Annotated in this window: 52 protein-coding genes (2 of these 52 running past the window's edge); 19 read left to right on the top strand and 33 right to left on the bottom strand. The window is 59.5% G+C overall.

The features are described 5' to 3' along the window. Positions 1-351, bottom strand: partial view of an NAD-dependent succinate-semialdehyde dehydrogenase gene (locus DIT71_RS00535; RefSeq protein ID WP_114611253.1) — the start only. Its footprint begins 1101 nt before the window's first position; 351 of the gene's 1452 nt are visible here — the first part of the coding sequence; the start codon lies at positions 349-351; its stop codon lies off the left edge, out of view. Positions 352-510: 159 nt separating this feature from the next. On the opposite strand from DIT71_RS00535, the gene DIT71_RS00530 reads away from it, so the two are divergent. Next, positions 511-1524 carry a histone deacetylase family protein gene (locus DIT71_RS00530; RefSeq protein WP_114611252.1) on the top strand — a complete coding sequence of 338 codons (1014 nt, stop codon included), beginning with the start codon at positions 511-513 and terminating at the stop codon, positions 1522-1524. Positions 1525-1528: 4 nt separating this feature from the next. Here the strand turns inward: DIT71_RS00530 and thiI are convergent, their stop codons facing one another. Then, entirely contained in the window at positions 1529-2983 is a 1455-nt protein-coding gene (gene thiI / locus DIT71_RS00525; RefSeq protein WP_114611251.1) for a tRNA uracil 4-sulfurtransferase ThiI, read from the bottom strand. Between the two features lie 163 nt (positions 2984-3146). Here thiI and ppnN point away from each other — a divergent pair, with 163 nt between their 5' ends. Continuing rightward, positions 3147-4529: a nucleotide 5'-monophosphate nucleosidase PpnN gene (ppnN, locus tag DIT71_RS00520; RefSeq protein ID WP_114611250.1), complete on the top strand. Its 1383-nt coding sequence runs from the start codon at positions 3147-3149 to the stop codon at positions 4527-4529. A gap of 24 nt (positions 4530-4553) precedes the next feature. On the opposite strand, the gene DIT71_RS00515 is transcribed toward ppnN, so the two are convergent. Then, a complete protein-coding gene (locus DIT71_RS00515; RefSeq protein ID WP_114611249.1) occupies positions 4554-4889 on the bottom strand; it encodes a c-type cytochrome in 336 nt (111 codons plus the stop codon). Positions 4890-5073: 184 nt separating this feature from the next. Here DIT71_RS00515 and DIT71_RS00510 point away from each other — a divergent pair, with 184 nt between their 5' ends. After that, positions 5074-6174, top strand: a complete 1101-nt coding sequence (locus tag DIT71_RS00510; RefSeq protein WP_114611248.1) for an enoyl-CoA hydratase/isomerase family protein — start codon at positions 5074-5076, stop codon at positions 6172-6174. A gap of 15 nt (positions 6175-6189) precedes the next feature. Here the strand turns inward: DIT71_RS00510 and DIT71_RS00505 are convergent, their stop codons facing one another. Further along, a complete protein-coding gene (locus tag DIT71_RS00505; protein WP_114611247.1) occupies positions 6190-8337 on the bottom strand; it encodes a tRNA(Met) cytidine acetyltransferase TmcA in 2148 nt (715 codons plus the stop codon). Between the two features lie 7 nt (positions 8338-8344). After that, on the bottom strand, positions 8345-8725 hold the full coding sequence (locus DIT71_RS00500) for a DUF2237 family protein (protein ID WP_114611246.1): 381 nt from the start codon (positions 8723-8725) through the stop codon (positions 8345-8347). 57 nt (positions 8726-8782) lie between these two features. Between DIT71_RS00500 and DIT71_RS00495 the strand changes: the two genes are divergently transcribed. The 3 genes from DIT71_RS00495 to DIT71_RS00485 all read left to right on the top strand — a co-directional run bounded on the left by DIT71_RS00495 (position 8783) and on the right by DIT71_RS00485 (position 13045). Continuing rightward, positions 8783-11113, top strand: coding sequence for an ATP-dependent helicase (locus DIT71_RS00495; protein WP_114611245.1), 2331 nt, complete (start codon positions 8783-8785; stop codon positions 11111-11113). A gap of 148 nt (positions 11114-11261) precedes the next feature. Further along, positions 11262-12455 (top strand): OmpA family protein, encoded by a 1194-nt coding sequence (locus tag DIT71_RS00490; protein WP_114611244.1) that lies wholly within the window; start codon positions 11262-11264, stop codon positions 12453-12455. Between the two features lie 107 nt (positions 12456-12562). Beyond that, positions 12563-13045, top strand: coding sequence for a DUF4124 domain-containing protein (locus DIT71_RS00485; protein WP_114611243.1), 483 nt, complete (start codon positions 12563-12565; stop codon positions 13043-13045). Here the strand turns inward: DIT71_RS00485 and DIT71_RS00480 are convergent. Continuing rightward, positions 13030-14295: a methyltransferase gene (locus DIT71_RS00480; protein WP_114611242.1), complete on the bottom strand. Its 1266-nt coding sequence runs from the start codon at positions 14293-14295 to the stop codon at positions 13030-13032. The two genes, DIT71_RS00485 and DIT71_RS00480, sit on opposite strands and share 16 nt — an antisense overlap. On the opposite strand from DIT71_RS00480, the gene DIT71_RS00475 reads away from it, so the two are divergent. Next, positions 14294-15004, top strand: a complete 711-nt coding sequence (locus tag DIT71_RS00475; protein ID WP_114611241.1) for a tRNA/rRNA methyltransferase — start codon at positions 14294-14296, stop codon at positions 15002-15004. The two genes, DIT71_RS00480 and DIT71_RS00475, sit on opposite strands and share 2 nt — an antisense overlap. A gap of 2 nt (positions 15005-15006) precedes the next feature. On the opposite strand, the gene DIT71_RS00470 is transcribed toward DIT71_RS00475, so the two are convergent. Both DIT71_RS00470 and DIT71_RS00465 read right to left on the bottom strand, forming a co-directional pair. Next, entirely contained in the window at positions 15007-16281 is a 1275-nt protein-coding gene (locus tag DIT71_RS00470) for a D-amino acid dehydrogenase (RefSeq protein WP_114611240.1), read from the bottom strand. Positions 16282-16298: 17 nt separating this feature from the next. Further along, entirely contained in the window at positions 16299-17129 is an 831-nt protein-coding gene (locus DIT71_RS00465) for a polyphosphate kinase 2 family protein (RefSeq protein WP_114611239.1), read from the bottom strand. Between the two features lie 129 nt (positions 17130-17258). Here DIT71_RS00465 and DIT71_RS00460 point away from each other — a divergent pair, with 129 nt between their 5' ends. The 3 genes from DIT71_RS00460 to DIT71_RS00450 all read left to right on the top strand — a co-directional run bounded on the left by DIT71_RS00460 (position 17259) and on the right by DIT71_RS00450 (position 20958). Next, positions 17259-18068 carry a TatD family hydrolase gene (locus DIT71_RS00460; RefSeq protein ID WP_114611238.1) on the top strand — a complete coding sequence of 270 codons (810 nt, stop codon included), beginning with the start codon at positions 17259-17261 and terminating at the stop codon, positions 18066-18068. Beyond that, positions 18065-19273: an HD-GYP domain-containing protein gene (locus tag DIT71_RS00455; RefSeq protein WP_114611237.1), complete on the top strand. Its 1209-nt coding sequence runs from the start codon at positions 18065-18067 to the stop codon at positions 19271-19273. The genes DIT71_RS00460 and DIT71_RS00455 overlap by 4 nt, the downstream gene beginning before the upstream one ends. Before the next feature lie 68 nt (positions 19274-19341). Further along, on the top strand, positions 19342-20958 hold the full coding sequence (locus DIT71_RS00450) for a Na/Pi cotransporter family protein (protein ID WP_114611236.1): 1617 nt from the start codon (positions 19342-19344) through the stop codon (positions 20956-20958). On the opposite strand, the gene DIT71_RS00445 is transcribed toward DIT71_RS00450, so the two are convergent. From DIT71_RS00445 to DIT71_RS00410, 8 genes are all read right to left on the bottom strand, one after another. Then, positions 20928-23207 (bottom strand): diguanylate cyclase domain-containing protein, encoded by a 2280-nt coding sequence (locus DIT71_RS00445; RefSeq protein WP_114611235.1) that lies wholly within the window; start codon positions 23205-23207, stop codon positions 20928-20930. The genes DIT71_RS00450 and DIT71_RS00445 overlap by 31 nt on opposite strands. Positions 23208-23234: 27 nt before the next feature. Further along, a complete protein-coding gene (locus DIT71_RS00440; protein WP_227537888.1) occupies positions 23235-24164 on the bottom strand; it encodes an ABC transporter substrate-binding protein in 930 nt (309 codons plus the stop codon). Between the two features lie 105 nt (positions 24165-24269). Next, the gene (locus DIT71_RS00435; RefSeq protein ID WP_114611234.1) at positions 24270-25178 is read right to left on the bottom strand and encodes a lysine exporter LysO family protein; all 909 of its coding nucleotides are present in this window, start codon (positions 25176-25178) and stop codon (positions 24270-24272) included. A gap of 35 nt (positions 25179-25213) precedes the next feature. Continuing rightward, on the bottom strand, positions 25214-25585 hold the full coding sequence (locus DIT71_RS00430) for a PA4575 family protein (RefSeq protein WP_114611233.1): 372 nt from the start codon (positions 25583-25585) through the stop codon (positions 25214-25216). An 18-nt stretch (positions 25586-25603) separates the two neighbouring features. Next, positions 25604-25924 (bottom strand): DUF2288 domain-containing protein, encoded by a 321-nt coding sequence (locus tag DIT71_RS00425; RefSeq protein ID WP_114611232.1) that lies wholly within the window; start codon positions 25922-25924, stop codon positions 25604-25606. A gap of 2 nt (positions 25925-25926) precedes the next feature. After that, the gene (locus DIT71_RS00420; protein WP_114611231.1) at positions 25927-26322 is read right to left on the bottom strand and encodes a response regulator; all 396 of its coding nucleotides are present in this window, start codon (positions 26320-26322) and stop codon (positions 25927-25929) included. Then, entirely contained in the window at positions 26315-27460 is a 1146-nt protein-coding gene (locus tag DIT71_RS00415) for an HDOD domain-containing protein (protein ID WP_114611230.1), read from the bottom strand. Before DIT71_RS00415 ends, DIT71_RS00420 begins: the two co-directional genes overlap by 8 nt. Further along, a complete protein-coding gene (locus DIT71_RS00410; protein ID WP_114611229.1) occupies positions 27457-29166 on the bottom strand; it encodes a diguanylate cyclase in 1710 nt (569 codons plus the stop codon). Before DIT71_RS00410 ends, DIT71_RS00415 begins: the two co-directional genes overlap by 4 nt. Positions 29167-29271: 105 nt before the next feature. On the opposite strand from DIT71_RS00410, the gene DIT71_RS00405 reads away from it, so the two are divergent. Beyond that, entirely contained in the window at positions 29272-31062 is a 1791-nt protein-coding gene (locus tag DIT71_RS00405) for a sensor histidine kinase (RefSeq protein WP_227537887.1), read from the top strand. A gap of 126 nt (positions 31063-31188) precedes the next feature. Here the strand turns inward: DIT71_RS00405 and acnA are convergent, their stop codons facing one another. Then, a complete protein-coding gene (gene acnA / locus DIT71_RS00400) occupies positions 31189-33948 on the bottom strand; it encodes an aconitate hydratase AcnA (RefSeq protein WP_114611228.1) in 2760 nt (919 codons plus the stop codon). 291 nt (positions 33949-34239) lie between these two features. Here acnA and DIT71_RS00395 point away from each other — a divergent pair, with 291 nt between their 5' ends. Beyond that, the gene (locus DIT71_RS00395) at positions 34240-35526 is read left to right on the top strand and encodes a sensor domain-containing diguanylate cyclase (RefSeq protein WP_199490926.1); all 1287 of its coding nucleotides are present in this window, start codon (positions 34240-34242) and stop codon (positions 35524-35526) included. Here DIT71_RS00395 and DIT71_RS00390 read toward each other — a convergent pair. The 3 genes from DIT71_RS00390 to DIT71_RS00380 form a co-directional block, all read right to left on the bottom strand. Continuing rightward, a complete protein-coding gene (locus DIT71_RS00390) occupies positions 35504-37033 on the bottom strand; it encodes a methyl-accepting chemotaxis protein (RefSeq protein ID WP_114611227.1) in 1530 nt (509 codons plus the stop codon). The two genes, DIT71_RS00395 and DIT71_RS00390, sit on opposite strands and share 23 nt — an antisense overlap. Before the next feature lie 8 nt (positions 37034-37041). After that, positions 37042-37614 carry an SCO family protein gene (locus DIT71_RS00385; protein WP_114611226.1) on the bottom strand — a complete coding sequence of 191 codons (573 nt, stop codon included), beginning with the start codon at positions 37612-37614 and terminating at the stop codon, positions 37042-37044. Positions 37615-37678: 64 nt separating this feature from the next. Next, complete coding sequence (locus tag DIT71_RS00380; RefSeq protein ID WP_114611760.1) at positions 37679-39490, bottom strand: ABC transporter ATP-binding protein; 1812 nt, start codon at positions 39488-39490, stop codon at positions 37679-37681. Positions 39491-39708: 218 nt separating this feature from the next. Between DIT71_RS00380 and DIT71_RS00375 the strand changes: the two genes are divergently transcribed. Then, positions 39709-41163, top strand: a complete 1455-nt coding sequence (locus tag DIT71_RS00375; RefSeq protein WP_167507441.1) for a B-box zinc finger protein — start codon at positions 39709-39711, stop codon at positions 41161-41163. A gap of 36 nt (positions 41164-41199) precedes the next feature. Here the strand turns inward: DIT71_RS00375 and DIT71_RS00370 are convergent, their stop codons facing one another. Further along, the gene (locus DIT71_RS00370; RefSeq protein WP_114611224.1) at positions 41200-42648 is read right to left on the bottom strand and encodes a rhomboid family intramembrane serine protease; all 1449 of its coding nucleotides are present in this window, start codon (positions 42646-42648) and stop codon (positions 41200-41202) included. A gap of 335 nt (positions 42649-42983) precedes the next feature. Here DIT71_RS00370 and DIT71_RS00365 point away from each other — a divergent pair, with 335 nt between their 5' ends. Further along, complete coding sequence (locus tag DIT71_RS00365; protein ID WP_114611223.1) at positions 42984-43430, top strand: OmpA family protein; 447 nt, start codon at positions 42984-42986, stop codon at positions 43428-43430. A 63-nt stretch (positions 43431-43493) separates the two neighbouring features. On the opposite strand, the gene DIT71_RS00360 is transcribed toward DIT71_RS00365, so the two are convergent. From DIT71_RS00360 to DIT71_RS00345, 4 genes are all read right to left on the bottom strand, one after another. After that, positions 43494-43895, bottom strand: a complete 402-nt coding sequence (locus DIT71_RS00360; protein ID WP_114611759.1) for an MAPEG family protein — start codon at positions 43893-43895, stop codon at positions 43494-43496. A gap of 2 nt (positions 43896-43897) precedes the next feature. Continuing rightward, positions 43898-44140: a GlsB/YeaQ/YmgE family stress response membrane protein gene (locus tag DIT71_RS00355; protein WP_114611222.1), complete on the bottom strand. Its 243-nt coding sequence runs from the start codon at positions 44138-44140 to the stop codon at positions 43898-43900. Between the two features lie 104 nt (positions 44141-44244). Then, positions 44245-44868: a class GN sortase gene (locus DIT71_RS00350; RefSeq protein ID WP_114611221.1), complete on the bottom strand. Its 624-nt coding sequence runs from the start codon at positions 44866-44868 to the stop codon at positions 44245-44247. Then, positions 44865-47027 (bottom strand): marine proteobacterial sortase target protein, encoded by a 2163-nt coding sequence (locus DIT71_RS00345; protein WP_114611220.1) that lies wholly within the window; start codon positions 47025-47027, stop codon positions 44865-44867. The genes DIT71_RS00350 and DIT71_RS00345 overlap by 4 nt, the downstream gene beginning before the upstream one ends. 214 nt (positions 47028-47241) lie before the next feature. Between DIT71_RS00345 and pdsR the strand changes: the two genes are divergently transcribed. Genes pdsR through DIT71_RS00330 form a run of 3 tightly spaced genes read left to right on the top strand, consistent with a single transcriptional unit; the run spans position 47242 to position 51302 of the window. Then, on the top strand, positions 47242-47943 hold the full coding sequence (gene pdsR, locus DIT71_RS00340) for a proteobacterial dedicated sortase system response regulator (protein ID WP_114611219.1): 702 nt from the start codon (positions 47242-47244) through the stop codon (positions 47941-47943). Positions 47944-47946: 3 nt separating this feature from the next. Next, the gene (locus DIT71_RS00335) at positions 47947-49959 is read left to right on the top strand and encodes an ATP-binding protein (RefSeq protein ID WP_114611218.1); all 2013 of its coding nucleotides are present in this window, start codon (positions 47947-47949) and stop codon (positions 49957-49959) included. A gap of 32 nt (positions 49960-49991) precedes the next feature. Further along, positions 49992-51302 (top strand): DUF3422 family protein, encoded by a 1311-nt coding sequence (locus tag DIT71_RS00330; protein WP_114611217.1) that lies wholly within the window; start codon positions 49992-49994, stop codon positions 51300-51302. A 7-nt stretch (positions 51303-51309) separates the two neighbouring features. On the opposite strand, the gene DIT71_RS00325 is transcribed toward DIT71_RS00330, so the two are convergent. The 7 genes from DIT71_RS00325 to DIT71_RS00295 all read right to left on the bottom strand — a co-directional run bounded on the left by DIT71_RS00325 (position 51310) and on the right by DIT71_RS00295 (position 56295). Continuing rightward, entirely contained in the window at positions 51310-52098 is a 789-nt protein-coding gene (locus DIT71_RS00325; protein WP_114611216.1) for an ATP-binding protein, read from the bottom strand. Between the two features lie 75 nt (positions 52099-52173). Then, complete coding sequence (locus tag DIT71_RS00320) at positions 52174-52899, bottom strand: polyamine aminopropyltransferase (protein WP_114611215.1); 726 nt, start codon at positions 52897-52899, stop codon at positions 52174-52176. A gap of 139 nt (positions 52900-53038) precedes the next feature. Beyond that, on the bottom strand, positions 53039-53374 hold the full coding sequence (locus DIT71_RS00315; protein WP_114611214.1) for a hypothetical protein: 336 nt from the start codon (positions 53372-53374) through the stop codon (positions 53039-53041). Next, a complete protein-coding gene (locus DIT71_RS00310) occupies positions 53371-54279 on the bottom strand; it encodes a PGAP1-like alpha/beta domain-containing protein (protein ID WP_114611213.1) in 909 nt (302 codons plus the stop codon). Before DIT71_RS00310 ends, DIT71_RS00315 begins: the two co-directional genes overlap by 4 nt. A 144-nt stretch (positions 54280-54423) precedes the next feature. Further along, positions 54424-54933 carry a hypothetical protein gene (locus tag DIT71_RS00305; RefSeq protein WP_114611212.1) on the bottom strand — a complete coding sequence of 170 codons (510 nt, stop codon included), beginning with the start codon at positions 54931-54933 and terminating at the stop codon, positions 54424-54426. Positions 54934-54935: 2 nt separating this feature from the next. Beyond that, entirely contained in the window at positions 54936-55259 is a 324-nt protein-coding gene (locus DIT71_RS00300) for a DUF883 family protein (RefSeq protein ID WP_114611211.1), read from the bottom strand. Positions 55260-55464: 205 nt separating this feature from the next. After that, positions 55465-56295 carry a DNA ligase gene (locus DIT71_RS00295; RefSeq protein WP_114611758.1) on the bottom strand — a complete coding sequence of 277 codons (831 nt, stop codon included), beginning with the start codon at positions 56293-56295 and terminating at the stop codon, positions 55465-55467. A 346-nt stretch (positions 56296-56641) separates the two neighbouring features. Here DIT71_RS00295 and DIT71_RS00290 point away from each other — a divergent pair, with 346 nt between their 5' ends. Beyond that, a complete protein-coding gene (locus tag DIT71_RS00290) occupies positions 56642-56902 on the top strand; it encodes an acyl-CoA-binding protein (RefSeq protein ID WP_114611210.1) in 261 nt (86 codons plus the stop codon). Between the two features lie 152 nt (positions 56903-57054). Then, positions 57055-57366 carry a phage integrase N-terminal SAM-like domain-containing protein gene (locus DIT71_RS00285; RefSeq protein WP_114611209.1) on the top strand — a complete coding sequence of 104 codons (312 nt, stop codon included), beginning with the start codon at positions 57055-57057 and terminating at the stop codon, positions 57364-57366. Position 57367: 1 nt separating this feature from the next. Here DIT71_RS00285 and greB read toward each other — a convergent pair whose 3' ends face one another. Beyond that, positions 57368-57671, bottom strand: partial view of a transcription elongation factor GreB gene (greB, locus tag DIT71_RS00280; RefSeq protein WP_114611208.1) — the 3' portion only. Its footprint extends 182 nt past the window's final position; 304 of the gene's 486 nt are visible here — the last part of the coding sequence; the start codon falls outside the window, past its right edge; it ends in the stop codon at positions 57368-57370.

Here is a 57671-nt window from a genome sequence, read left to right as displayed (position 1 = left end):
GTAATCAAAAAAGCCGGCAGCGTAGTCAACTTCACCCTGCGCTTCCTGGAGCGGCTTGCCGTGCTCCAGGCACAGAATGCGGCCCACTTCTTCTTTATTGGCCTTGAGAGCATCGCGGATATCTTCCAGCCACTTGCGCCGGGTTTCAATGCTGTAGGGGCTGGTCAGGCGGAGCGCAGACTTGCCGGCCTCAACTGCGTTCTGCACCTCGCTTTCAGACATCGATGCGACGCTGGCAACCACCTCACCCGTGGCCGGGTTATAAACATCGAAGGTGTTACCGTCCGGCGAATCAGACCAGCGACCACCGATGTAGCCGGTCAACTTGGGAAGCAGTGGTGACTCGATCATCTCGACTCCTTTTCGTATGTACAAATTCGTGTTTGCGTCAGTTTAATATGTCTCTCATAGTGGATGCAGAAACCGCTACTGTAAAGTCAGACAATGGTGTTTTGACCATTACCTGCGCAGGCCTATACTCGAAGCATGTCATTATCAGGAGACCGGAACATGAAGGCGTTTTTTCATCCCTCACAGGATCAGCATCTTCCCAAAACTTACTTCACCCGTGGACAGATGCGCCAACCTCAGGAAGTCCCGGATCGCACGGGGCAAATGCTGGAGGGGCTGAAAGTCATGGACATCCAGGTGCTGCAGCCGGCAGACCAGGGTGCCGGGGCGATTGCAAAGGTCCATGACCTCGGCTATCTGCGCTTTCTGGAGTCTGCCCACCGCCGCTGGTCGGAAATGGGAGACTGGGGCGACGAAGTGATGTCGAACGTCTTTGTGCGTTCACCCAATGCCCTCAAGGGTATCCTTGCTGAAGCGGGTCGCTACCAGGCCGATGGCAGCTGCCCGATCGGTGCAAACACCTGGGAGGCTGCCTACTGGTCCGCCCAGACCGCTCTCGGTGCCGCCGATGCCCTGATTGCCGGCGACCGCACCTCCTACGCTGTCTGTCGACCACCGGGACACCACGCCCGCAAAGACGCGGCGGGCGGGTTCTGTTACCTCAACAATGCCGCCATTGCCGCCGAGCACATGAAAGCCCGCTTCCCCAGGATCGCCATCCTGGACACCGACATGCACCACGGCCAGGGCATCCAGGAAATCTTCTACGACCGTAGCGACGTTCTCTATGTCTCGATTCACGGTGACCCCACCAACTTCTACCCCGTGGTCAGCGGCTACGAGGATGAGCGCGGCGAAGGTGAGGGTTATGGTTACAACATCAATCTGCCCATGCCCCACGGCTCCTCAGAAGAAGACTTCTTCGCCAAGCTTGACGAGGCGCTGGCCGCCGTTCGCCTGTACCAGCCAGACGCGCTGATACTGCCGCTAGGGTTCGACATCTATCACAACGACCCCCAGGCCAAGGTATCGGTATCCTCGGAAGGTTTCTGTCGCCTGGCCAGCCACATTCGTCAGACTGGCCTGCCGACACTGGTTGTGCAGGAAGGCGGTTATGACCTGGAAACCCTGAGCGAGAACGTGCAGCAGTTCTTCAAGGGACTGCAGGGGTAGGAACTCAATGGACGGGGGCGTACACCCCGATATTGGTGTGGCCCTCGGCTTTGAGGTGGCAGGCGTGCATCCGGCTCATGGTGCCCCGGTCGCAGTACAGCAGGTACTGGCCGTCAGCCGGCAGTGACCGGATGCGTTCGCTCAGCTCGTAGAACGGAATTTCCACCACCCGGTTGCTGGCAAGCTGCAGCGGTGACTGCTCGCCCTCCGAAGGATGGCGCACATCGATAATGATATCGTTCACGTCCGGCGTGTGCACCAGCTCCACTTCTTCCGGTGTGTGCGTGCTTTCCAGCAAGCGGTTGACCGGAGTGTCCTGGCGATCTGCAACGGCCTGCGCCAGCACCTGTGCGTCCATACTGGCCTCATCTTCCTCAACACGATGGAGCCGGGCACGGGTTGCCGGCTTGCGGGAAATAACACCACAATACTCGGGCATGTTACGGGCAAAGGGTTCGGTACCGATTTGTCTGGCAATGTTGATAATGGCCTCTTTGTCCATGGCAATCAGCGGCCGGAGTACCACGGCTTTGCTGGCACGGTCTACCACATTGAGATTTGACAGCGTCTGGCTCGATACCTGGGCCACCGCGTCTCCGGTCACCAGGCCGGAGGCGTTGTTGATAGCCGCAATGTCCGAGGCCGCCTTCAGCATCTGGCGTTTGAGAACAACGCCCCAGTGACGCTGGTTGACCGAGCGCATGATTTCTTCCACGACACCCTCGAAGGGTACGGAAATGAATTTGGCACCATGGGACGCGCCGTAGCGTTGCCAGATATGGTGAACGACCTGGCGGACACCTACCTCATGGGCCGGGCCACCCAGCCTGAAAAACAGGAAATGGGAGCGCAAGCCGCGGCGCATCATCAGATAGGCGGCCACGGAGGAGTCGTATCCCCCCGAAATCAGCGTCATAACGGTCTCTACCGCCCCGAGAGGATAACCGCCGGCACCGCGATGTTTGCAGTGGGCGATGTGAAAATCATGGTCCTGGATCTCGATACGCACCTCGACCTCAGGCTTGTCCAGGTCAACGCCCTTTGGCGCCGAGGCATCGACCAGCGCGGTACCCACGAGGCGCTCGACGTCAATGGAGCGGAAAGGGTGGTCGCCGTGACGACGGACCCGTACCGCAAAGGTTTTGCCACGGATACGCTCTGCAAATGCGGCAACCGCTTTTTCCGCCACGTCTTCCATATTCACCCAGGGGAAAACACCGATTTCCTGGATGGTCGAAATGCCCGGGACACGCCGGAGTTCGTCGACGACCGCACCCGCCAGGCCAGGACTTTCCGGAACCTCCACATCGACCCGATCCCAGGCGCCCTCGACATGGATATCGTTATCAAGGCGTGTGAGCAGCTTGCGTATATTCTGGCGCAGGTGCCGCATCTGCTGCCGGCGAACGGGCTTGCTCTTGATGGCCACTTCGGGGGCAGGACGAATAAGAAGTTTCATAAATCGGACGTCTGTCGGGTAGCGTAATCACGTGAAAGTGCTTAGTGTAACGGTTTCACTGCATGCCTCAAAATCAGGCATTCCCGAAGCTGGTTATAATCAGATAGAAAGGTGCCGTCCCCATGCCAAGGCGCCAGCGGAACATTCAGGAGTTTCACCGTTCATGACCGAATCCACCATCAATGCCCTCGTTTCCCCCGAGGGCAGCCTGGAAATCCTGTCCACTTTTGAAGTCAACCGCCTGAAGGACAAAAGCGAAGGCGGGCTTTACCGGCTGTTCCGCCAGTGCGCCCTGGCGGTGCTCAACACCGGTATCGAAACCGATGACTGTAAAGCCCTGATGGAGGCCCATGCAGACTTCGATGTGCGCCTGGTACCCCAGCCGCGGGGCCTAAAGCTGGAGTTGGTCAACGCTCCTGCCCACGCGTTTGTAGACGGCCAGATGTTACGCGCTATCCGCGAACACCTGTTTTCCGTATTGCGGGATATTATCTATTCCTATTCTATCCCCCAGTCCGCGTCTGGGCTTCGCCGGGACGACCCCGAGGGTATTACCAACCTGATTTTCCACATTCTGCGCAATGCCCGCGTGCTTCAGGCCGGGCGCCATCCCGACCTGGTGGTGTGCTGGGGCGGCCACTCCATCAACGAACGTGAATATCAGTACAGCAAGGAAGTGGGCCATCAACTGGGACTGCGGGCACTGAGCATCTGCACCGGTTGCGGCCCCGGCGCCATGAAGGGCCCGATGAAGGGCGCCACCATTGGCCACGCCAAACAGCGGGTGAAAAACGGACGCTATATCGGCCTGACGGAGCCCGGCATCATTGGTGCCGAGGCGCCGAATCCCATTGTGAACGAACTGGTCATTATGCCGGACATCGAGAAGCGCCTGGAGGCCTTCGTCCGCACCGGCCACGGCGTGATCGTATTCCCCGGGGGCGTTGGTACTGCCGAGGAAATCCTCTACCTGCTGGGCATCCTGCTGCACCCGGACAATGCCGACCTGCCATTCCCGGTGGTATTTACCGGTCAGCCGGAAAACGCTGAATACTTCGAGATGATCGACCAGTTCATCCGCAACGCCCTGGGCGATGAAGCCGCCAGCAAGTACGAAATCATTATTGACGATCCGGCCAGGGTCGCGCGCACCATGAAGCAGGGCATGAAAGAGGTGGAGACTTTCCGTCGTGCTATGCAGGACGCCTACTACTTCAACTGGATGCTGAAAATTGATCCCGTGTTTCAGCTACCCTTCGACCCCACCCACGAGAGCATGCGGGCACTGGAATTGCATCGTGATCAGCCGGCACACCTGGTCGCGGCCAACCTGCGCAAGGCGTTCAGCGGCATTGTTGCCGGCAATGTGAAGGAGAGTGGTATACGTCAGGTAGAGGAGCGGGGCCCCTTCGAGATTGCGGGAGACCCTGCGCTGCTTGCGCCGCTGGGAGCAATGCTGAAGGAGTTTGTGGCGCAGAACCGGATGAAGCTGCCGGGTTCGAGCGCCTACGAACCCAGCTACCGGATTGTCAGTGGAGCGGCCTAGGCTGCTCCCGACTGCTGAACGTCCTTACTTGCCGCCATCGGCCGGCAGGCTGGAGTAGTATGCCGCCAGGTTGGCGATATCGTCATCACTCAGGCCCATGGCCTGGCCCTGCATGACCGCAGCCTGGCCACCGCTGCGCTGCTTGTTCTTGTAGGCCTTGAGTGCGGATACGAGGTACTGCTCGTTCTGTCCCGCCAGGTTGGGATAGCCGGGAATGGCTGCAATGCCATTCTTGCCATGGCAGGCGGCACAAACAGCGGCCTTGGCCTTGCCGGCCTCGGCATCCGCAGCGGTGGCAACCGCAGGGACAACGGTGCCCAGCGTGAACAGAACAGCAATGGTGTGGTATTTAAGATTCATTGGTTTTACCCTCTCATCGTTTTTGGAACCCGACAGACATCTGAAGGGTGAAATATGCACAGACTTATAGCACAGACGGAATAAAGCACAAATGCGATAAATCAATGCGCCCTGTGCAGGTGCGTGGATACAGATACGTCGCATCACGCCATTCACGTCAACGTATCTCAGCGGAGAAGCGAACATGCCCATTCAGATCCAGGAATTTGAATGCCGGGAAGGCGCCATTGGCCAGATAATCCTGGACGCTCCCGAAAGCCTGAATGCACTTTCGGGTGCAATGATTGACGAGATCCAGACTACGCTGGATCAGTGGGCGGGGGCCAGCCATATCTGCATGGTTATTTTCCGGGGAGCGGGCCGCGCATTCTGTGCCGGCGGGGATATTCGCGAGCTTTACGGGGCACTGTCCGAACCAGGGGATAGCTCCTCCGCAGCGGATTATTTCGCACGTGAGTACCGTCTGGATTACACCATCCACCGTTTTCCGAAACCGGTCATCACCCTTGCCCACGGTGCCGTGATGGGCGGTGGCCTGGGGATTCTCTCCGCTTCCCGCTATCGATTGATCACACCGGACGTCAGCATGGCCATGCCCGAGATCACCATCGGCCTGTTTCCCGATGTGGGCGCCAGCTGGTTTCTCAACCGGCTGCCCGGCCGGCTCGGACTTTTCATGGGGCTGACCGGTGCCCGCTTGAATGCCACTGACGCTTTGCGGGTGGGCCTTGCCGACATGGCGATACTCCCGCAGCAGGCTGACGCCCTGGTTGCCCGCCTTCAGGACGAGCGCTGGACCGGCGAAGCTGCTGCCGACGACAACCGCCTGTTCCGCCTGGTCAAACAACTGGAACATCCGGATTACCGGGCGTTGCCGGAGAGTGACCTGGCCCGCCATGAGCAGAGTATCGCCAGGTTCAGTGCCGGTGACGAATTACCGGATATCGTTGACAGCCTTTTATCCGCCGATATCGGGAGTGAGTGGTGGCAACGCTGCATGGACAACCTGCGCGGTGGCTGCCCGGTCACCGCCTGGCTGGTCTGGACCCAGCTCAAGAAGGCCCAGCAGATGTCCCTCAAGGACACCTTCAGGATGGAACTGACCATGGCCAGCCGGTGCACCCGGCGTCCGGACTTGCGGGAAGGCATCAGGGCCCGACTGATCGAAAAGGACAACGCCCCGCAATGGTCGTTCAGGACCGTGGCAGACGTGCCTGAAAGCGTTGTCGAGGAACATTTTGTGCCGGAGCTGGACGACAGCAACGACCCGATGGACCTGGACTGAATCAGACCGGGCCGTTCACAAGTCGGGCTGGTTTTGCAGAATAGCGCGAACCTGGCCCCGCAACGCCGCTTCTCCCGGCTCCCGGCCCCGGCACTCACCCGCGGACTGCAACCGGCTCCAGGTCCAGCCCTGAATCACCGCTCTGGCCCACAGGGAGGCCTGGCCGCTGGCGACCACCCAGTCGATGACGCCGGTTTGCTGGGAGAGTTTCCTCAGCACCGGAAGCGTCAGATCAAACCCCCGGTACCCTCTGGCAAAACTGTTCAGGTCCCTGCGGTCGTCATCACTGATGGCACCGACAGTGGGCAGGCAATCGGTTAGCTGAAGCGTTAGTCCGGTCTCCAGATCAGGCCAGTTCAGAGGTACCAGTGTCAGCCAGTGCTCCGCCAGTCTGCAGCGCAGGTGATTTGCCAGCGCCCTGCCCCGATCAGATACCCCACTGAGCATCTGCAGCGGATACTCGCCACTGCTGGCCTCACGTTTCAGGCCCAGGCGCACCGTTGCCAGCCCACACCGCTGCCAGAAGGCCACCAGCCCGACATTACCTCCGAAGCTGGTACCGACGCCATCCAGGCGGTGGCTGGCGGCGTGGTCCCTTGCTGCGGCCACCAACCTCTGCCCCAGCCCGCGACCACGCACTCCGGCGCTCACGGCTATGCGAACGACCCTTAACAGGCGCTGGCTCGCGGCTTCGGCAAACCCGCTGTGGGTAGCCAGGGACTGGGGTAGCAGGTGCCCCCGCATACGGCGTTTACCCATCATCACCTGCTCCGCCAGCTCCGCATCCAGGCCGCCTTCCACCGTTGCCCAAAGCACGCCCGCCAGCACACCGTCACAGGTCAGGCGCCAGCTCACAGCAGCCGGATCGTCCATCCATTGCCGAAGATCGCCAGGAGACGTGCGGTAATGGGCATCCACCAGCAGGCCAAAGGCTTCATACAGCTCCTGATCGCTGGCGGTGGCGGGATTCCAGGCCTCCACCACGAATCCGGAGCCGTGTCCGACTGCCGCCGGGGCCTCCGCGTCCAGCAGAAACATCTGTCGCGTCAACGGCTCCAGCGGATCGGTCGCCGACCAGCGGATCGGCGCCGCAAGCGACGCGCTCTGCCAGTGAGGGGTTTCGCGATCCAGCACCGAACGGAAACGAATGGCAAAGCCACGACCGGAGCCTTCGTAGCCATGCACCGTGGTGGCAAAGACTACCCGCGGCCAACCCAGCAAAATCCGCTTGAGCAGGTGTGCCGGAACCGCAGCGGCTTCATCCACCATTACCACTTCCGCTTCCGGTTGCTCGGCAAGCAGCCGGTCCAGCGCCCGGTACTCCAGCCGGCCCCCATTGGCCACCACAACGTCATCCGTGCCCATTTCCGGCTCCGACACCTGGCCGGCAGCCAGCCGTGCATGATGGAAAAGCGTGTTCACAGCAGCCGGGTCAGGGGCCGTTACCACCACGCGCCGCCGCCCTTCCGCCAGCAAACGAACAGCAGCCATTCCCAGGGCTGCCGACTTGCCCCTACCCCGATCGGCGGTCACCACCAACGGCCGGCGACGACGCCCCAGCCCGGTCCGCACAGCATCGTTCACCAGCGCCTGCTGATCCTCGGTGGCGCCGACCTCAAATGCCCTGAGCGGACGCGCAACCGCCGGTAAATCCGGCTGTGGATTCACCGCCGGATTAACACGGATAACATCGGAATCGCCGGCCACGATGCCGGCCAGCCGGGCCGCAAACGGATGCTCCAAAGCACCATCCAGGCCAGTACGCCGGTAATCCGGATCCGCAAAGCTGCGCCAGTGTTGCAGCGGCGGCATCAGCCAGAAAAACAGTCCCCCGGCCGACAGCGTTCCCGATAACGCCGCAAAACTGTCCGGCGGATTACCCTGCCAGCCATCCCAGACCACACAGGCCAGCTCCTGCCCCAGCCAGCGGCGACCCTCCACCGGTGTTACCGGTGTCAGCGATGACTCCGGCTGGTCGTCAACCGGACCCGTCCAGACGCCCGGGGTAATCGACAACCCGGGGAGCAGTGAACAAAGCCACTTTACAGAGGCGTCACGATCGCCTTCCAGAATGACCAGCCGCCGATGCCCGACTGCCCGCAAGTCACTTTGCAGGTTCAGCCAACGGCTCAGCTCAGACGTGTCGTTCCCGGTCCGGTCCACGTTGGACTTAGCTCAGATCCATGGAATGGCGTTTGAGATCTTCCAGCTTCGAATATTTCAGCGCAGACCGGTGCGTGGCCCGCAATTTCACCCGCGGCGCACAGTCCGCCTCGAATGCCTCCTGCCAGCGCGACGCACACAGACACCAGGCATCTCCTTCTTTCAGGCCGGGAAAGCCAAATTCAGGCCTGGGAGTACTGAGGTCGTTGCCCCTGGCACTGGAGAACTCCAGAAATTCATCCGTAACAACGGCACACACCACATGGGCCCCCAGGTCGTCCGGCCCGGTATTACAGCATCCATCGCGATAGAATCCGGTTTCCGGATCCGACCCACACACTTCCAGGGCTTCGCCCAACACATTCACTGCTTCGGCAGTTGTAGCCATAACGTCATTCTCCTAAGTAGGGGGGAGGCAAGCACATAAGCAAAAGTTAGCAGGATTATGCGGCACCCATATCAGCACTACCAGCCGCCGGGTACAATACCGCCCATGGCAAGACCACACCAAACACCGAACACAACCGAGCTACCGGACTACCTTACCGATGAGCAGCGGGCCATCATCACCGCAGGCTTTGAACATGTGGTGATCACGGCCGTCGCAGGCAGCGGCAAGACTTCAACACTGGCCTGGCGCATTCGCTATCTGCTGGAACAGGGCCACGACCCCAACCGCATGCTGGTTTTAATGTTCAACCGGAGTGCACGGGTGGACTTCGAGCGAAAGCTGCAGGAGACAACCCGCAACCTGGGCCTGGCGATCCCGGAAATTCGCACCTACCACGCCATGGGGCTGCGGCTTTACAAGCGTTTTGTCCGCGAGGGCTTCCTGCCCGGGTTTTCCGACAAGATCCTCACCGACCAGGAAATCAGCTACCAGGCCTGGCAACTCACCCGTCGGCTGGCGCCCGAGGATCTGGCCGACGAGATCCGTCGCAACAAGAAAGACTTCGTCGAAACTGCCATCAATTTCATCGATCTGGTCAAAACAACCCTGTCTCCGGTGGAGATCGTATTCGAGGATCTGGGTTACTCCGACAAGCACCGCTACCTGATCGACCTGTTTCACAGCTTCGAGCAGTGGCGCAAGTCCCAGAGCCGGATCAGCTACGCCGACATGCTCTACGAGCCGGTGATGGCCATCCATCAGAACCCACCGCTGCAGCGCCTGGTGGGTAACAAGATGGACCTGATCCTGGTCGACGAGTATCAGGACACCAACGAGATCCAGCACCTGCTGCTGAGATACGTGGCCGGTGACCGGGCGCGGGTAACGGTGGTGGGCGACCCGGACCAGACCATCTACGAGTTCCGCGGTGCCAAGCCGGACTTTATCCTCCGGCGCTTCAGCGAGGAGTTCGAAAGCCCGCTGGAACAGACCCTGAGCTACACCTTTCGTTACGGCCACCGGGTAGCCCTGCTTGCCAACCACCTGATCTGCCACAATACCGGGCGCAAGGACGTGCTGTGCCACTCCCACCCGTCGACGCCGGCGACCGGGATAACCCTGCACCAGCAGGAAAACGACAGCGATGTTGTTCTCGAACTGCTCCAGCCCATGGACGACACCAGTCTCGGCAACACCGCAATCCTGTTCCGGGTGTGGAGCCAGAGCGTGCCTATTGAACTCAAATTGCTGGCAAAACAGGTGCCCTATCGCATCGACGCCGGCAAGGGCGCCCTTTTCAGCCGGGAAGTTCAGGCCATCACCAGCCTGCTGATGGTGGTGTCCGGGCGTATCAGCAACCTGCCAGACGACGACCGCCTCGACATTGCCCGGCAACTGCTGAGATTTCCCCACGTGGGCATGAAAGAGCCGGAGCTGGAACAGCTGGCGCGTTTTCTGGCCGGATTCGGCACCGGCTGGCATGAGCGGCTACTGGCCATGGACTTTGGCGCCCTCGCGCCCATGGCGGCCAAAAAGCTCCGCAAGCTGGGGGAGACACTGGCTCAGCTGGTCAACTTCAGAGGCTCCGTGGCGGACCTGATAACCCGTTACGCGGATGAAACCGAACTCTACGAGGGTATCCGCAGCCTCGCGCTAACCCACGAAACCGCCGATGAACGCATCGAGACCATTCGCGGTTTCCGCCTGTATCTGGCGGGGCTCGATGTCACCATCGAAGGGGCGCTCGAGCATCTGAAGGCCCTGAAAAAGCAGGCAGGAGAGACCCGTCGCGGCGGCGCCCTGCTCTCCACCATCCACCGCACCAAAGGACTGGAATGGTCTACCGTTATCCTGCCCGGGTTGCAGGAGAAATACCTGCCCTACAGCCCCCGGGCCCAGGATGATCCCAAAGCGTTCCTGGAAAGTGAGCGTCGGCTGCTCTATGTCGCCATGACACGTACCCGAGAGCAGCTTCACCTGATCACCCGCCCCTTCGGCGAAAAACGGCACCTGGACGGGGACCAGGGTCCCAGCCGGTTTGTGGACGAGCTCTGCTTCCCGCTATCACGGGAGTTCGGACAGTGGCTGGATAACCGCACTACTGATAAAGCGCATGAACTAACGACGACCGCACCATTGACGGCCACTGGCACTCGTTACGCGTCCCGCGAAGGCGTGACACTCAATGGCGGCAGCGAAAACCGGGAAGATGAGACAGCCCCGCTTTGGGCCAGAAAACGTCTCAGCCACGCCATTTTCGGGGCCGGATCCGTTGTCGGTGAAGACGACAGCTCATTTGAAATGGAGTTCGATAACGGCGACACCCTGAACTTCAGCAAGAAAAGCGCTCATCTGTATTTCACCGCCCTGAATGAGGGAGCCTGAGTATAATTGCCGATCCGCCATTCCCACTCATTCTTTGTTTTTTTGAATCCTGTGGCGTAAATTTCACGTACGTACGCATTTACAATGCTTTACGAGAAAGTTGAACAGAAAATCTTCTCAATAACGATAATCGAACTGGAGGTTCTGCATGAACATCATGCGCCCATTGACCCTTGCGGCCCTGACCGCATCCCTTGCCACACCCGCACTCGCAGACCGCGAACAGACCATCTATCTGAATCCTTTCGTTGGCTTCCAGCTGTTTGACGACAAGCGGGATCTGAGCGAAACCGCCACCTTTGGCCTGGGCGCGGAATTCCGCTTTCATCCCAACTGGGCTGTCGAAGCCGTGTACTCCAATGCCGACGCTGATCGCAAATACACGGACGGCAACAGCGACTTCAAAGAATATCGACTGGACGGCATCTACTACCTGGCCGGACCGGACGAAGCCTGGAACCCATATGTTTCTGCCGGTGCCGGTCACGCTGACTTTGGCGATGACGTTCTGGCCGTTCAGACTGCCGGATCCGACCATGAAGAGACCCGTGTCAATGTGGGCGCCGGTTTCCGCTACAACGTCAGTGACAGTGTGTCGATCCGCGCCGAGCTGCGCGAATTCCACGGCATCGATGAAAGCACCTTCGATACCCAGGCAACCCTGGGCCTGAGCTTTGCGTTTTCCCGCACCCTGTCTGAGCCGGAACCGATGGATGCCGATAATGACGGGGTTCCCGACAACCGTGACCAGTGCCCGAATACTCCCGCTGGTGTCAGCGTCGACAACAACGGTTGTGAGCGCGACGACGACGGCGATGGCGTTGCCAACAGCCAGGATCAGTGCCCGAACACGCCAGCAGGGGCCAGCGTAAACAACCGTGGTTGCGAGCTGGACAGCGATAATGATGGCGTCGTAAACAGCCAGGACCAGTGCCCCGGCACAACAGCAGGCGCAGAGGTGGATGACACCGGCTGTGAAGGCGTTACCGAGACCGTTGAAACCATCGAGCTGAAAGTGCAGTTCCCCACCAACAGCTCTGTCATCGCCGATAGCTACGACAGTGAAATCCGCCGTGTAGCCGATTTCATGCGCGAATACCCGGAAACTACCGTGGAAATCGCCGGTCACAGTGACAGCAGGGGCGATGCGGAATACAACCGCTTCCTGTCCCAGCGCCGGGCAGAAGCCGTTGCCGCTCGCCTGACAGACGCCCTCGGCATTAGTGCCGATCGTGTGGACGCGGTCGGCTACGGTGAAGCCGAACCGGTTGCCAGCAACGATACCGCGGCAGGCCGCGCCGAAAACCGTCGGGTTGAGGCACGTATCCAGGTTCGCCGCTAAGCGTCAGCACTGATCCTGCAGAGATCAGCTCTACTGAAAGGCGCCTTCGGGCGCCTTTTTTGTGGGCGGCGTATAAGTAACGGTTCTAAGAAAAGTCGGAGAATACTGTGAAGCCAAGCCTCTGTGTCCTGACTCTCGCCCTGGGTCTGCCTACCATGGCCTGGTCACAGGTCTATCGTTGCGATAGCGGCGGCGAAACCCGCTTTTCCGACCAGCCCTGCGGAGAAAATTCCGAGAAAATCATCATCCGGGACAACACCATTGGTGGCAACTTTGGCCAGCACCTGCCGCCGGAGCAGAAAACGGAGGAGGCCGACAGGGAGCAGGACAAACCCGGACGGCAACAGGCCGAAGATACCTGCCGTTTCATCAACTCCACCGACCTCAGGCGCTATCTGGTGCGGGAACAGGTGGTGCAAGGCATGACCAGAGAGCATGTGCGCAAGGCCTTTGGGCGGCCACCGGAAACTTACCCCACGCCCCAGGAAACCTGGGTGTACCCGACCAAGCACTACGGCGCCCTCTACGAGCTGACCTACGTGTATTTCCGGGACGGATGCGTGGAAGAAGTGGTTTACCGCAAACCCTGAGCGCTCTCAGCCCTTTCATTCCTGACAGCATCGATCAGCAGGTTACGCGGTGTCAGCAGCCGCTCACAGAAAGTGCCCAGCCGCACATGGTAACCCTGCTCTTCCAGGAACAGCGCGTAGTCCAGTACCAGCCAGAGCTCCATTGGCCGCCGGAAAAGATGCCGCACCAACTCATGGCGACGTACCTCCCGCAATCGTTGTTCGCCGTAGTGTTGCCAGTGGGCAAAGTCAGTTTCCAGTGGCAGCTCCACGCCCCTCTTGGCGGCAGCCCAGCGACAGAATCCGGTGAAGTCCCCTTTGATTAGTCGGCTCGGGTGCGAGGGTACCGGTAGGTAGGTGTCCACGCCTCTGAGATGGCGCTGCAGGCCGTCAAAGCCCAGGCGCCACTGACTGATCCGGCCGGTTTGCTGCCGCACCCTCTCCGGAGCAGTCACCATTTCCTGTACCGCCAGCCGCAGATCGTTACGGTTCAACTCCAGCGCATTGGTGCAACGCCCGGCCCTCCTGGAAGCCGGTTCGTAGTGCGGACTTTGCGCAAGATGGTAACAGCAGGGCGAGAAACTCAGCCGTGGCAGGCGAGCATTCACGGCGCGGCGCATCAGTTGCCGATGAAGGTCACCACAGGCATGGAGGGCAACGCCATGCGCGCCCGCAGGCATCACCAGTTCTTCCGCCATCACGTTCTGAGGGTACAAAGTAACCCGATCTCCGAACTTCACTGCCAGCCGGTTACCATCCTCGACCAAAGCCCGGTTCCACTCCAGGCCTGACACGCTGCCGTTGCACAAGGGCGCCAGTGTTCTGGCCAGATGGCCCTTGCCGCAACACCAGTCCAGCACATCGTGTTTCAATGGCCGCAGAGCCGAGGCAAAGGCACCGGATTGCAGCCGCTTTCGGCCCGGCATGTCCGTAGCCCTGATTTCAGGCAGAACGCTCGTTTGGAGCGATTCGGAAACCAGTGACGGCACCCGGGTCAACTCATCAAAAACCTGCAGTGACGGCAGCTCCCCGGCCGCCAGTCCGGCCAGGATACCTGGCTCATCGTCCAGTTGCTGGCAGTCGCTGTCAGACAGGCTTGCAACCCGCTCGGCCAGCGCCGGCCATTTACGGGTCCATGGCGGCTTCGGGTCGGTAAACGGCGCCGGTTGCCACAGTTCCCGGTGCGCCACCAGCCAATCGTTCAGTTGTTGCCAGTGGTGATAAAAACGGCTGTCCGGGTCGTGTAAACTTGCCGGCGGAGGTAACGTCATGCAACTGGCCTTTGTACTTGTTGAACCGAAAGTCCCCGAAAACGTGGGGGCAGCTGCCCGCGCCCTTTGCACCATGGGCTTCAACCAGCTGTGGCTGGTCAATTCCGACCTGCACACCCGCCCGGAGGCCCACTGGCTTGCCCACGGGTCTGACCATATCCTGGACAATGTCCGCATTTTCCCGGATATGGCCGCAGTAAGAAACTCCGTAGACCTGCTGATGGGCACCTCTGCCAAATGCCGCCACCACCGGCAGGACTGGCATGAGCCCGCGCAGCTTCGGGATATCATGGTCCGCAAGGGTGCCTCGGTAGCAACGTCTGCTCTCGTGTTCGGCCGCGAAGACCGGGGCCTGTCCAATGACGAACTGGCACTGTGCGACCTGCTTACAGGCTTTCCCATGGCCGTGCCCTATCCGTCACTGAACCTGTCCCAGGCGGTCATGCTCTATGCCTGGGAGCTCTCCGGCCTGGCCTCGGCGCCTGTGGAACAATCCCGGCCCGCAGCTCCGGATGCCCGGCTGGGCGCCCTGCGTCAGCGGCTGGAAACGCTTCTGCCTGAGCTGGATGCGCCTTCGGATGGCAAGCTGTGGCAGTGGGTGTTCGAGCGGTTGCCCCTACTCACGGAGCGGGATGTCGGTTTTGTGCATACCCTCTGTGGGAATATCGAGCGACGTGTGGCGGAATCCTCTGATCCGGAGAAGCAATAACATCACGACTCGGCAAACCTGCCAGGCCTGAATGCATCAAGGCAAACCGAAGGCTCCTCCCCGTCGATCAGTTGGGCAATCACAGCCGCACTGCCCGTCGACAGGGTCCAGCCGAAGGTACCGTGGCCGGTATTGAGAAACAGATTGTCCCTGGGGCCGCGCCCGATGATGGGAGGCCCGTCCGGAGTCATCGGGCGGAAACCCGTCCAGGTTTCCGCCGCCAGCAGGTCGGCGCAGCCCGGGAAGCGTGATTCCACGGATTGGCGGATGGTGGCCAGCCGCGCCTCGGGAATGTCGCGGTTGAAGTCCGCCAGTTCCACAAAGCCGGAGGCGCGTAGGCGGTCGCCCAGGCGGGTGGAGACAACCTTGTAGTTATCATCGTGCACGGTGGAGACTGGCGCCCGCTCAGGGTCTGACAGAGGAACAGTGAAGCTGTAGCCCTTGACCGGGTATATGGGCAGCTTCAGACCCAGCTGGCGGGTCAGCTGACCGGACCAGCAGCCCGCGCAGATGACCACCGCATCCGCCTCAATGGTCTCCGACGTGCCATCCCTATTGCGTACGTCAACGCCGGTTATCCGGTGATCATTCGCAAGAAGATGCTCTGTCTCGGTATTATAGCGAACGCCTACGCCCTTCGATTCACAGGCCTTGGCCAGCTCACGGGAGAACAGGTGGCAGTCGCCGGTACCGTCGGTATCGTAGCTCAAAGCACCATAAAGCGGACCATCGCCGGTCATGCCCGGTTCGGCTTCGCGAACCTGCTCGGGCGTCAGCAGTCGCGAGGGGATACCAAGCTCGTCAAGCAATTGCTGAGTGTGGCGGTAACTTTCGAGGGCTTCCGGGGTGCTGGCCAGGTGAAGCAGGCCCTGGTGATCGCCATCAAATTGCAGATCCAGCTCCTGTTCAAGGGCCAGAAAGCGCTCACGGCTGTGGATACCCAGGCGTAGCATGGCGCGCTTGTTGAGGCCGAAGAGTCCGGGCGAACGGGCATAGCGCAGCGTGGCGAACATGAATCGCAGGGTTTCCAGGGATGGCGGCACACTCATTTTCAGGGGGCCGTCTTTTTTGAACAGCCAGGGTATGGCCTTCAGTACCATGGCCGGGTCGGCCCAGGGATAGACCACGCCGTAGGAGCGCTGGGCCGCGTTGCCCTTGCTGGTTTCGTTTCCGGCAATTCCATGGCGCTCCAGCACTGTGACCCGATGCCCCCTGCGGCTCAGCTCGTAAGCCGTGGTCATCCCGACTACGCCACCACCGACAACAACAATGTGCATGTGCCTCTCCGTCTGGTTCACTTTACGCCGTTTTTGGCCAACAGGCGGCGGTACTCTTTGAGCACGCCTTCGTCCTCTTTCGGATAGTCCGGGGCCAGCCTTTGCAGTTGCTCCGCCAGTATGGCCGCAACGATAGCCCTGGCCTGGGGTTTCCGGTCGCCGGGAACGATAAACCAGGGTGCTTGCTTTGTATGGGTCGCGGCAAGGGCTTCTTCGGCGAAAGCCTCGTACTGACCGCGCTTCTCCCAGCCGTCGATGTCGGATTTATCGAATTTCCAGCGCTTGCGGGGCTTGTCCAGGCGCTTGAGAAGGCGCTCACGATGCTCATCCCCGGACAGATTGAGCCAGATCTTGATCACCGTGGTGGCCTCCTCCACCAGATGGCTCTCGAAGTTCCGGATAGACTGGTAACGGTTTTTCCAGTTGTAGGTCTCAGGCGGGTGAACCGGCCACACCCGCTCGGCAATCACTGCCTCGTGATGGCTGCGATTGAACGCCACCATTTCGCCAAAGCCCGGCAGGAAGGGCGTTACCCGCCAGAGAAAGTCGTGACGGGTTTCAGCCCCTTTGGGCCGGCTGAAGGACCAGGCATGGAAGCCTGCTGGGTCGGCGTAGGTTGCCAGTGTCCGGATCAGGCTGTCCTTGCCGCTGGTATCCGGGCCGTGGGCGACCAGCAATACCGCCCTGGCCTGGTTGGCCCAGAGGCGGCGCTGGTACTCGCCAATCTGTTCCAGGCTGGCTTCCAGCGCCGGCAGTTTCTCATCCTGGTCCAACAGGGTGGGGTAATCCCGGAACCCGGGCTTGTTCGGATCAAAAAGAAAAGAACTGGCAAATGCCGATAATTTCATCAAGGTGCTCCGTGCAACTCCCTATGGAGGTAATACAGGTCAACAATCGGACAAGCTGATAGACTTACAAGGCCAAATATTCAGAATAGCAGCCATTACTCCGGTTGCGATGGAGTGTAGTAGCTGACAATGAGTAAAAAACGTCGCGAAATTCCCGTATTCGATCATCCGATCATCGAAACCCACTGCCACCTGGATTACCTCAAGGACCGTCCCCTGGAGGAAACCCTGGCTGAAGCCCGGCGGGTCAACATCGAGCGGGTGATCACCATTGCCGTGTCACCGGAAAACCTGGCTACCGTGCGGGAGTTGAGCCAGGTAGCGCCCTGGGTGTATGGCACCCAGGGGATTCACCCGCACGATGCCGAGAAATATTCCGACGCCGCGGAAGCAGAGATTCGTGCCCATGCAGGTGATGACAAGATCGTTGCCGTGGGCGAGATCGGTCTGGATTATTTCTACGATAACGCGGATCGTGATGTACAGCGCGAGGTGTTCCGTCGCCAGCTCCAGATTGCCTGCGATACCGATCGCCCGGTGGTGATTCACAGCCGCGAAGCCGACGAGGATACCATCGACATCCTCAAAGAGTTCGAAACCACACTCAAGCGTCGTGGCGTGATCCACAGCTTCACGTCCGGGCCCGGGCTGGCGCAATATGCGCTGGATGAAGGCTGGTGTCTCGGTTTTAACGGCATCACCACCTTCAACAAGGCCGAGAACGTACGCGACATCGTGCGCATGGCACCGATCGAACAGATCCTTCTGGAAACCGATTCACCGTTCCTGACTCCGGTACCCTATCGCGGCAAGGAAAACGCGCCTTTCTATATTCCCTTTGTGGCCGAGAAAATCGCCGACGTGAAACAGCTGCCGCTGGAAAACGTTTTGGCCACAACCTATGACAATAGCCTCCGAACCTTCTTCCCGCGGCAATGATCAAACGCATACCTGTCTCGGCACTCAGGGTCGGCATGTACATCACCGACCTGAACAACGACTGGATTCCCCACAATACCCAGCGCCGTCGCGGCGTGATCAAAAAAGCGGACACCATCGAGAAAATCCGCCTGATGGGTGTGGATTGCGTCTATATCGACGCATCCAGGGGTCTGGACTCCCAGGACTCGGAACCGGCCCATGAAGTGGACACCCGCAATGAGGCGGCCTTGCAGAGTGCCGGGGAGCAGTCGCCCGGCGTTTACCGGCGGGTAACGGTTGCCGAGGAAATGGTGATTGCCCAGCAGGTGCATACCCAGGCCCAGGGCCTGGTGGGCAACCTGATGAACAGCGTGAAGATTGGCGGGGCCATTGATATAGCACCGGTTCATCAGTTGGCCGACAAGCTCCAGAGCTCGGTTTTTCGCAATGCCAACGCCCTCAGTTGCCTGGGCCGCATCCGCGAGAAGGACAACTACCTGCTTGAGCACTCCGTCAATCTCAGTGTCCTGATGTCCCTGTTTGGCAACTTCCGCAAGCTGTCGGCGGATGCACTGCACCAGACCATTGTCGGCGCTCTGCTCCACGACATTGGCAAGATCCTCACACCGGACGAGATCCTCCATAAGCCCGGACGGCTGACGACGGAGGAGTTCGAGGTCATGAAGGCTCATGCCCGGCACTCACGGGACATTCTGAATTCCACCGAGGGCATCGGTGAGTTGTCCGTGGTTACCGCGGCACAGCACCACGAACGGCTGGATGGCAGCGGCTACCCGGAAGGGCTCAAAGGTGATGAAATCTCAGTATACGGGCGCATGGTGGCCATCACCGACGTCTACGACGCCATCACCGCCGACAGGGTCTATCACAAAGGCATGACGCCGACCCAGGGTCTCAAGAAACTGCTGGAATGGAGCGGTAGCCACCTGGACCCGGCTCTGGTGCGGGAGTTCATCCGCTGCGTGGGCCTCTACCCCATTGGCGCCCTGGTGCTTCTGGAAAGTGGACGCCTCGGGGTCGTCGTGGAAACCAACGACGACGACCAACGGCTCCCGGTCGTCCGCGTGATGTACAACACCCGTTTCCGCCTGCCAATCACCGTAGAATCCATCGACCTGGCAAAACCCGGGGCACAGGACCGAATTCTGCGATCCGTCGATCCGGACCAGTACAGGATTGATGTGCGCAAGTTTCTCGCCTGACAAACCGCAGGTCTCGCCAGGGTCTGCTAAGCTCAGACAAAGCCCACGTCCCGACCCATAGCCCGGCAATGATAGCAACCCTGTTCCAGATTCTCGGTGGCCTTGCCCTCTTCCTGCTGGCCATGGAAATGATGACCAACGGTCTCAAGAGCGCTGCGGGCCATCATCTTCGCCACCTGCTGGGGCACTGGACCAAGACCCCGTTGCGGGGCCTCGCGGCAGGTTTCCTGATTACCGGCCTGGTCCAGTCATCCGGCGCTGTCACCGTGGCCACGATTGGTTTTGTTAACGCAGGTCTGCTGAGCCTCAGCCAGTCCCTGGGGGTCATCTTTGGTTCCAATATCGGAACCACCATGACCGCCTGGCTTGTCAGCCTGGTGGGATTCGGTTTCAACATTGAAGCCATTGCGCTGCCCATTCTTGCCGCCGGGGTCGGCCTCAAGCTGATATCGGGCAATCCCCGCAGTCAGTCCCTCGGTGAAGCACTGGCCGGATTTGCACTGTTCTTTCTCGGGCTGTCTATCCTCAAGTCTTCTCTGGAATCGTTCACAGGAGGCATGGATAGCAGCATCCTGCTGCAAAACGAGTATGGCTTGCCGGCGTTCATGCTGATCGGCTTCCTGGCAACGGTCGTCACCCAGTCCTCAAGCGCCGCGCTGGCGATTGTCCTGACCGCAGCGGCCGGTGGCCTGATACCCCTGAACAATGCCGCGGCCGCCGTCATTGGTGCCAACCTGGGCTCCACCTCAACGGCTGCCCTGTCAGCCATCAAAGCAACCGCCAACGCCCGCCGACTTGCCATTGGCCATATCCTTTTCAACGCGGTGACCGGCGCCATCGCACTCCTCATTCTGCCGCTCATGCTCTGGACCGTTGCGCTGCTGGCAGACTGGTTACAGCTGGACGCCAACGTTGCGGTTTCCCTGGCGCTGTTCCATACCCTGTTCAATGTCCTCGGGGCCTTTGTCATGCTTCCCTTTACCCCCCATTTTGCGCGGTTTCTGGGGCGGCTGTTCCGCAGCAGGGAGGAAGACCTCGCCGAACCCCGGTTTCTGGACAACACCCTGGTGACCACACCGGAGCTTGCCGTCAGTGCGGTTGATCAGGAAATGAAACGCCTTATCGACCTCAACCGTGGCCTGTTGCGGGTATGCCTGGATCGTGAGGGCCTGAAGCCTGCGCAGATCGGACCAAAATCGGAAACCTGTCTGAGCCTCAACCAGTCGATTACTGACTACGTCTCGAAACTCCGTGCGGAGAAAATCCACCCGGCAACCGTTGACGCCCTGACCCGGACCATCCTGACCTGTCGCTATCTGGCAGAAGCCACCAACCTGGCCCCCGCCCTGTTACAGTTACGGGAATCCCGGAAGCTGCCACAGCTGGCCGGCCTCTCCGGCGAGCTTGAACAGTATGTGGATTTGCTGAGAGCGCTGGTGTCAGCGGACGAAACCGCGCCCGTCATCTTTAATGACACCGAGAAGACCTACCACATGCTCAAATCACGCATGCTCGCCATGATCGTCAAAGGGGACCTCTCCGCCATTGCCGGAGAGCGAACCCTTGACACCCTGAGTTCAGTACGGCGGCTCTGTGACCAGTGGCACAAGTCTCTGGCCTGGCGCCCCGCGACGGAGCTGCTTAACGGTGAGTCTCATGCACAAGGCGCTGAAAACCGGATATAACGATTGCGACCCCGGTGCTTGGCCTCGTACATGGCCTGGTCCGCCTGGCGAAGCAGCTGATCACCATCCAGATTTTCAGTTTGTGGGAACAGGGTATAGCCAATACTCGCTGATACCTCCACGCTGTGACAGGCAACCCAGACCGGTTCCGCTACCTGGTTCCGCAGCCGCGCCAGCAGGCTCTCCAGGGAAGCTTCCTGCTGAACATTGGTCACAATAGCCGCAAATTCATCACCCCCAAGCCGCGCCAGGGTGTCTTCCTCCCGGAGCACGGCCCGCATCCGGGCGGCCACTTCGATCAATAGCTGGTCACCCGCCTCATGGCCAAAGGCATCGTTAACCGGCTTGAACTCATCCAGGTCGATGTACACCACAGCCAGCTTGCTTCCCTGCCGGCGGGTCAGGGCCATGGCCTGCTGTAGCCGGTCCGAGAAAAGGACCCGGTTCGGCAGGCCGGTCAGGGCATCGTAATGAGCCATGATGGTAAGCTTCTGCTCCTGTTCCTTGAGCCGGCTGATATCGCTGAACATGCCGACAAAGTGGGAGACTTCACCATGGTCACCACAGACACTGCTGATGGTTACTGCCAGAACCCGCGGCTCGCCAACGAGATGTTTGCAGCGAAACTCCCCTGACCAAAAACCCTGGGCCCGGGCACTGGCAAACACACCGCTACCCTCCTCCACCGGTAACGGCGGCAAACGCCCGATGGCGCGGCTTTGGGGCCAGCCGGTAATTTCCAGATAGGCATCGTTGGCTTCAATCACCATACCGTGGCTGTCGGTAATAAAGATGGCTTCCCGGGAATGGTCGAACACGCTGGCGGCCAGTCGCTGCCGCTGCTCAGCCCGCTTCCGCCGGGTGATATCGTACAGTGAGCAAAGAATAACGGAACCGGCCCCTCCCTCCCCCTGGACCGGAGCCAACGTCATATCAACCCAGACCTCGGATTGGTCAGAGCGGCGCAACACCCACTCACACTGTTCCACCTGACCGCCCCTCACCCGGGACAGCCTCTGTTCCATTTTCTGCTGCGAAATCTGCCCGTCCGGTTGCGTCTCCGGCGAAAAGGCCTCAAGGCTCTTGCCAGACAGTGACGCGTTCGAGGTGTACTTGAGCAGGTCAACCGCCGCACGGTTGGTATTGACGAAAATACCGTTCTGAATCAGCAGCGCCGGCTGCGGCCAGTCCTGGATCAGCTGCTTCAATCGCTTCTGCTGAGCTGCCAGCTGGCGTTTGCTCTTGGCCAGCCACAGGGCGCTGCCAAACAGCAGAAGCACGAGAACGACAATGGTAAACGCCCAGGCCCGGTACTGGTTGAGGACATCGATCCAGGCTACCTGTGGCATCTGGTCGTAGGGCGGCACACGAAGTGTCCGGGCGAGGTACTCCACCGACTGGTAATCCGCCGGTGGGGAGAACCCTGTTATGCCTGCCGACACGGCGGCCCGGTCGTCCGGCTCAATGGCAAACAGAGCCGACGCAACCCGGCGGACGACACGCTCATTAACATGGGGCAAAGCCACCAGTGGCCACTCGGGATACAGGCGGGTGGACACAACATAGGGAAAACCGGCCAGGGCCTGCTGATTCAATACCTTCACCCGGGTGAACAGATCAGGGTCGGCCTCGGCCATTTCTTCAAGGATACTGGTGCGGATGAAGCCTACATCCGCATTTCCCGCGAGTACCGAGCGGACAACCCGGTCATGGGTGTCGACAAAGCGGACCCTGTTCGACCGACGAACATCAAAGCCGGCATCCAGAAGCTCGAGAGTCTGTGCCTGAAAACCGCCCAGGAAATGAACGCCTGGCGAGGCGATGCTCTTGCCGGGAAGGTCTTCAAGGCTCTGGATAGTCTCCCGCCCGGCAGCGGTAAAAATAACGCCGCCGAGACTGGACGTGGAATGATTCCCGGAACGCCGTACCAAAGTCGCAAGAACGCCGGTCAGGCTTCGCTCACTGCGGATCTGGAGAAAATGACTGGGGTTGGTGAGAAAAAAATCCAGCCTGTTGGCGGCGACCGCACGGCTCATGTCCGCCTGATCCAGTACTTCAAGCTCCACGTCCACTCCCGCCTCTTCAGAGAGATACTGAGCCAGGGGTTCGTACCGCTCGCGGATAATGTGATCGGGCCGATAGGCAAACACACCAAATGTCAGTGTTTCCCGGGCACTGGCAACCGTAGCGGTCACGCACTCAGTGATAAACAGCGCAACCAGCAGAAAAAAATATTGACGGGCGCTCAAGAACTCCTCCGGGGCAGGAAGGCCGTGTCACACAGGCGTTTTAACGGGGGCTGGTTGCTGATCATGCTCTCGCTGAGCATCAGGCGGGAACAGTGCACGAGCAACGGTTTCCACCCGGCCAAAGGCCGCGAGGTAGCGCTGGTTCGCCGACAGGTCCGGCAACATCACCGTTGCCAACGCATTGCGTACATCCACCGGATCGACGCCCTGTCGACTCGCAACCCGGTAAACCGCGTCGTGCTGGCTTCGGACCAGGTGCTGCAGGCCGGCAAAGTGAGCCCCCACCAGATCCCGCACCGCCTCGGGATTGGTGTCCGCGGTGGCCCGGGTGACCACCAGAACATCGAAAATGGTTTCCGGCATGTCACTGCTGTCGAAAAGCCGGACCACGCCAGCTCTCTGCAGGGCGGAGGCTGTGGGCTCGTAACAGACGGCGGCATCCACGTCTCCGCGGGCCCACGCCTGCGGATGCTGGCTGACGGGCAGATCGACTGTGACAATATCGTCCCGTGCAAGACCGGCAACCTCGAGAATTTTGAGCAACAGAATGCCGGAAACCCCGTTCACCTCGACCGCTATCCGTTGCCCCCGGAGATCCGCCAATCCGGTAATGGATGGGCGCACAACCAGCATATCCGCGCCGGCGGAAACATCCGCAACGGCAACGACCACCAGCTCCCGGCCCCGGGACAGGACCCGAATGGTTTCATCCAGGGTGAGCGCCGCTCCATCCAGTTCTCCGGACAGCAGACGGTCCACAGAGTCTTTCGAGGAGGTGCCGGATTTGAGGGTAACGGACTCCGGCAACCAGCCAAAATCGCGGGCCAGATAGAGCGGTTCGTAGCCAATCCAGGGGTGAATGCCAAAAGCCAGTGGTTGTTGCTGGCTGCACCCGGTCACCCCTGCCACGGCAAATCCGGAGGCTATCGATAAAGCAAGAAAGTCACGGCGTTGCATCAGGTTTCCGGGCAGAGTTAAGTCGATTAAATTTTGTCAATAAACGCGAGCTTACTGCGAGACAGTTTACCGGTACAACCGCAACGTGCCTTGCACCGGATCAATTTATCCCAGGGACAGAAACACCGCCATCAGCACCGGCGACAGAAAAGACAGCAAAAAGCCGGAAGCAATGGCAACCGGCACACAAGCCAGACCACCACTGCTGCGGATCACCGGCAGCGTGAAGTCCATGGCAGTAGCCCCGCCATAGCCGATGGCCATGGCGGGGCGTGTCGCGATCAGCAGGGGAATAATGGCAAGGGCGATGATTTCCCGCAGGACGTCGTTCAGAAACGCCACGCCGCCCCAGGCAGGGCCCAGGGCATCACCAATCACGATACCCGAGAGGGAATACCAACCAAAGCCGGACGCCATGGCCAGTACATCGTGCCAGGGCAAGGCCAGCCAGGGAATCAGTGCAACACCGGCCACCAGGGAACTCAGGGTCAGGGAGACGGCAATACCCAGGCCCTGACGGTTCATCAGCAGCTTGCGCAGCGACAGGCCGGCATTACGCAACTGAATACCGATGAGGAAGAGCAGCAGCATCAGGGCCCAGGTGGCCGCCTGCTCCGCCATTGGCATATCCGGCAACAGGTAATAACCGGCAAGCAGGCCAGCCATGACCGCCAGCAAGGGCTTGAGGCCGGCAAGAAACAAACGGCGATAGCCCGGGCTGACATCACCATCCGCGCGTTCAATCGTCATCGGTTGCCAGCGATGAAACAGCCACAGCCCGATCATGTTTGCCACCAGCAGAACAACCACAAGAATCAGAACCTGGACGGCCATGCCCCCAAGCTGGGCACCGAGTCCTTCCATCTGGCCAAGGCCCAGCCCCAGCAGCGCCAGGATGAAATAGATCAGCACTTCGACACCATAATGAATCACCGTCATCACATGACGGTTATCCAGTGCCAGGGCAAAGCCCAGAAAAAGCGGAGCCAGAATCAGCAGTGCGCCGGTAAGCATGGAATCCTCGGAACGTGTTGTATGGGTAGGGCAGTCTAGCCGATGGGTTCGTACTGGTCCGGATCAAAATGGAACTTGCCGGCACTGGCGTCGCGGTCGGTGCGGATGCTGCGGGCGAGGCGCTGGGCCATCACCGACCAGACCACATAATCACGGGGCTGGGGCTGATAATCCTGCCCCATCAAAGCACCGGCAACACTGCGCAGTACCGCCTCCGCCTGGGAAGTCGAGCGATAGGGGCCCTGGCACCGGTGTTTCTCGGGCTGGCCATCCACCGCACCGCTGAGCGCCACCAGCGCCCAGATGTCATCGCCGACCGGCTTGATGAAAAGCTCCACCCGGCGCTGATCGCGAATCATTACCAGCGCCCGCAAGGGGCCCCGGCCGTGGAAATAATGCAGTTTCACAGCGCAAATCCGGAAAATTCAGTGGAGTACATGGCCCGACCTGTCCTGTACCAGCACCCAGGGCGCGATAACCACGGCCCAGAGTTCAGTATTTTCCTGGTACCAGTGGCGGGCAAGGTCCGGTGCCACTTCTCCTACCTGACCGGCAGCCATCCACTGTTCAAAGCGGGCCGTGTTATCTGCCGCCAGCTCCGCCGCCACATCGAGCAAATCCAGCTCCGGGGACACCTTCACCACATGCCCACGGGCATAGTAAACCTGCAGGTCGTGCCAATTGATCCGGGAGGTTTCCAGATTCAGTTTTTTCTTGAGGTCGTCCGGGGAGTCTCGGAGAGTCATAGTCAAACCTTGGAAGTCCATATTTCACGTATCTGGTCCGCCAGAGTCATGGGGTCGAAGGGCTTTGGTATCACCTCAACAGCCCCCAGTTCTCTGTAGAACGCTATCTCTTCAGTTTGCACCTTGGCAGTCATGAATACCACCGGCCTGCCCTTTAGGGCAGGGAGCTGCTGCATGGCCCGGAAGGTGGATGGACCATCCATGCCCGGCATCATCACATCCAGCAGGATCAGGTCGGGTGCAAAATCGGGGCCGTCACGGAGCGCCTCCTGGCCAGAGCTGCAACTCTTGAGCGAGAATCCTCCTACGGTTTCCAGGGCCAGTTCGGCCACCGCCCTGATGTCGGCATCATCCTCCACATACAGAATTCGCTGCAGCTCCTCTGATTGCCTAACCATTGTGGCTCTCCATGTTGTGATCGTTCAGACCCAACCTGCGCAGCAGACGCAGACATTCTTCGCCCGGACTTTCTTCATCTGTCAGCATCGCGGACGCGCGCATAATCAGTTTTGACTCGCTGGTAGCATCACGGGGCAAAAAGTGAACGGCCCCGATCAATTCCCTTAACTGCAGGGGCAGATGCCACTGCACTTTGAGCCGGTTTCCGTAGCTCTGCGCCCATGTCTGCAATGCGCTCTCGAACTGGCCATCGTCGATCAGGCCTTTGCGATCCAGGTATTGCTGCATCACCTTGACCACCGCCAGCTCACCCACGCGGCTGAGCAGGGCCGCAGTGTAGGCCTCAGAGTGATTGGCCGCCACCCGCAGCGCAATTCGCTCCGCTTCGCTGGCCACCTTTTTGGACTTTTCAAGAAACCCTGCCGCTATTTCGGCAAGACGGGTGTCCTGCAACTGTCCGGACATATCAAGCGACAGCGCCATGGCATGCTGCAGCGCCCGGTCCACGCCCATGGTTGCAATCGCATCTTTGAGATTGCGCACCGGTTCGCCCGTTCTCTGAAGTGAAGCGCTGTTGGCCACATCGAGAAGCCGGGTTGTCAATGCCACTTCGCCGTTCCAGCGTTCCGCAAGTTGCGATACGGAGAGTTCGTGCCTCCGGTCAAACAGCTCAATAACCTTCACCACATCAACAGCGGCTGGAAGCTGGGTGACTGAACCCATTGAGGTTCGTAAAAATTCATCGAGCTCTGGCAGCGTTTCGCTCTGGAAGCTTGCGGGGTCAACCAATGCCGCCAGCTTCTGATGCAGCAACGACACGTCAAAGGGCTTGCTGATATAGCCACTGATCCGATAATGCGCAGCTTTGAGAACAGACTCCCGGTCCGATCGGCCGGAAATCATCACGATCGCCGGGTTTCCGTCACTTTGCCGGGCAGCCCTGACAACATCAAGACCAGACCCATCCGGCAGGTTCCAGTCAATGATCATCAGGTCGGCACCGTATTGCAACCAGTGCTCCAGAGCAGTTGTGACTGACGCCGTTACGAAAACCGTGACACCCGGATAGAGTCCACCCACCACCGTTTCTATCAGGTCGGCCAATAACACGTCGTCTTCAAGAATCAGTGCTTTCATAGGGCTGCGTCAAACCTGGTGAAAACAGTTACGCCATTGCGGCCTGCCGCCTTGCGCTCGTACAACGCCTGATCGGCAGCGTCCAGGGCGTCGCTACCCGAGGCAAATGCATCCAGAGCGGCAATCCCGGCACTGAGGGTGACGGAAAGATCCCCCTCAGGCGTGGCGAATGATATATCGGCAAACGCCTCGCAGATCTGGGTCAGCACCTCTTGTGCCTGATCCGTTGTACACTCCGGCAGGATGATGGCGAATTCCTCGCCCCCGTACCGACCTATCTGATCCGTTGAGCGCAGGCGATTTCTCAGCAGATTGGCAAGCGCCTTGATAACCACATCGCCCGTTCGGTGGCCGTGTTGATCATTCACCGCCTTGAAGTGATCAAGATCGACCATCGCCACCGAGGACACATGTGACATTCGCTGGCACCTTGCGTGCTCGTTTTCCACCTCCTGCTTGATCACCGAATGCTTAAGCAGGCCGGTGAGACTGTCCTTTATCAGCAGTTCGTTCAGCTGCCGCGCCCGGTAACAACGGATCTGCGCTGTGCGCACCAGGTAATCGTCAGAAACCGGTTTGGTCATGAACTCATCCGCCCCCTTGGCCAGGGCTTCGAGCTGAACATGTTTGTCCTGCTCGGACGAGAGGTAGACGATAGGCAGACTTACCCATTCCGGGTCAAAGCGGATCAGCTTCGCGACGGTGGTTCCCGAGTAGGCGCCCATGCGCACATCCAGCAGCATTATATCCGGGCGAAACTCGGACAGTTCGGAAAGGATTGTTTCCGGCTTACTGATTGCCCTGACACGAAAGCCGGCGTTTTCAAGAACGGTTCGGTAATGGGCGACCAGGTGCTCGTCATCATCCAGGATCAGTATCTTCCCGGACACCAGCTCATTCTGCTCATGAACCAGCCGCTCGATCCTCTCTGCCAGTTGCGGAGCATCAACAGGCTCCGGGAAAAATGCGTCGGCACCCGCCTCGGCCAGCGCATACCGGCTATTGAAATCGTCCTGGCGCCCGAGGCATAAAAGCGGAGGGCCTGGGGTACCGTCTGCGTGTTCGAGCGACCCCAGAACTTTCGACACCTCGGCGAGCCGGTCTTCACTGGTCACTACCGTTGTCATTCCCGGTTTTGTTTGCAACGACAGGGATTCAATCTCCATTGTCGATATCAGGAATCCGTAATTGGAAAGCGCGTGATCCAAGAAATCGGTCGCTTTTTCTGACAACCCACACAGAACAACGTGAATGTCCCGAGCAGGTTTATTGGTTTCGTCACCGGAACCCGCCCGGCGTTCTGGAGTCGCTCCCAACGATTCATCTGTTTCGTCAAGCAGCGAGCGCAGCCCTTCAACCCCAGCAATAATTTCAAGCAGCTGTTGCCTATTCTTTTCCCTACGACAAAGGTCATCGTCTGTCGTCAAGGCTCCGTGTTCTGCTAACGGTTTCAAGCGGTGTTCGAGCCGTCGGGCCTGATCACCCAATGCGGTATATCCAAAAGTACCGGCAGAACCGGCCAGCCGGTGCAATATTCCGTAGCTCAGTGCGATATCATCGGTTGTGTCAGGCCGCCTCTGCTTACCATGGGGCAGGCGCTCTGCAATGCTGATCAACTGCTCGAGTTCACCCGCAGCTCTCTGACGAAAAGTCAGGCGCAGGTGAGCGAGTTTATCTGCAACACCTGCCGGTGGATTGTTATCCATAAAAGGTCTGACACCTCAAACTTTTGCTGATATAACCGCGTTGCATGGTCTAATCTTCGCTCACCACGAACATTCTCCTACAAAACGCAACAGCGAGGAACTTCATTGCGCTCCGGTAAATCCCTTTCCCTTGGCAGCCGAGTGGCGCTGATTATCGTCATTGGCAGCCTGTTAACCGTTGCCGCCATTGTAACCACTGCTTACCAGGCCCTGGTCCAGGATTTCGAGGATTTGCTGACCCAGCGCCAGATACTTGAGGCCAAAAGAACGTCAGAGCAGGTCGACCAGAGGCTACAGCTTCGTCTGAATGCCCTGTCCGCCTTTGCAGCACAACTTGCCAGTACAGAGCAACTGCCCGATCCGGTCGATCTGGCGGCAGCTCTGGGACGACAGACCACGCTGCGTGACCTGCTACCGGCCGGCCTTCTGGCATTCGATGAGAAAGCCCGGGCAGTCGCCGAAAACATCTACGTTCCGGATCGCGTTGGCACCCAGTATCTGGACCGGCCCCACTTCCAGGAAGCACTACAAAGCCGGCGACCCGTGGTCAGCAAACCCATCATTGGACGAACCACGGGCAAACCCCTGCTGTCATTTCTGGCGCCGATCGAAACGGATGATAACGACTTGCTGGGCTTTGTTGGCGGAATCCTGGATCTAAGCGAAACCAGCCTGCTATCGGGGCACCGTCAATCAGATAGACAGCCCTCACAAAGCATTGAAAGAATAATCGATACGGCAAATTTTCTATACGTTGATTCCGGACAGGGCTCTCGGCGCCTCGAACCATTGCCGCCACCGGGTGCGGATCCCCTGACCGATGCCGCCCTGTCTGGCATTACCTTCGGTCAGGTTGAAGATCACCAGGGCCAGACCCTTATCTACGCCACCAACCATCTGCAGCGATTGGGGTGGGTGTTTGTCCGTGCCGTACCGTACGAGCAGGCAACCACACCTGCCAGGCAATCGTTTTTTCGCTTCTTCAGTATCAGTTTATTGATCACCCTGGGGCTGGCGATCCTGAGCTACCTCCTGGCCAGATCCACCATGTTACCGCTGGACCGGATGACTTCTCGCATTCAGCGAATGGCTGAACATCCGGACTCCGCGATGCGCCTGCGGGAAACCGGCCTTCCCGAGCTCAAAAGCCTGGCCGGTGCATTCAACAGACTGCTGGAGGAGCGGGATAATCTGGCAAGGCTCAAGGACAACTTCATGTCCTCTGTCAGTCACGAACTGAGGACGCCCCTCACATCCATGACCGGCGCCCTGAAATTACTGTCTTCCGGCACCACCGGCCCGCTCAACGACCAGAGTCAGGCAATGGCCAATCTTGCGCTGAGAAATGCCGACCGGTTGCAGCTGTTGATTTCCGACCTGCTGGATTTCAACAAACTCTCGGATGGAAGCCTCAAGGTCCATATCCAGAGCGAACCACTCCAACCCATTCTCGATGCTGCCATTGCAGATAACGCCACGATGGCAGCTGAGCATGGGGTGCGCCTGGAATCTGAAACGGGTGTCTCCGTGAACCTGCTTTGCGACAAGCACAGAATGCGGCAGGTCCTCGACAACTTCCTCAGTAATGCCATCAAGTATTCTCCCGAAGGCGGGACCGTCAGGGTAACCGCTGAACAACATTCCCCAGAGCGGGTCCGGGTTACCGTCAGCGATCAGGGGTCCGGGGTGCCGGATTCGTTTTCCAACAGCGTCTTCAAACGATTTTCGCAGGCAGAAACCGGTACCGCCCGATCAGTCAAAGGCACGGGGCTGGGACTCGCCATCAGCGATGAACTGGCAAAACTCATGCACGGTGGTGTTGGCTATTACAACAATCAGGGCGCGCATTTCTGGATTGAGGTGCCGGTATCTGGCAACACCGGTTCACCCGCATAGCTGCTTACGTGGCCGAGCCTATTCACCGTCCCGGGAATCACTGGCCGTTCGGGAATCCCGGTACCGGATCAGCAAGCAGTTATTGGCAGACTGACCAGGGACAAATACCTGGTCAGTCTCAGGCCGTCACGCAGACTTCAGCATTTCCCGCACCACATAGTGCAGGATACCACCATGGCGGTAGTATACGGCTTCATTGGCGGTGTCGATCCGTGATTTGAGTTCACAGGTCTCGGTGTTGCCATCCGGATAGGTTACCGTCATCTGCAGCTTCTGGCCCGGCTTGATATCGCCGGACAGACCCTCAATGCTGATGGTTTCTTCACCCGTCAACTTCAGGCTCTTGCGGTCCGCGCCGTCCTGGAACTGCAGCGGCATGACGCCCATACCAATCAGGTTGGAGCGGTGAATGCGCTCGTAGGACTCGGCAACCACCGCCTTCACACCCAGCAAGCGGGTGCCCTTGGCAGCCCAGTCGCGGCTGGAACCTGTGCCATACTCTTTACCAGCGATGACTACCAGCGGTGTACCCTCTTCCTGATACTTCATTGCCGCATCGTAGATCGGCATCTGTTCACCGGAAGGTATGTGTTTGGTGAAACCACCTTCAACACCATCCAGCATCTCGTTCTTGATACGAACGTTGGCGAAGGTACCGCGCATCATCACCTCGTGGTTACCCCGCCGGGAACCGTAGGAGTTGAAGTCTTTCGGGTCTACACCGTGCTCCTGCAGGTACTTACCGGCAGGGCTATCGGCCTTGAACGACCCGGCCGGGGAGATATGGTCGGTGGTGACAGAGTCCCCGAGCATGGCCAGAATGTTCGCATCCCTGATGTCATCAATGGCATCAGGCTCTTCCTTAAGGCCCTGGAAGAACGGTGGGTGCTGGATGTAGGTGGACTTGTCGGACCACTCGTAGACCTTGCTTTCCGGCACCTTGAGGGCCTTCCAGGTTTCGTCGCCGTCAAAAACTTCGGCATATTCCTTGTGGAACATGTCCGTTTTTACTTTCTCTACCGCCTCGGCGATTTCCTGCTGGCTTGGCCACAGGTCTTTCAGGTAAACCGGGTTGCCCTCTTTGTCTTCACCCAGGGGATCCTTGAAGAGGTCCAGGCGCACGTTCCCCGCCAGCGCATAGGCCACCACCAGTGGCGGCGACGCCAGCCAGTTGGTTTTCACCAGCGGATGCACCCGGCCCTCAAAGTTACGGTTACCGGAGAGTACCGAGGCGACGGTAAGATCCCCATCGTCGATGGCCTTTTCAACCGCCTCCGGCAACGGGCCGGAGTTACCGATACAGGTAGTGCAGCCGTAGCCCACCAGGTTGAATCCCAGCTTGTTCAGGTCATCCTGGAAGCCACCTACCTTCAGATAATCGGTCACCACCTTGGAGCCTGGCGCCAACGACGTCTTCACCCAGGGTTTGGTCTGCAGCCCTTTCGCCACGGCTTTCTGGGCAATGAGACCGGCAGCCATCATCACGCTGGGGTTGGAGGTGTTGGTACAGGAGGTGATGGCCGCAATCACCACGGCACCGGGATCCAGACGGCTTCTCTGGCCGTTCATCTCCAGCGGCTGGCTGGCGGCATGATGGTAGCTGTCCTGCACACCCACCGCGGTCTGCCCGCCTTCGGATTCCAGCTTGTCTTCGCGGGCGTCCACCGGGCCTTCAGCGGTTTCCATCAGCAGCTCGAATGATGCTTTCATGTTCTTCAGGGCTACCCGGTCCTGAGGACGCTTGGGGCCGGCCAGGCTGGCCTCTACATCGCCCATGTCCAGTTCCAGGTTATCGGTGTATACCGGCTCCTGGCCGGGTTGACGCCACAACCCCTGGGCCTTGGCATAGGCTTCGACCAGCTCCAGCTGCTCATCTTCGCGGCCGGTCAGCTTCATGTACTTGATGGTTTGCTCATCCACCGGGAAGAAGCCGCAGGTGGCACCGTACTCCGGCGCCATGTTGGCAATGGTGGCCCGGTCGGCAACGGGCATGTCCTTGAGACCATCACCGTAGAACTCGACGAATTTACCCACTACGCCTTTCTTGCGCAGCATTTCGGTGACCGTGAGTACCAGGTCAGTGGCAGTAATGCCTTCTTTAAGCTTGCCGGTGATCTTGAAGCCAACCACTTCCGGAATCAGCATGGAGACCGGCTGGCCGAGCATGGCGGCTTCCGCCTCAATGCCGCCCACACCCCAGCCCAGAATACCCAGGCCGTTGATCATGGTGGTGTGTGAATCCGTACCCACCAGGGTGTCCGGATAGGCGATGGTTTTTCCGTCCTGGTCCTTGCTCCAGACGGTTTTGCCCAGATATTCCAGATTCACCTGGTGGCAGATACCGGTACCCGGCGGCACCACGCGGAAGTTGTCAAAAGCCTGCTGGCCCCAGCGCAGGAACTCGTAACGCTCCTGGTTACGCTCCATCTCGATGGTAACGTTGTCTTTGAAGGCCGACGCATCGCCAAACTTGTCCACCATGACCGAATGGTCAATCACCAGGTCCACCGGCGACAGTGGATTGATCATCGCCGGGTCCTTGCCCGCGGCCTGCACCGCCTCACGCATGGCGGCCAGATCTACCACGCCCGGCACACCGGTAAAGTCCTGCATCAACACACGGGCAGGACGGAACTGGATCTCGGTGTCCGATTTGCGGTCTTTCATCCACGCGACCATGGCATCGATATGGCCCCGGTCCACGGTGGTATCATCCTCGTTGCGCAGCAGGTTCTCCAACAGCACTTTCAGGGAGAAGGGCAGCTTGTCGATGTTGCCCAGCGTATCCGCCGCCTTTGGCAGGCTGTAGTAATGGTAGGTCTTGCCGCCCGCATCCAGGCTGGAGAGGGTGTTGAGACTGTCTTTGCTAAGGCCAGGTTTTGACATGAGATGCCTCCTTTTTCATTATCCGAATAGTCCGGAAGGCTTCGTGGGAGCCCTTGCGTCAATGTACTCCTTTTGCCATGAAATACATTAACGCAAAAATCCCACCGACAGGCGCCACCTATAACTATTGCACTGTTTGACGAGACTTCAACCACAGACCCGTGAATGTTGGACATTAATGGCATGAATGGGGTGCTGGCCAATATGTTACTCTGTGGCACTGACAATCGATGCCTTGTTGAACATCCTTCAAGCTCTGGCCAGGGCCTATCAACTGAAACTGGACACCCATTGAACCCTCACGACTCCAACAGCCTGCCCGGCATATCGACGGAAGACTCGCTCCTGCTGTTGCGGATGACTGCCGAGCAGTCGTTTAACTCCGTGGTAATCACCGACGCCGATCACCGTATCCTCTATGTCAATCCGGCTTTCTGCAATATGACGGGCTACTCGCAGCGGGAACTTGTTGGCCAGAATCCACGAATATTCCAGGGTCCGCTTACCGAGTCGTCGGTGATCGATAGATTGCGACAAAGCCTGAAAGAGGGTGGCGGTTTTTCCGGCTCCACCATTAATTATCGTAAAAGCGGTCGGCCTTACCTGGTGGAATGGACGATCTCGGCGGTAAACGATGACGCCGGAAAACCCCGCTTCTTCGTTTCCATGCAGAAAGATGTGACGCAACTGCATGCGGAACAGTCTACCGGCAATCTCTTCGCAAAGGCCATTGATGCCGCCTACGACGGGATTTTCATTACCAACGCCGAGGGGGTGATCGAGTTTGCCAACCAGGGCTTTGAAATCATCACCGGGTATACACCGACAGAAGTGATCGGCCGCAAACCGTCAGTGCTCAAGTCCGGGAAGCACGATGACGCTTTCTACAGGGACCTCTGGCGACATCTGACCGAGGGTCTGGCTTTCCGTGCAATGATCGTCAATCGGCACAAAGAGGGTCACGAGATCCACTGTCAGCAGACCATTACGCCAGTTAAAAACGCGGACGGCACGACCACTCATTTCATCAGCATCATCAAGGATCTGACCGATCGGGTATTCGAGGAACTGAAGCTTCGGGAGCAGGCCTCACACGATTCTCTGACCGGTCTCCTGAACCGCAGGGCCGGAGAGATAGAGCTGAATATATCGCTCATCCAGGCGCAAGAGAATACGTCCTGCTTCTGCGTGTTGATGGCCGATATTGACGATTTCAAGCCGGTGAATGACAGGTTTGGCCATCAGAGGGGCGATGACATTATCAAGACGGTTGCCAACACTCTGCTGGCGAAAACCCGTAAAACCGATAAATGCATCCGCTGGGGTGGCGAGGAATTCATCGTGCTTCTGCCTTTCTGCGGACTTGCCAAGGGCCGGGAGATCGCAGAAAACATTCGGGCAAGCCTGGGAAGCCGTTTATTCGACGACGTTGGTCCGGTCACACTGTCGATCGGCGTTACCGAGTCCGAGCCCGGTGACACGCCCTCAGGCATTCTGGAGCGTGTTGATCAGCTGCTTTACCAGTCCAAGGAAAATGGCAAGAACCGGGTGAGCTCTAGTCAACCCGGTATCGATTAACCAGCTCGTCCACACCGCCGACGACGCGCTCAAGCTCCTCCGACATTTGCTGAACACCGCTGGCTTCTTCTGCCACCTGGGTATTACGGGTGGCGACCGAGTGAATGCTCTCGTTGATCTGAACAGACGTCGCCGACTGCTCCTCACAGGCAGAGGCAATCTGATCATTCATGTTGCTGACAGCGCCAATGGCCTCTTCAATCCGGCTGATCGCCTCGGCAGCGTCACTGATCGCACGGTTGGATTCGCCGGAGCGGCTCTGGCCCATCTCCATCGCCGCATGGGTGGCCTCGGACAGACTTTTCAGCTCGTCTACGGTGGTGCGGATTTCGTTGGTGAACTCCTGGGTGCGCTTTGAAAGGGAACGAACTTCGTCGGCGACTACCGCAAATCCGCGGCCATGCTCGCCGGCACGGGCGGCTTCTATGGCGGCATTCAGCGCCAGCAGGTTGGTCTGGTCCGAAATATCGTTGATAGAACCCGTTACCCGGGCAATCGATTCCACTTTCTCCGAAAGCTGGTTTACCATACGGCTGCTGTCACCCAGCGCCTGGTTGGTAGCCTCGGTCATGGTGCGGGCACTGTCCATGGCCTTGCTGCCGGCGGCCGAAGCCCTCGAGGCATCCGCCGAGGCCTCGGAGGCCAGCTGCGCGTTTTGCGCCACTTCCTGAACGCTGGCAGCCATCTGGTTGGTTGCCGTGGCAACCTGATCCGCCTGTTGTTGCTGTTGTTCCACGTACTTCCGCGTGCTCTTGCTGGCGCTGGCGAGTTGCTCTGCATTGTGGCGCAATACCCCGGAAAACTCCCGCAATTGCCGAATCAACGCCCCTGACTGCTCCATCATCTGGTTGAAGGAGAGCGCGCTGACACTCTGATTCTGCGCCGGCAACCGTCCCCGCAGGTCCTTCTCCTGATCAAACTCATGGACGATGGTGATCATCTGCAGGGTCTGCTGCTTCTCCACACCCATGCGCAGGGCAAAGAACACCAGAATACCCGCTTCAAACACCACGAAGGCAGCGTGCAGGAACGCAATGCCCCAGCTGCAGCCGTAATTGAAGATCATCAGTGGCATGCCACCAACTTGGGAGTCGGCCAGCTGGAGCCCGGTCAGTATCAGATGGTGCACCGCTATCACGCCCGCCGCTATCACCACTGGCAGCCAGTCCCGGTAAATGATCACCAGTGCCAGGGCCGAGAAGATGTGGAAGTGCATCTCGATACGCCCCATCTGGGCCTGGATCATGACCGCAGAGAACAGCATCAGAGAGGCCGCGAACACCACCGAGCAGGCCCGGGTACCACGCAGCGAGAAATAGCCCGCCAGCGCCAGCGCTCCCACAAGCAGTGAGGCGACGATGGCAAACCCGTAGGTGCCGTAGCCCCAGGGAACCAGCAGTGCCACAACCGGCACGTGGGCCAGAAGGATGGTCAGCATCAGCCGGTCCGTCTCGAGCACCTGCTGACGGGCGAAATCATCGCTACGGAAAGAGTGGGTTGCAGTCATAGGGTTCCTCACAATACGGCCAATAGCCGCTCAATATCGGCCTGTACACGATCAAGATCCAGATCGGGGGAGGCATACAGAAGGTGTCGACGGTTATCCGGCGAGACAGCGTAAATCCTTGCGCTGTGGTCGTAATCGTAAGCGTCGGCGGTTCCGGTTTTTGCCGCATAGTCGGAAAATCCGAGCGCCAGGTTCTGCGCCGCCAGCTGGTTTTCCGGTCGCACGGCGCGGAATTTCGGCCCCATGGCCGTCATGGTTTGATCGAGCTCTTGCTGGCTATCTCTGTCCGGGTCCAGAGTAACGAATACAAAGCTTACGGGCTGATGCGAAAGTCGTTCATGGAGATCCTGGAGGTTCACGAGCTGCACGGGGCAGACAGTCCCGCAATGCCGGTACCCGAAAAACACCAGGCGAAGTTTTTCCGGGCCCGGCTCATATTCCGGCAGGGCCGGCACCGAAAGATCTGTCCGCAGCCCGTAAAAGTCACTGTCTTTGGTGACGTGGGCCAGCAGGGGCAAGGAGCCGGAGATGCCGATCGCCAGTAGCAGCATGACTGCCGCTGTGAATGCTTTTTTGTTCATGGATGGCCTCAGGGGTTATACCAAAAGCTTAACGGCCGCGTCGCCCGGAACTTGACCGAAAATGTCAGGCTTGTCTTTCGCCGTATAGTTGCGCGTAGAGACCATCTTTCGCGATCAGATCGTCGTGCTGTCCCTCCTCAATAATCCGCCCATCCTCGAAAACACAGGCCCGATCTGCCTGCTTAACGGCACTGAGCCGATGGGCGATAATCAGCGTGGTTCGCTTGCTCAGGAAGGCTTCCAGGTCCCGATGCAGCTGAAATTCGGTTTCCGCGTCCAGAGCCGAGGTTGCTTCATCCAGGATCACCACAGACGGATCTGCCAGTACCATCCGCGCGATGGCCAATCTCTGGCGCTGGCCCCCGGACAGCCGAACCCCCTGCCGCCCGATCACGGTATCCAGCAGGTCCGGCATTGCCGCGACCGTCTGGTCGAGCTGGGCGATCCGCAAGGCATCCCAGAGCCGGGCATCCGGTTTGTCCCGGCCCAGGGTCAAATTCTGGCGCACGGTGTCGTTGAACAGCGCCGGATGCTGCAAGACGGTGGCGACATGCTCCCGCAGGCAGGGAAGCCCGATCCGCTGGACCGGCACTCCGTCAATCAACACGTCCCCTTTCTGCGGGGTATACATGCCAAGAATGACCTGCACCAGGGTGGATTTGCCGCCGCCACTGGCGCCCACCAGAGCCACCTTTTCGCCCGGTGCCAGATCAAGGTTAATGCCTCTGAGCACCTGCTCGTCGCCGTAACTGAAATGGATGTTGCGCAGTGACAGGCCGACCGTGTGCTTGCCCCTGAACGGATTTTCCAGCGCGGGATAACGGGGCTCCTCCTCCAGCTCCAGCAAACGGTTGATGCGGCCCAGAGCGGCATTGGCCGCAAACCAGGCGTACTGCATGTTCAGCATTTCCTGTACCGGTGTCAGCATGAACCAGAGGTAACCGAAGATGGCGAACATCATGCCGATGCTGAGGTCGCTGAACAGTACCGTTATCATGGCGGCTGCGCGAAAGGCGTCCACCCCGAACTGGAACAGCGCAAAACTGGCCCGGGTGGCGGCATCACTGCGCCATTCGAACTGGATGGCGTGGTCGCGAACCGTGCGCGCCCGACTGATCAGCTGGTGCAGGTAATGCTGTTCCCGGTTGGCGGCCCGGAGCTGGTGAATGGCGTCCAGGGTTTCGGTCAGATCACCCTGGAAATCCTCGTAAGCACTGTTTTCCTGGCGCTTGAGTTCCTTGACCCGCTTGCCGATCAGCATGGTGGCAAAGATCACCAGCGGGTTGAACAGCAGGATCAGCAGGCCCAGCTGCCAGTGGACCCACATCAGCACAATGGCGGTCCCGGTGACCGTCAGGCTCGCCACAATAAAACGGCTGATGCTGGTGCCCAGGAACTGGTCGATGGTGTCCAGGTCGGTAATGAAATGGCTGGTGATGCCCCCGGAACCGCGGGTTTCGTACTCCGACATGGCCACCCGCTGCAACCGGCCCAGCAGGCGCGACCGGATTCTGAAAACCACATCCTTGGAAATCTTCGAAAATTCCCGGGACTGGAGCACATTAAAGACGAGGGAGAGCAGCCTCAGCAGAAACGCCGCCACCACCATCAATCCGATATAGACCACCGGCTGATGCCATGCCTGGGGCAGTACCGCCTGCATGACGGGCAGCACGGGGCCCGCTTCATCCAGAAGGACCTCATCCACCAGCACCGGCAGCAACAGTGGAATGGGCACACTGACTACCGTAGCCAGGATGGCGAGCAGGTTGGCCCGCACCAGTCTCGGCTTGTGCTTCAGGGCGAGGGAGAGAATGCCGCGCCAGCTATACCGGTGGTCGCTCCGGCCCGCCGTATCCTCACCCACAGAATTCAGTTCTGCTGCCTTTTCCAAAAATCCCCCGTTAACTTTTATGTATCCATACTGATACGCAGTATTTTCGGCGACAGTCTACCGGAGCCGGAAGACCCGGTTGGCATGACCCACCGGCATCCCGATAAATTCCGGCATTTGCGACCCAACCGTCTGGTGGGATGGTCGGCCGTCTGCCATGATTGCCCCTGATCCTCAGAGCCACGACAACCGGGCCGCTTGTGAAACACGACTGCCATTACCATCCCGGCGAACCCGCAAAATGGCATTGCGGGGACTGCCAGATCCATTACTGCACCCGCTGCATGCCGGATGCCGACACCCGCAAGCAACACGCGCTTTGCCCCCATTGCAGCCGCGCCATGCGCTATCTCGGTGCAGCCACCGAGGTAGTGCCATTCTGGAACCGGATTGGCGCCTTTTTCCGCTACCCGTTCCACACCGACCCGTTGCTGGTCATTGCCATCTGCACCCTGGTGCCGTTGCTGGTCAGTGGCAACCTCATCGGGCTGATTATCACCCTCGTGCTGGCGCTGGCACTGCTGAAATATACCTACGCGGTGATCAGCCATACCGCCGCAGGCCACATGAAACCACCCCCGGTGGCGGTGGCTTTCTCCGGCAGCGGGTTCGATATTGTCATTCTGCAACTGCTGGTATTCGTGCTGATGGCTGGCATGGTAGCCGCCGCAGCCATGGTGGGCGGACCCTTGCTGATGTTGCTGGCGCTGGCGTTCGTGATACTGGCATTGCCCGCCAGCATCATGGTGCTGGCCATGGAACATTCGGTGATGGCTGCCGTCAATCCGATGAATCTTGCGGTGTTGATGTCGCGGATCGGTGCGCCCTATTTCCTGCTCTACGGTTACCTGATCCTGCTGATCCTGGCGTCCGGCGCGGCACAGGAATTCGCGCTTACCCATTTCGCCCCGGGCGTGGCCCGCACCTTGGCCGGATTCCTTAACAGCACCTTTACCCTCATGCTGTTTCACATGCTGGGCTATCTGCTGTTCCAGTATCAGGAGGAGCTCGGATTCGCCAGTGACCTTCAGGATGACGAGCAGGCCGGGGACATGCACCATCGTGACCGGACCCGACGGTTTGATGCCGATATCGACATGAATCTGAAGGACGGCAACTACGATCGCGTCCAGTCCATGCTGAAAGAGTCCCTGAAGCGTGATTCACAGAACACCCTGCGCCTGGGCCAGCTGCACCAGCTGCTGACCGCCCGCAACGATATCCCGGAGCTGTATCGTTATCATCCCCGGTTTCTGGGCATGCTGGCCGACCGCAACGACGGGGATGGTATCGCGGACCTGCTGGCAGCCATTGAAACCATTGAGCCGGGATTCCGGCTGGAGGAACCCGGGCTGTCAGTGCGTTGCGCCCGCAGCCTCTACCATCGTGGACACTTCAAGCCCGCCCTGAAGTTGCTGCAGTACTTCCACAAGCGTTTTCCGGACAGCGATGAGCTGGCACCGGCCTATCTTCTGGTCGCTCAGGCCCTGGCCAATGGCCTCGGGCAGTGGGAAAAGGCGGCTGCGTTCCTGAATTTCATCAAGAAGCGATGCCTGAAACATCCGCTGCACGAGCAGATCGACGTTTACCTGCAGCAGGTTCAGAACCGGGAGCCGGTGAAGGGACCCAGGGCCTCTTTTTCTACTCAGGAGTAGGGCCGTGTGCCGGGGACTCAGCCATTCAACAGTGAGTTAGCTCCGTTGTAACAACTGCCTATAATGGCGAGCCTTCGGGGTCATCTGGTGCTTTTCGAACTCGTCTGCCAGTAAACGACAGGCTTCCACTGTAAGAAGCTCATCGCCAGTACTTCTGAGTCTCTCGAAGGCCTTTTCTGCGGCTTTGAGGTCGTGTTGCTTCAGGCTGGTGAACAGTACCCTGTTATGGTCCTCAGCGCTTAGCGGCTGATGACTTTCACCTTTACCCAGGTATTCCTGCCATATTTGAATCATCTGTTCAGGCCGGCGCCGGTTGAGGGACTCGTTCATCAGCTCCCGTGCCCGCTGCCGGTATTGCGGCAGGTCCGGGCGCAGTTTTGCCAGCTGGTAAAGATGCTCCAGCAGCACTGTGCGATCAGGGTAATGTTCCCGCAGTGCCTCGAACTGGCGCCGGGCCAGATCAAACTCCATTCTTCCCAGGCTGGCCATGGCCTGGCTGTAGCCGGTGGTAAAGCGCTCGTCCTGCTCATCCTCCTCCGGTTCGAAAAATTCCTCTTTCACCTGCAGCCAGCTCTTGCCCAGCAGCCAGACCATGACAGCGCCTGCCACCAGGCCTCCGGCGTGGGCCATGTAGGCGATACCGGTGGCGCCGGCAAACCAGTAGTCATAGATTTCCTTGCCCAGCCATACCGGCAGGATCGCCAGGGCCGGCGCCCGGAAGTAATTGAAGTAAACGCCCACGAAATAGAAGAAGCGGATTTTCTGCAGCCCGTAAATGGCCACATACATGCCCATCAGTCCGGATATGGAACCGGACGCTCCCACTAGGGGAACATGGCTCCCCATGGAGAAGGCGGTGAACACGACACCGGACAGTGCCCCGCAGATCAGGTAGGCCAGCAGGAAACGACCGGGGCCAAGGGCCTTCTCAACGGTAAAACCGAGCAGGAACAGGAATACCAGGTTGCCGATAAGGTGCGCCCAGCCACCGTGGAGGAACTGATAGGTAACCAGTGTGTACAGTGAGAACTCCGCCGGCACCAGGCCCAACTGGTTGGCGCTGAGACGATCCATCAACCGGGACTGGATTTCGCCCCGCTGTGCCATCCAGCGCCGACGTTCCGCAGGCGCCAGCACCACGTCCCGGTTCTCCAGCATATACTGGTAGAATTCGCGGTCGGACAGCAGGCTGTAGGCAACCCACAGATCCCCGCCCTCCTGTCGCAGCTGCCGGAAGTTCTGCAACTCGTAAATTCGCTCTTCGTCCCCCTGGAACCGGATCTGGCGCTGCAGGTAGTCCTCGTATACCGGCGCCTCCAGGGACTGCAGGTCCGATTCCAGATACGCCCTGATTGCCTGCTCCGTCAAACGGCGGTCGTCGCCCTGATAAAACGTGAACACCAACAGGCAGGCCAGCATCAGCCCCAGGGTCACCCAGGGCGGGCGCTTCCAGTTAACGGCGTTTTCAGCGGGGATAATCAGCATGGGCGGTCACAATTCATCATAATTTGTCCCGGGAGCTGTGCTTTTTAACACAGCATGGCCAGTATTTCGCGCTGTAATGGACCCTGAAGCGAATTGCAGGGCCCCGGGCAAAACAAACTGTGCGTGGCACCTCAATAAAGGCTACTCTGCGGGTGTCACACGAAGGTCATACAAATGACATTTAATCAGGGCAGCCGCAAAAGGGGGCGATTCGCAGAATGCTCGAAAAGAGCATGGTTAAAGGGTTTCGACCAATCGCCAATTGCCGTTGTCCCAACCGCAGCCAATAGTTGCCGGGACAACAATAAAACGGACGTACAAACAAGGATACTGCCATGACTGTACTCGTACTGGACAACCCGGAACTGCTTGCCAGAGCGGCCATCGAATCCGGCCTCGCAATGGCGGCGCTGGCGGCAGACGGTTCACCGCGAAAACCGCACCGCATGCGCTTTCATTTCGGATTCAACAAGCACCGCCTGGACGATCATGACCAGACCATCCTGCGCCAGCATGCCGACTACCTGAAGCACAATCCGGGGGTAAGGGTGCGCATCCACGGCCATGCCGATAACTTCGGTGTCAGCGAATACAATCACTTCCTGTCCCGCCTGCGGGCCAGCAGTGCCGCCAAGATGCTGATTCGTGAGGGAGTCAGGGAAAGCCAGATCATGGTGAATGGCTGGGGCAGTGAGCGTCCACTGGCGCGGCCGGAAGACCATGCCGCCAATCGCCGGCTGGAGCTTGAATACCTTTCCATGGACATCGCCCAGGCACTGTAAAGCCCGCCCGGTTCAGTAATCTTGTGGTGGGTTCGGGGGCCATGCTGCCCCCGCACAAGGCACTCAGCCGTAGACCTGGAACACGTTCCAGAGCAGCAGCATGGCAATGGCAAGGATGCCCGCCCAGGTCAGCAGGATACCCACCATCCGGGCAATGTGGGGGCCCCCCCGGCCGTTGATCATGCCAAAGGCATGAAGCACCCGCCCGACGACAAAAGCCATACCTGTCCAGTACACCAGTCCACTGTGAACCCCGTTCAATTCGGCAATAGCCAGCATGACCAGGCCCAGGGGTGCATATTCAACCAGGTTGGCCTGGGCACGGACAGCCGCCTCGAAGTCCCGATCGTCATTGACCCCCATGCTTTTCTGGTACTTCAGGCGAAAACGGGAAACCAACACTGACAACGCCAGCAGCAACAACCCGAGAACGGCTGCGAAAACAGCGGAAACTGGTACGATCATCATTAACCCTTCTTGATAGCGCTGACCACCGCCAGCAACAACACCGCACCCACGGTGGCGGTGACCAGCTCACCCACGGCCCCTTGTGCGGCAAGTCCCAGCAATCGGAAAACAAAACCGCCAAGAACGGAGCCGACAATACCGATACCGATATTCGCCAGCACGCCAAAGCCGCGGCCTTTCATAATCAGTCCGGCAAGCCAGCCGGCCACACCACCAATAATCAGAAAAAGAATAATATTCATTGCATGCATCTCCCTGCAGCGGAACAGTCCCCGAAAGACTGCCCTGTTTTGCCAGACGCTTCAAGCACTTCCGCGAATAGTGCCAATAGCGCCTGGAAATGGAATCAGGTACTGCGAGCAAGGGAGGCAGCAGCCTCTGCAGGCAGCGAATCACTGCCCTCAACCGTTGTCTTCATGGGCTCGGCCCTGGCTTCCACCACGTAGCGCAGCGGGCCATTGTTTTCCACGGCGTCGAAGGGATAACAGGTTACCAGAAGCAGGGAATCCCGGGGCAGAATAGCGGTATTGATCTGCTCGTGGCGGCTATCCACCACCCGGATGCGGTCAACGCGGAAGTTGCGCCAGCGTCCGGTCCGGTCCTGCAATTGAACCCGACTTCCGGTTTCCAGGTGCTGAAGTACACGGAAATGAGTATCCCGGTGGCCGGCGATCACTACCGGCCCCGCCTGTCCGTCATTGCCGATCATCTGCCCCGGCCCGAAGGCCAGGCTCTCACCGTGTGCCCCCTCCAGAACAATCAGCGACTGGCCGGTCTCCGGCATTGCCAGGCGTGCAACCGGCCAGGTATCCGCCCAGGGCCAGGGGCGGGTTTGCTGTTGCCGGGCCTGACTCTCGGCCCAGGCCAGTTCCAGCAGTTCCTGGGCCGCCAGGGCCTTTAACGGAATCCAGAGGCCTACCGCGAGGATGGTTGCGAAGGTTGTTGCCAGCAGCAGAATCAGGCGGCTCATGCAAACACCCTCCGTTGCAGCAGGGTAATCGCCGCCGAAAACATCAGCCCCACCAGGCCGATGGCGACCAGCAATGGCGACAGGGTTGCGGTCTGGGGGTAACGCAGCATGGTGCCCTGACTACCCGCCGGAAGCAGGGAGGGCAGACTGTCGGTGGTTACGTCCTCTACCGCAGGCCTGGCCGGAGTCTTGTCCTGCGCCAGGAAGCTGGTGTATCTGGTCATCAGTTGATGTTTCAGCCCCAGCCTTGTCACTTCCTCCCGGGCATCGTCATCTACCTGTCCTGTCAGGTCCCTGTCCATCAGGCTGTTGATCTTCTGTTTTGCCCAGTGGCGATGCAGACCCGTGCCGTTGGCGGCCTGGTCAAGCCTCAGGGACTGCTGCCAGAAGCTGCCATCCGCTAGCCGCCCGGAGACACTCAGCTCACCTTCTCCCGGCACTCCGCGCACCACCTGTACCATGGGCTCGCCGCGAAACAGATCGCCAATACGGCGTGGGAAGGCTTCGGTTGCGGATGTCTGGCCGGGCCAGTTAACCGCTACCTTCGTCAACACCGGGGACTGCATCTTGGCAAACAGCTCATCCAGAGGGCGGGCAATGTCGGAGAGGTCACTGATGGCGGTATAGGTACCACGACCATAGCGGGCAGCCTCCCGCATGAAGTGCATGTTCGGGGCCGAACCTATACCCACGGTGAACAGGCGACTGCTACCCAGGCTGTTGCCGATCCTGCCGAACAGGGCGGCTTCATTGCCCACGGCGCCGTCGGTAATAAATACCACCTGGCGCACCCTTGCAGCCGGGTTCTCGCCGTCACCGCGGCTGGCATCCAGTGCCGCATCCAGCGCCGGTGCCATCTCGGTGCCCCCGTCGGCATTCAGCCCCTTGACGTAGCGACGGGCCCTGGCAATGTTGTTGCCACTGGCCGGGACCGCGTCCAGGAACAGGGCATGGGTCTGGCGGTTAAACTGGATGACATTGAAACGATCGTCCGGTCCCAGGGTGTCCAGTCCGCGCAACAACGCCTGCCTGGCCTGACGGATTGATTCGCCCGCCATGGAACCCGAGGTGTCAATCACAAACACCAGCTCCCTTGGCAGCCGCTGATCACGGTCCAGGCCCGGCACCACCAGGGCCAGCAGGTAATCCTCTCCCTGCCAGTGTTCCCGGAATAGGGCAGCCGCGGGCTCCATGCCCCGGGCCGGCGCCCAGCGTACCACCAGGTCACGGTCCATCAGCACGGCAGCGGACTCCGGTGATACCGCAACCGTATTGCCGTTCCAGGTGCTGTTCAGCCGGTGGCTGGGACTGGACACACGGCTGACCGGCAGGCCGGCATTAATATCCAGGGTAATGGTGGCCCGGTGGCTGTCGGGCCCTACATCGCCAGGCAGCACCGTGAACGGGCTGAGCTGCCCGGCATCCGGCACTTCCGTGGTGGCGGTCGCCCAGCCGGCGGTCCATCGGGCTGGCCGGTTGTCCACTGCCTCGCCAGGCATGTAGCGGGGTGTCAGGGTGGTAGGCAGGCGCAGTTCAAACTCACCGGACTGATAGCGCACCGCCTGCTGATAGTGAAGCTCCACGGTGACGGTTTCACCGGGCGGGATGTTCGCCATTCGGGTGGTGAACAGATTGGGCCGCTGCTGGTCGACACGGGCGACTTTACGGCCCTCCGCTTTCGCCCGGGCGTATTGGCGTTCTGCGTCCTGCTTCTCATGGATTTTGCCGACGATTACCCGCTCGCCGGCGGTCATGGTCATACCGTAGACACTGGCGTTTTCCGGCAGCGGGAACACGAATACGCCTTCGCGCCATTGCTGACTGGTATTACGAAAACTCTGGCGCAAGCGGGTGTCGGCAATCAAACCGCTCACGGTCACCCTGTAATCGGTGTTGAGCAGCGTCGCCGTCCCCTGTCGTTGCCCGCTGACATCAACAAAATGAAACTCACCGGCTCCCTGATGACCGCCATGGCCGCCTTCGGAGGCCTCGGCATACAAAGGATGCACAAACAGGAACAGCATCACCGCCAGCCACAACGAAATCCCTTCCAGCCAGCGTCGCAGGCGAGGAGAGGCCTGCCACTCGGCCCACCCCGTGTTTCTGCGTCGGGCATTCAGAATGGTTGGTGATGATGATCCCGGATTGGTCAGCAGCATCGGTCCGCTTCCTTGTTTCAATGTGGTTGAAAAACGCGCCTTGGTGGCAATTGACGTCTATTTCAGCCCATGGAAACGGCGATCCGGTGTCACATTCTGACGATCCGCCATTGAGAAAATGATGAATTATGGCAAACCGGCCACTTTGCCTTGTTCTGGACTCAGGCCATGGTTAAATAGCAAGCTGTATTAACAGGGGAAATGGCTGCAGGTTATGAAGCGACATATCGTGCTGATTGAGGACGAGCCCGCGATCCGGGAAAACTACCGTGACGCCTTCGAGCGCCGGGGTTATCGGGTATCTGCCTATGGCGATCGCGCCAGTGCCTCCCAGGTGCTACGCACCGCTCTGCCGGACCTGGCCATTATCGATGTGGGCCTTGGTGACGAGCCCGAGGGTGGCTTTACCCTGTGCCAGGACCTGCGAAACCAGTCGAAAACCCTGCCGATCATCTTCCTCACCGCCAGGGACAGTGACATCGACTCGGTTCATGGCCTGCGGCTGGGAGCTGATGACTATGTCACCAAGGACATGAGCATGGACCACCTGCTGGCCCGGGTAACCGCCCTGCTACGACGCGCCGATGCCTGGGCCGAAGCCCTCAAGCAACCGGACGAAGTGGTGCACCGGGGCCGGCTGGCACTGAATGTGGACCGCATGGCCGCAGACTGGAACGGCTATCCGATTGGCCTGACGGTGACCGAGTTCTGGATGCTCCACTCCCTGGTCCAGCATCCCGGCCATGTGCGCAGTCGTGACCAGTTGATGGAAGCCGCCAGCACGGTGCTGGACGACAACACGGTGACCTCCCACATCAAACGCATACGGCGCAAGTTCCTGCAGGCTGATCGTGCCTTCGACGGCATTCACACTGCCTACGGCATGGGTTACCGCTGGAATGCCCATGAGGCGTGAGTCTTGACCCTCAAGCGCCAGCTATTCATTGCCAGCCTGCTGATGCTGCTGATTCCCTGGGCCGGCCTGCAGTTCGTACTGGAACTGGATCAGGCCCTGCGGAACCAGGCAGCCCGGCAATTACAGGGTCAGGCCGGGCGCGTTGCCGGCTTTGCCGCCGAACAGTTAGGGCAAAGCCCCACCATTGAACCCGGAAGCCCGGTGATTTACGCCGAACTCTTGTCCCGCGCCCCCAACCTGGACGGCTACCGCGATGACTGGCCGGGTTACGACGAGGAAGAGTCCCGCCAGCAATGGCAGAGCACCCGGAGCGTCAGCGATAGCGGTGGGGCGGCAGTGTCCTGGCAGGCAGCGGTGAACCGCAATCATCTCTACCTGCTTATCCGGGTCAGCGGCCGGACACCGGAATTTTTCAACCCCGGTAACCCGGATCAGCCCCATGACCGGATCCTGCTTCATCTGGCCAACGGCAACCAGACCAGCCGCCGCCTCATTCGCACCCAGGCACCGGGGGCCATCAACGCTATAGAGGCGGACGGTGAAAACTCAACGGACTACCGCATCAGCGGATACTGGCAGGTGATCAGTAACGGCTACCAGGCCGAACTGAGAGTTCCGCGACCGCCCCCCTCTTCCCGCTTCGGCTTCCAGGTTTTATGGCCTGCAGAAGAAGCCGCCAACACGGGCAAAGAAACTGTTGTTGCAGGCCATACCTCGGCTCAGCTTGTTACCCGGCTGCCACACCTGGAAAACCGGCTCGATGCCATGATCGCTCAGGGCCAGGGCGCCTGGATCCTGGAACCGGATGGCTGGGTGATTGCACACCAGAGACAGGACTCTGACACCGGGGAAACGCGATTCGACAGCCTGACGCCGTTGCAGATTCTTGAACGCATCAGCCTGAACGGCTTACGGGCGCTGGTGCGCTTCTATCAGCCGGAGCCGGTAGAGCTTGACGCCGAAAGCCACCGCCTGGAGGCTGCGGAGTTGCCGTCACGGGGCCTGGTGCGACACCGCAACGACGACACCTTCATGCTGGTGAAGCAGCCACTGGACGATGGCCGGGTACTGGTACTGGAAGAGTCACTGGATCAGTTACTGGCTCTGTCTGGCAGCACCCTCGGCTCGGTGATTGCCCGCAGCGTGCTGTTGATCATCGGGCTGATGCTGGTGCTACTAGGTTACGCCAGCTGGTTATCCTGGCGCATTACCCGTCTGCAGCGGGCCGTGAGCGCCAGCATTGATGACGATGGCCGCATTCTGGGCTCCCTGCCTCCTGCCCGCGCGAAAGACGAGCTTGGTGACCTGTCCCGGCAGTTCAGCCATATGGTTGACCGCCTCCAGGGCTACACTGATTACCTGGAGAGCTTTTCCCGACGGCTGTCCCATGAACTGAAAACACCGGTGGCGGTGGTGCGATCTTCCCTGGAAAACCTCAGCCACACCACGGACCCGGCCGACCAGGCCAGCTACATCGACCGCGCGCGCTCCGCCACCGACCGCCTGAGCCAGATTCTCCAGGGCATGAGCGAAGCGGCCCGACTGGAACAGAGCCTGGACCACGCCGAGAAAGAAACCTTTGACCTGGCTGACGTCGCCGCCCAGACCACCCTCGCCTACCAGGAGCTGGACCCGGACCATCACATTCACTATGCCGGGCCCGCCAGCGGTTGCCCATGCCATGGCTCCCCGGAGTTACTGGTGCAGCTGCTGGACAAGCTGGTGGACAATGCCAGGGACTTCACGCCCTGCCTGGGCCGGATTGAAGTGCGGCTGCGGTCAGGGCCGGGGCAACTGGAACTGAGCGTGTTCAACGAGGGCTCGTCATTGCCGCAGAACCTCACCAGTGATATTTTCAGTCCCTTCGTGTCAGTAAGAACCGGCCAGCAGGAAGGCCACCTGGGCCAGGGTCTGCTGATCGTGAGGCTGATTGCCGAACATCACAACGGCCACGTATTGGCAGCCAACGAGGCAGACGGTGTGCGCTTTACGGTAACATTGCCGGCGGCAGCCTGAGCCGCCCCGGCTCGCCTTCAGAGGAATTAACCTTGGACCTGTTACTGAACCAGCTTGATCTGCATCCTCTCAGGGCAGAACTCTACAACGAACTCCACTCCCGGCCATTCCACGTGCTGCCGTGCCCGGCGCAGGTCACCCACATTGCCGTACTGACCACGCCAGATCAGCGCTCGGCCCAGTTCCGCCACTGGCAGGATCTTCATATCATGCTGGGCGAGGACGCGCCCGTCGAAGATGTCAGCTGTTACGAAGCCACCTTTGGCTCCCTGCGCATCCGCCGCGAGATGCACATGGAATTTGCGTCCTACACCTTTATCAACCTGGCAGGTGGCGAGGATCACCAACCCTTCCGTGACACCGGCATCTCACCCCTGCCGGAGGGCTGGCTCGAACAGCTTACCGGCACCGTGGTGGCGGCTTTTCACATCGACATTCAGCAGGCCACGAAAAGCCCAAAAACCGAACTGGCGCAAATCCGCCACTGGTTCGAAGGCGAACGGCTGGTGGGCAGCAGTCCCTGGGAAGGCAAGGCCCGGGTATGGGGAACGTTCAAACTCCACAGTGACGGCTTTGGCCGTTTCATGGTGCTCAACCGGGACATGTCGGACAGCCAGCTTGGCCGCCTGACCCAGCGCCTGATGGAAATCGAGACCTACCGGCTGATGTCGCTGCTGGCGCTGCCGCTCGCCCGCGAAACAACGCCCTCGCTGAACGACATGGACCAGCAGCTGGCAGTGATTACCCAGTCCCTGGCTGATAACCACGACCTCGACGAGCGCGAGGTACTGGCGGACCTGACCAATATTGCGGCCCGAATCGAAGCGTTCCGCGCCCACTCCACCTTCCGCTTCTCCGCCACCCGCGCCTATCACCGACTGGTACTGACGCGGCTTGAGGAACTGCGGGAGGACGAACTGTCCGGCCACCTCACCATCACCGAATTCATGACCCGCCGGCTGACTCCGGCCGTGGAAACCTGCGAATCGGTCAAAGACCGGCTGGAAGACCTGTCACGGCGGGTGGACCGGGCCTCGGATATGATGCGCACGCGGGTGGAGCTGGCCATCCAGAGCCAGAACCAGCAGCTGTTGAGCTCGATGGACCGGCGCTCGAAAATCCAGTTGATGATGCAGCATACCGTGGAGGGGCTTTCCGTGGTGGCCATCAGCTACTACCTGGTCGGACTGCTGAAGCTGGCACTGGATTCCGCCTACGATGCGGGCCTGGATTTCGACAAGTCCCTGGTACTTGGTCTCTCCATACCGGTGGTGATGGCCCTGGTATTTTTTGGCGTGCGACTGGTGCATCACCGCTTCATCAAGCTGGCGCAAAAGCAGTAGCGGCTGCCTAACCGCCGAAGGCTTCCGAGCCGCCACCAAACTGACGGAAGAACTGCTGCGCCGTGCGCCCATTGCGAGCGCCGCGGCTGGTGGCAAAACGGATCGCTTCCCGATGCAGGGCTTCCCTGTCGATTACCTGCGGGAAGAGGGCATCAATAGCCTGCAGATAGACGTCCTGGGGAAAGCCATAGAACGACAACTGCAGGCCAAACCGGTCGGCCAGGGATACCTGCTCCTCAATGGCCTCAGCCGGGTGCAGTTCACCGCCCCGCATCTCGCTTTTTACGTTGTCGTCCATGAACTCCGGCATCAGGTGGCGGCGGTTGGAGGTGGCATATACCCGCACATTCTCCGGGGGCAGCTCCAGTGATCCCTCCAGCACACTCTTCAGCGCCTTGTAGCCGGACTCGCCCACCTCGAAGGACAGGTCGTCGCAGAAAATCACGAACCGCCAGGACAGCCCGGCGATGTCATCGACAATTTCCGGCAGATTCACCAGGTCATCCTTGTCCACCTCGATCATTCTCAGGCCCTGGTCCCGGTAGCGATTCAGCAGTGCCTTGATAAGAGACGACTTTCCCGTGCCCCGGGCGCCCCAGAGCAGGGCATTGTTGGAGGGCTCTCCTGCGAGGAAGCGCTCGGTATTACGGGCCAGTGCCTCCTGCTGCCGGCCAATGCCTGTCAGATCTTCCCAGCCCACCGGATCCAGACGCCGGATGGCCCGCAGCCCCTGACGGTGGCGCCGCCACACGGCGGCCGGCGTTTTTGCCCAGTCGATGGATTGCTCTGTGGCCATAACACTTGTTTCCTGTTCCGCGTCTATCATCATGAAACACTGAAGCCTGGTATCAGGCCGGGACTTGTCGCGCTGTCAGCCAAGCGGCTTGCGAGCCAGGAACACCGTATTGGAGGATTCCCGGTTCTGGAACGGGTTATAGAAAGACACCACTTTCGCGTCCACGTCGGTAAACAGCGTGCGCAGAATCTCCATGAACGCCTCGTCGGGCGGCTCGTTGGACCACATGGCAAAGACCCCGTCGCGCCTCAGGTGGGCCGCCATACGGCCCAGACTCTCTGCGTTGTAGAAGCTGGCGTTGGAGTCGTTCAGCAAAGCCCTGGGTGAGTGGTCGATATCCAGCAGGATCGCGTCAAAGACCCGGCCCGGCGCCTCCGGGTCAAAGCCGGCTTCGGACACGGCCATGTCGAAAAAACTACCCAGCACGTAGCGACAGCGTGGATCCTCATTCAACACCCTACCCAGCGGCACTTTCTCCTGCTGGTGCCAGTGGATAACCGTATCCAGAGCATCCACCACCACCAGCTCACTCACCCGCTCATGCTTGAGGGCGGCTTCCGCGGTGTATCCCAGGCCGAGGCCACCGACCACCACCTGCAACGCGTCGCCCTCGACGGCGCCCAGACCCAGATCCGCCAGGGCCACTTCCGCGTCCACGAACATGCTGGACATGAGGAACTCTTCACCCAGTTTCACCTCATAGATATCACGGTCACCCAGGGCCGGAATCCGGCGCCGACGGAGTGTAATTTCCCCCAGTGCGGACGGCTGGCTGTCGATCTGTTCAAACAAAAGGCCCATGATGTTTCCTGTCGAGTTCTGACGAAGCCATATCCTATCACCGGATCTCGGGAACCGCAGACTGGCAACAAGTTTTACGTTGTGAAGGACCGCAACTGACAACATCCTCTGCCCGCATCTGCGTTGTCCGGGACGTGTATTATCGCGACATGCGTATCGACGCCAGCGTATGTATTGCGGGGGAGATCGAGCGAACGGCAGTGGGCCGGCGGCCGGAAAGCTGTACCCGCCTGGCCAGGCTTCCGACGCCGGTGGCTGCCAACGATACGCTACGGTAAGACAGCCGGGAAACGCCGTGATGGATCGTACGAACCCTCTCACTCCAGGCTCTGGTAACCGGTACCTGCTGCAGTATGTTGAAGGTTTCGTCAGCGATGGACAGATGAACCCGCTCAAGCTTTAGGGAGCCATGGGCCAGGCCACTGGCCGCCATATCGGCAAACCCGGCCCACCAGATACGATCCTGCTGATTCATAATAGCCACTCCTTAAGCTGGACAGCCACATCGGGATGATGGGCAAGACGGATATGATCAACGCCCGGGAAGCTGGCTTCACCACTGACCGCCCAGCCTTTCCGCTCGCGACCACGGGCGCTGGATTCATTGACCAGGGCATCCCCGAACAGCAGGTTAACCGGATGCTGACGGGCCCGTGCCAGCAAACCACAGACAACGTAATGCCGGGCACCCGGCAACAGGGGCGGCTCGCCGTCAGCCCCGGTCACAAACTCCCCGCGGGACAGGTCGCGGATACCCTCACTGCGCAGATCAATCACCTCGCCCAGTACCCGTAAATAGTCCCGGGGCGCCCGATTAATCAGCTCCGCCGCCGCCCTGGCACCCTTCGCCAACCACGATCCGTCATGGGGGGCTCCGAGGTAGACACAATCGCCGACCCGCTCCACCCAGCGATGGCCACGGAGTTGGCCGTAATGGCAGGCACTACGGATCAACAGCCCACCCATGCTGTGGCCGATCAGGATAATGCGCTCAACAGGCAGGGACCACTGGCTGACCAGGGTGTCAAGCATGTTCGCCAGGGCCTGCCCGTTGCAATGGATGGGCCGGCCGGTGTTGTAACGAAGCGTCAGGGGTGTGATGTCGCGGTTCTCAGCCGCCAGCAGCGAGCCGTAATGGGCTCCGTTACCACCAGGAAGGGCCCACACCGATTCAAGCTCCATCAGGCCGTGGATCGACAGGCACAAGGTTGAGCCCGGGGCCTGCACATGAGGCGAACCGGGATCGACTGACTCACAGCCGTGAAAAAGCGCCATGGGCATGGCCAGGGGATTGTTGCGGGCCTCAAGCCAGTCCCCGAAGAATCCGCTGAAAATGGCTGAGGCGTGTCTTTGCCACGCCGGGCTTGTATCTGTATCCATGCGCAACCGCTACTGTCTGTTGATATACACACCAGTCTACCCTGATTATGGCCCCGGGATTGATTGAATTTCCCCCGGATTTTGCCCTCAGCGGCACCTGGTTGATGATACTTTGCGATGTGGCGGGTTACGGTGGGGTGACGATCAGGTGACTGGTTGGTCAGTGTCATCGGCAGGAACTTCGGTTTTTTCCTTGCCTCGGGCCTGCTCGGCTTCCGCTTCCCTCATCAACACCATACCGCCCTGCATGAGCAGCGACTTCAGGCGAGGATCGCCCTGCTCCACAACGCCAAGTGTGAACGCGGCAGCAACGGCTTCCAGAGGATTGTTACGGACAAGGTCCCTGATGACATCAATCGGAGAGGAGGGTGACTTTCCTTTGCCTTCCTTACCTTCGGAGGAAGATTTCTTTGCGGTAACCGGCCGGGTCATCCGGTAGAAAAACAGAGCCAGCAATAACAGGCATGCCAAGCCCGTGGCCGCCAGGGCACCGGCCTCACCCAAAGTGGGAGCCAAGGCCAGCGTGGCGGCATTCACGAGCAGGTAAAAACCGGTAATCAACAGGGCGACCAGCAGCACCAGGGCCAGCATGAATCCAATAATGGCCGCGACTGCCTTACGCAGGACGCCCTGTAACCAGGCTGAATCGGGCATGATCAGCGGTCCAGCAACCGACCAACTAGCAACCCGGCGAGGAACATGATCATGATGCTCAGGAAAGGCCGTTCCCCAATCTTGCTCTCCGTCTCGTCGATGGCCTTGGTGCCGGCATCACGGGCACGGTTGATCGCTTCATCCCCACGCTGCCTGACCTGGTCAAACGCCTCGCGGCTCTCCCGGCGGATTTCATCACGGAGACTGCTGATGTTGCTTTTCTGCCCCTCGGTAACACTTTTGGTGAGATTGGAGAGATCGTCGCTGAGCTTTTTCAGATCCGCTCTGACCTGCTCATATTCGTTCTGGTTGGATTTCGCTTCCATTGTTGCCTCCTTATTAGCAAACAATATGCTATTTCGGTTTTTGATAACCGGAAAAACTATCAACTGAATGCGTGTAAAAGAAAGCCAGCTCACGACTCGACAGGCATTCAGCAACCATGGACCCTTAAAGAGTCACAATGATTACATTTACTGTAGCACAACATACGGGACCGTATGGAAGGCTCCTCAATTGAAATCCATTGACCTAGGGTTGAGCGGGCTCATCATTACGGACCCGCATAAAGCTGGCAAACCTTGGCAGCCCCGTTGAAGTGTAACCGTAGTGTTTGTAGGTGATGCTTGCGCCAACCGGCGGCGGGTTTCTGCGCTGGTCGTCGCTGAATCCGGTGCCGATACGAAACCGCCGCCCATCATCCCGCTCTACCTGTATGGCCCCCAGCATGCCCCGGTATTTGCCGCTACCGGGCAGATGCGCCACAACCACCGCTTCCGCATCCTGGTAACGCTTCACTTTCAACAAATCCCCCGAGCGGCCCGCGGAATGAAGGCTGCTACCGCGCCTCAGCATCAAGCCTTCACCACCGCCCGCGATCACTTCATCCAGCGCTGCCATCAGCTGGTCGTGATCCGTTGCCACCTCCTGCGCCACCATAGCCAGGAAGGGCGAAGGTGACGGCACCAGCACTGACTCCATTGCCTGGATACGCTCACTGAATGGCCGCCCAACCCCTGGCAGGTCAAACACCATAAAACGGATCTGCCGCCAACTGGTGTCTACCGGTTGCAACCGCCTTACCGCACCGGACAACTCGGCGAACCGCCCCCGCCCCATCCACAGCTCGCCGTCCATGGGCATATCGGGAAAGCCTTCGGTAAACCACTCCGGTGCCGGATATTCGTTGCCACCCCGGGACCAGAAACGCTCACCGTCCCAATAGGCCCGAACGCCGTCCAGTTTTTCGCTGACCCAGTAACCCTCAAGATCAACCCCCTCCTCATAGACACCGGCAAGTGCCAGCCCCGGCGGTTCTGCATAAGCACAGGGCGCGGTAACCAGAGCCAGCGACAACAGCATCAGAGGGGCATTCCTAGCCAGACGCGCCAGCAACTGTCTCGGGATGCGGATTACCGCGGCGGGGACAAACCTGATATTGATGCGCTGTTGCGGCGCGACAGAACCGTCTTTTGAAGACATGCACTTGCTCCCTGTGGTCCATTTGCAAACTCAGTTGCGGTATTGCAGTCCATTGCGCGCGCCTTCCTGGCACGCTGCTGACGCAACTCTATCCAGGAAAACCCTGGCACTCAAGCAGTGGTTGGCCGGCGGATTGCAACGATCAGCCGATGACGGCCACGCTGTCTCTGGATATACTCTGGTTCTCTGCGAGTGCCGGATCTGACACTAAAAAAGGACCCCCCCCATGAGTGACCTGAAAACCCGTTTCGACGAAGCCGTAAACTACATCCAGAACGCCGAGGGCGACTTCAAGCCATCCAACGAGCTCAAGCTGGAGTTCTACGGGCTCTACAAGCAGGCCACTGAAGGCGATGTCAGCGGCAAGCGCCCCGGCATGATGGATTTCGTCGGCCGCGCCAAATACGACGCCTGGGAAAAGCTGAAGGGAACCTCCTCCGAAGAAGCGATGCAGAAGTACATCGACAAGGTGGAAGCCCTGAAGTAACCCGGCGATCGGTATTTTCGGAAGCAGCAAATGTTACGGATTGTTGCTCCCAGTCAATTTTCCCTGTGAAAGATTTTGCGGCCGTCAAACGATTGTCATAGTATGCGCGCATTATAAGAACGACAATTCACAGGGAAGAAGGACGACGCACCATGGATACCTCCGAGGCGCTTGAGCAATCGCAGCCGGGCCTCGTCAGTCGAGTGACTGGCGCCATCCGTAAACATCAGCTTAACCACCGCGCAGAGCAGACCTATCTCCACTGGATTTCCAGGTTTGTGCTTTTCCACAACCTGAAAAATCCGGAAATGCTGCAATCCGACGACCGGCAGGTTTTCCTGGCGTATCTGAGTGATCGTCTGGAGGTATCGAGGGCGCGCCTGAACCAGGCGAAACAGGCCCTGGCGTTCTTTTACGAGGACGTGTTGGGCAGAACCGAGCCCGAAGGCACGGCCGCCGCCTGACTTAACGCGCCAGCGGATCGTAACGAATATCGGTAATTATAACGTGGTTCCAGCCATCGGGAGTGCGCACCCCGACTTCGTCATCAATCCGTTTACCGAGGAGCGCGCGTGCCATAGGGGAGTCAATGCTCAGATACCCCCGGGACAGATCGAACTCGTCCGGCCCAACCAGTCGATAGGTGCTTTCGTGGCCCTCCTCGTTCTCGATGGTCACCCAGGCCCCGAAAAATACCTTGTCCCGGTCATCCGGTAATCGGTCCACCACTGTCAACTCATCGAGTCGCTTGCTCAGGAAGCGTATACGG

The sequence above is a fragment of the Marinobacter vulgaris genome, assembly GCF_003344045.1.
Taxonomy (GTDB): Bacteria; Pseudomonadota; Gammaproteobacteria; order Pseudomonadales; family Oleiphilaceae; genus Marinobacter; species Marinobacter vulgaris.
This window is presented reverse-complemented; position numbering and strand designations above follow the sequence as displayed.

Excerpts from the sequence above, each read along its gene's own strand:
- DIT71_RS00455 (WP_114611237.1), top strand. The coding sequence starts at position 18,065 with ATGATCAAACGCATACCTGTCTCGGCACTCAGGGTCGGCATGTACATC.
- DIT71_RS00530 (WP_114611252.1), top strand. The coding sequence starts at position 511 with ATGAAGGCGTTTTTTCATCCCTCACAGGATCAGCATCTTCCCAAAACT.
- DIT71_RS00370 (WP_114611224.1), bottom strand. The coding sequence starts at position 42,648 with ATGCTGATTATCCCCGCTGAAAACGCCGTTAACTGGAAGCGCCCGCCC.
- acnA (WP_114611228.1), bottom strand. The coding sequence starts at position 33,948 with ATGTCAAAACCTGGCCTTAGCAAAGACAGTCTCAACACCCTCTCCAGC.
- DIT71_RS00495 (WP_114611245.1), top strand. The coding sequence starts at position 8,783 with ATGCGGCACCCATATCAGCACTACCAGCCGCCGGGTACAATACCGCCC.
- DIT71_RS00460 (WP_114611238.1), top strand. The coding sequence starts at position 17,259 with ATGAGTAAAAAACGTCGCGAAATTCCCGTATTCGATCATCCGATCATC.
- DIT71_RS00435 (WP_114611234.1), bottom strand. The coding sequence starts at position 25,178 with ATGCTTACCGGCGCACTGCTGATTCTGGCTCCGCTTTTTCTGGGCTTT.
- DIT71_RS00365 (WP_114611223.1), top strand. The coding sequence starts at position 42,984 with ATGACTGTACTCGTACTGGACAACCCGGAACTGCTTGCCAGAGCGGCC.
- DIT71_RS00355 (WP_114611222.1), bottom strand. The coding sequence starts at position 44,140 with ATGAATATTATTCTTTTTCTGATTATTGGTGGTGTGGCCGGCTGGCTT.
- DIT71_RS00305 (WP_114611212.1), bottom strand. The coding sequence starts at position 54,933 with ATGCCCGATTCAGCCTGGTTACAGGGCGTCCTGCGTAAGGCAGTCGCG.
- DIT71_RS00390 (WP_114611227.1), bottom strand. The coding sequence starts at position 37,033 with ATGACTGCAACCCACTCTTTCCGTAGCGATGATTTCGCCCGTCAGCAG.
- DIT71_RS00475 (WP_114611241.1), top strand. The coding sequence starts at position 14,294 with ATGCAACTGGCCTTTGTACTTGTTGAACCGAAAGTCCCCGAAAACGTG.
- DIT71_RS00470 (WP_114611240.1), bottom strand. The coding sequence starts at position 16,281 with ATGCACATTGTTGTTGTCGGTGGTGGCGTAGTCGGGATGACCACGGCT.
- DIT71_RS00290 (WP_114611210.1), top strand. The coding sequence starts at position 56,642 with ATGAGTGACCTGAAAACCCGTTTCGACGAAGCCGTAAACTACATCCAG.
- DIT71_RS00490 (WP_114611244.1), top strand. The coding sequence starts at position 11,262 with ATGAACATCATGCGCCCATTGACCCTTGCGGCCCTGACCGCATCCCTT.
- DIT71_RS00500 (WP_114611246.1), bottom strand. The coding sequence starts at position 8,725 with ATGGCTACAACTGCCGAAGCAGTGAATGTGTTGGGCGAAGCCCTGGAA.
- DIT71_RS00360 (WP_114611759.1), bottom strand. The coding sequence starts at position 43,895 with ATGATCGTACCAGTTTCCGCTGTTTTCGCAGCCGTTCTCGGGTTGTTG.
- DIT71_RS00410 (WP_114611229.1), bottom strand. The coding sequence starts at position 29,166 with ATGGATAACAATCCACCGGCAGGTGTTGCAGATAAACTCGCTCACCTG.
- DIT71_RS00300 (WP_114611211.1), bottom strand. The coding sequence starts at position 55,259 with ATGGAAGCGAAATCCAACCAGAACGAATATGAGCAGGTCAGAGCGGAT.
- DIT71_RS00415 (WP_114611230.1), bottom strand. The coding sequence starts at position 27,460 with ATGAAAGCACTGATTCTTGAAGACGACGTGTTATTGGCCGACCTGATA.
- DIT71_RS00310 (WP_114611213.1), bottom strand. The coding sequence starts at position 54,279 with ATGGATACAGATACAAGCCCGGCGTGGCAAAGACACGCCTCAGCCATT.
- DIT71_RS00295 (WP_114611758.1), bottom strand. The coding sequence starts at position 56,295 with ATGCTGTTGTCGCTGGCTCTGGTTACCGCGCCCTGTGCTTATGCAGAA.
- DIT71_RS00440 (WP_227537888.1), bottom strand. The coding sequence starts at position 24,164 with ATGCAACGCCGTGACTTTCTTGCTTTATCGATAGCCTCCGGATTTGCC.
- DIT71_RS00515 (WP_114611249.1), bottom strand. The coding sequence starts at position 4,889 with ATGAATCTTAAATACCACACCATTGCTGTTCTGTTCACGCTGGGCACC.
- DIT71_RS00465 (WP_114611239.1), bottom strand. The coding sequence starts at position 17,129 with ATGAAATTATCGGCATTTGCCAGTTCTTTTCTTTTTGATCCGAACAAG.
- thiI (WP_114611251.1), bottom strand. The coding sequence starts at position 2,983 with ATGAAACTTCTTATTCGTCCTGCCCCCGAAGTGGCCATCAAGAGCAAG.
- DIT71_RS00450 (WP_114611236.1), top strand. The coding sequence starts at position 19,342 with ATGATAGCAACCCTGTTCCAGATTCTCGGTGGCCTTGCCCTCTTCCTG.
- DIT71_RS00345 (WP_114611220.1), bottom strand. The coding sequence starts at position 47,027 with ATGCTGCTGACCAATCCGGGATCATCATCACCAACCATTCTGAATGCC.
- DIT71_RS00285 (WP_114611209.1), top strand. The coding sequence starts at position 57,055 with ATGGATACCTCCGAGGCGCTTGAGCAATCGCAGCCGGGCCTCGTCAGT.
- DIT71_RS00510 (WP_114611248.1), top strand. The coding sequence starts at position 5,074 with ATGCCCATTCAGATCCAGGAATTTGAATGCCGGGAAGGCGCCATTGGC.
- pdsR (WP_114611219.1), top strand. The coding sequence starts at position 47,242 with ATGAAGCGACATATCGTGCTGATTGAGGACGAGCCCGCGATCCGGGAA.
- DIT71_RS00385 (WP_114611226.1), bottom strand. The coding sequence starts at position 37,614 with ATGAACAAAAAAGCATTCACAGCGGCAGTCATGCTGCTACTGGCGATC.
- DIT71_RS00350 (WP_114611221.1), bottom strand. The coding sequence starts at position 44,868 with ATGAGCCGCCTGATTCTGCTGCTGGCAACAACCTTCGCAACCATCCTC.
- DIT71_RS00425 (WP_114611232.1), bottom strand. The coding sequence starts at position 25,924 with ATGACTCTCCGAGACTCCCCGGACGACCTCAAGAAAAAACTGAATCTG.
- DIT71_RS00320 (WP_114611215.1), bottom strand. The coding sequence starts at position 52,899 with ATGGGCCTTTTGTTTGAACAGATCGACAGCCAGCCGTCCGCACTGGGG.
- DIT71_RS00315 (WP_114611214.1), bottom strand. The coding sequence starts at position 53,374 with ATGAATCAGCAGGATCGTATCTGGTGGGCCGGGTTTGCCGATATGGCG.
- DIT71_RS00325 (WP_114611216.1), bottom strand. The coding sequence starts at position 52,098 with ATGGCCACAGAGCAATCCATCGACTGGGCAAAAACGCCGGCCGCCGTG.
- ppnN (WP_114611250.1), top strand. The coding sequence starts at position 3,147 with ATGACCGAATCCACCATCAATGCCCTCGTTTCCCCCGAGGGCAGCCTG.
- DIT71_RS00420 (WP_114611231.1), bottom strand. The coding sequence starts at position 26,322 with ATGGTTAGGCAATCAGAGGAGCTGCAGCGAATTCTGTATGTGGAGGAT.
- DIT71_RS00480 (WP_114611242.1), bottom strand. The coding sequence starts at position 14,295 with ATGACGTTACCTCCGCCGGCAAGTTTACACGACCCGGACAGCCGTTTT.